Raw genomic sequence first — 57,671 nt, forward strand, 5'->3', positions numbered from 1 at the left:
AAAAGAACGGAAAAACCCCGCCATTATAAACGGAAGCCGGAGAAAGAGGATAGCAGCCGGCAGCGGGACTAAAATCCAAGATGTAAACAGGCTTTTAAACCAGTTTGAGCAGATGAAGAAAATGCTTAAACAGTTTGGAAATAAAAAAGGAAAAATGGGATTTAAAATGCCGTTTTAAAATTTAACAACATATTAGGAGGATAATTTACATGGCAGTAAAAATCAGGTTAAAGAGAATGGGTGCGAAAAAGGCTCCTTTTTACAGGATCGTCGTTTCGGATTCACGCTCTCCAAGAGACGGGCGTTTCATTGAGGAAATAGGATATTACGATCCAATCAAGAAAGATTTAAAAGTAGATAACGAAAAGGCTGCGACCTGGCTTAAAAACGGAGCACAGCCTACAGAAACTGTTAAAACATTACTCAGGAGAAGCGGAGTTTAAGAAAGAGGAATTAGCATGACAGAACTTGTAAGGTATTTGGCTGAGGCCGTAGTTTCTCATCCGGAAAACGTTGAAATTCATGAAGAAGAAAGAGATAATGAAATAATCATTAAGCTAAGCGTTGCACCGGACGATATGGGAAAAGTCATAGGCAAACAAGGCAGAATAGCCAAAGCGATAAGAACGGTCGTTAAATCTGCATCATATAAAAGCAAAAAAAAATATTATGTGGAAATAGTATGACGAAATGAATTTTATTGAGATTGGTATAATATTAAAACCACAGGGGATAAAAGGCGAAGTTAAGGTGAAACCTTTTACAGATGACGTAAACCGTTTTTTAGATTTAAAAAATGTATTTTTAGATGAAAACGGATACGACAAAAGAGAGGTTAAAACCTCCCGTGTTCATAATGGTTTTGCATATTTACTCTTAGATAAAGTTTCAAGTGCTAATGATGCTGAAAACCTTCGTGGTTTTTCACTGTATATAGACAGGAAAAATACAATAAAACTAAAAAAAGGCGCATATTTTATTTGTGATCTAATAGGCCTAAACGTAGAAGATGATAAAGGAAATATTCTTGGGCAGTTAAGCGACGTTATGCAGCATGGCGCAGCAGACGTTTATGTAGTTAAGTCAATTAACGGCAATTTTTCTTTTCCGGCCTTAAAACGCGTAATAACAAAAATAGATTTAGAAAATAATTTAATGCGTTTAAATAAAAAGAGTTTAGATGAGGTGGCAGTTTATGAAGTTTAGCTGCCTTACAATTTTCCCGGAAATATTCGATTGCTTTTTTAACATGAGTATAGCCAAGCGTGCTATAGACGCTAAAGCATTTAGCATGCAGGTTTACAACATACGTGATTATACTATTGATAAACATAAAAGGACGGATGATTATCCGTTTGGCGGCGGTGCGGGAATGATAATGACTGCGCAGCCGATATTCGATTGTTTCAGCGATGTTGAAAATAATCAGGTTGGGGAAAAAATAAACATATATATGTCTCCTAAAGGGAAAATACTTGATACGAAAACAGCAAAAGACCTTGCGGAGTATGATTATATAAATATATTATGCGGGCACTACGAGGGAGTCGACCAACGGGTTATAGACAGTTTAATCGATGAAGAGGTATCCGTAGGCGACTATATCCTTACCGGCGGGGAACTGCCTGCCCTGGTACTGATTGATACTGTAATGAGGTTTATTAAAGGTGTACTTGGAAACGAGGTTTCATCAGAGGATGAATCTTTTTCAAACGGGCTTTTAGAATATCCGCAATACACCCGTCCGGCAGAATTTAGAGGGCTTAGCGTACCGGAGGTATTGCTTAGCGGGCATCATGAAAATATAGAGATATGGAAAAGGCAAATGTCTATATTAGAAACTTTCAAAAAGCGCCCGGAACTATTAAAAAGTGCCAAATTATCTGAAGATGATATAAAATTTTTAAACTTAATTAAAGCGCAAAAATAAGCTTGTCAAAGCTTTTACGTTATGGTATAATACCATGCAGTTGATTAGAGTGGTCCGCTGCACTTTCTTGTGCATGAACGCTTTCAAGAGAAGGAGGACTTTGAATTTATGAATGAAATCATAAGGAGCATTGAAAAAGAACAGTTAAGATCAGATTTACCTAAGATAGATATCGGCGATACAGTTAAAGTTTACGTTAAAGTTGTCGAAGGAAACAGGGAAAGGCTGCAGGCTTTTGAAGGTTATGTAATCGCTAAGAAAAACGGTGGGTTAAGAGAGTCGATAACAGTCCGTCGCGTATCTTATGGAATAGGCGTAGAAAGAGTATTCCCTCTAAATTCGCCGAGAATAGACCATATTGAAAAGGTAAGAAGCGGCAAAGTCAGAAGAGCTAAGCTTTACTATCTGCGTGACAGAGTCGGCAAAGCTGCAAAACTTAAATCAAAGTAGTTAATTAAAAGGGGCATATTTAAGCCTCTTTTTTACTTTGCGGAGGGATCAAAATGGATATTAACTGGTATCCCGGCCACATGACCAAAGCGAAACGCCAGCTTAAAGACAAGTTAAAAATTATAGATTTGATAATAGAAGTAGCAGATGCACGTGCACCGGCTGCAACTTTAAACCCGGATTTTGATGATCTTTTTAAAGGCAAAAGAAGGGTTATAGTTTTAAATAAACGGGATTTGGCAGATAGCGCCTTAACTAAAGAGTGGCAGGTAAACTTAGAGAAAAAAGGATTTAAAGTATATCCGTTTTCCTGTATGGCAGATAGCCCCAAAAAACTAGTTTCAGCTATCAATTCTGCTGTAGAAGACATCGTCAGTGCTATGAAGGAAAAAGGCGTTAATAAAACTATTAGGGCAATGGTATTTGGCATACCCAATGTCGGCAAATCAGCTTTATTGAATCGTTTGGCCGGGCAAAAACGTCTAAAGGAGGGAAATAAGCCCGGAGTAACCAAAGGTCTTCAATGGATACATGTAACTCCGTACTTAGAACTGATGGATACGCCTGGGATACTCTGGCCAAAAATAGAAGACCGGCAGACCGCCGTAATAATAGCCGTTTTAGGTTCTATCCGTGAAGAAATCTTAGATTTGGCCGAGATAGCGCTTGTGTTTATAGAAATGCTTAAAAGCATTAAACCCGATGCCATTAAAGAAAGGTATAAGGTAAACGATTTAAGCAAACCGCCGCTTGGCATCATGGAAGAAATATGTAAAAAAAGAGGATTCGTGCTTTCCGGAGGAGAATATGACTATGATAGGTGCGCAAAAACGCTGTTAGATGAATTCAGGGCAGGAAAGCTCGGGCAAATAACACTGGAAAGACCATAGAAAATGAATGCGGATTACGAAATAGGCTTATATAACAAAGGGTATCAATATATAGCGGGGATAGACGAAGTAGGCAGGGGGCCTCTTGCAGGGCCTGTCGTCGCCGCATGTGTCATAATGCCGACAGATATAATAAACGATAAAATAAAAGATTCTAAAAAGATAGCCGAGAAAACACGTGAAATCGTAAGTGAATGGATAATAAGAAATGCTGTTTGTTATGCTTTTGGAGTGGTAGACGAAAAGACAATAGATGAAATAAATATATTAAACGCTACAAAACGCGCTTTTAACATTGCATACAGCCAAATAGAAAAAAGCCCTAATTACCTGTTAATAGACGGGAAAGACGTGATTACAGCAGACTGTGAAGCCAGAGCGGTCATCGGCGGAGATAACAAGATATATACGATAGCTGCCGCATCAGTCATCGCAAAGGTTTACCGTGACAATATAATGAGAAAAATGGATGAAATTTACCCTCAATATGGGTTTATAAGAAATAAAGGATATGGCACCAAAGAACATATAGATGCGCTTAAAAAGTACGGGCCCTGTCCTATACACAGAATGTCTTTTATAAGAAAGATCGTCGGAGTTTAGGGGTTTTATAGCCGTGAATAACAGGGAAACAGGAAATTTAGCTGAAAAAAAAGCAGCTGAGTTTTTGCAAAGCTTAGGATACACCATCCTTTGTAAAAATTACTGTATCCGCGGTGGGGAAATAGACATAATTTTTTTAGATAAAGATACCGTTTGCTTTTGCGAAGTTAAGTTCAGGAAAGACGATAGATTCGGTACTCCGGCCGAGGCAGTGACAAAGAGTAAACAAAAAAGGCTGTCTGCCGCCGCCGTTAAGTACCTTTATGAAAACGATATGCTAGAGAAAAATTGCAGATTTGATGTAATTGAAATAGCCGGTGTGGGTATAATCACCATAAATCATATAAAAAATGCATTTGAATTTATTGAAGCATGAGGTACTGATTGATGGAAAACAAAAATTATACGTTTATTTTAACAACACTGGCGTTTTTATTTATCGTATTAACTATAGCGTTGGCATTTTTTTATACGTATCTAACTGTTATAATAACCATTGCTGCGGTTACAATTTTATATATCATATTTACAATACTAAAACCGAATAAATCAAATTTTTATCCGGATGATGAAAAGCGGATAAAATACCTGCTCATTAGTTCTACTGTTTTTATAGTTATTATAAAACTGATTGTTTCATCAATCTCTCCGGGGTTCGAAACGGATGTGGCATGTTTTAAATCCTGGGCAGATTACGCATATACACTAGGTCCGGCCAAATTATATACTTCAGGGCTCTTTATAGATTATCCTCCTGGATATGTATACGTTTTATATGTGATAGGTTTTATAAAAAATGTATTTTCAATAGACTATACTTCAGGGCTATACGGAGTTTTGATAAGGCTTCCGGCGATTATCGCAGACGTTACCATCGTATATTTTGTATATAAGATTGCAAAGAAAAACAATAGCCTTAAAATCGCTGCATCTTTAGGCATACTGGCACTTTTGAACCCGGCATTTTATATAAATGGTGCTGTCTGGGGCCAGGTAGATGCTGTTTTTACTCTGGCACTGGTATTCACATTTTACCTGTTAACGCAGAAAAAGATGGCCTTTGCAGCTATATTCTATGGCGTGAGCATACTTATAAAACCGCAGGCACTGCTTATCGGGCCCGTTTTTGCATTGCCGTACTTAAAAGATATATTTTCAAAACAAACATACAAAAAGGGCCTCAAAACCGCCGCTGTTTCGGTTGTTGCCTCTTTGGCCACAATATTTCTGCTCGCATTGCCTTTTCAAGGTGAACAGGGCACTTTTTGGATTGTGAGGCGCATCTTGGCTACTATTGGGCAATCGCAGGCCGCATCTTATAATATATTTAACTTCTTTAGTATGTTTGACGCGAACTATCAATCTTTTGATAAAATACTGTTTATATTCTCATATCAAGTCTGGGGATATATATTTATAATCGCCGCTTTTGTTATGGGATATATTATATACTTTAAAAATAAAGGGAAGGTAAATATCTTTTTGATAGTTGCTTTTGTCTATATACTGGAAACAATGTTTGGGCACTCTATGCGTGAAAGGTATATCCTCCCCGGAATAATGTTTCTGCTGTTTGCATATGCAAGCACGAAAGATGCAGACAAAAATATACTGATAGTATTTAATTTATTCACTGCTACCGCTTCCATAAACGAACTGGTTGTGCTTTATTACTATGCTCAGGAAACTTTATACTATATATCTACAGCTATAATGGTAACTTTTTCTGTAATAAATGTTTTAATTTCTGTCTATTTAATATATACTGTTTTCAAAATCAGTAATAATAAAAGACTTTCTTTAGAGGTGCAAGACATTAATGAATATGGAAAAAGCTCTTGACAGATTAAGGGCGCCTTACTACAACGGGAAAAAGCTAAACAGGAAAGATGTGCTTATAATACTGGCAATAATGGCCATTTATTCCATAATTGCCTTTACCAACTTGGGTTCTTTTATAATACCTTCCACAGAATGGAAGGCAAAGAGCACCAAAGACGAGCTTATATTTAGGTTCGATGACATTTACGACATATCTTATTTCAAATATTATACCGGCCTCGGGGCAGGGGCTTTTGATATATACTATTCTGCCGACGGTATAAATTATAATCAATACATTCTTACGGAACAACAACAAGAAGACATAGGTACTGAAAACGATACAATTGTCCACTCTGAACTGAAAATGTTTGCATGGAATTTCTACGATTTCCAGTTTAGGGCCAAATACGTTAAAATAGATATAAAGAAAACAGGTGTAAGGTTCCGCGAAATGGCATTTTGCACTGAAGACGGCCTTCCCGTAGATATAGTATCACTTACAAATACCAACACTAAAAACGCAGACGGTATAGATGCGCTTATAGATGAACAGTCCCAGGTGCCGGTCTATACTTCTTATTTGGAAAACATGTATTTCGACGAGGTTTATCACGCTAGGACTGCGATAGAAAACATAGAGCATATACGTCCGTATGAGATTACACATCCGCCACTTGGAAAAATAATCATAGGGATCGGCATCAGGATATTTGGAGAAAACCCCTTTGGCTGGCGTTTTATGGGGACTTTGACAGGGGTACTGATGCTCCCGCTTATGTATATATTTGCAAAGCGGATATTTAGAAAAACCCTTTATGCTTTTATACCGACATTTTTATTTGCAGTTGACTTTATGCACTTTGCCCAAACGCGAATATCTACTATAGACAGTTACAGTATTCTGTTTATTATGCTTATGTATTTCTTCATGTACGAGTATGTAAACAGGAATTATAACCGCGACGGGCTTAAAAAGACTCTTTTACCGCTTGGTGCGTGCGGCATTGCATTCGGCCTTGGTGCTGCGACTAAGTGGCTGTGTATTTATGCGGGGCTTGGCCTTGCCGTAATATTCTTTTACTCGATGTTTCAAAGGTATGCAGAATATAGGGTGGCGAAAAAAGCTGTTTCATCTGATTTGAGTGTATATAGCGAAGATGAAGCCGAAACTTTAAGTGCTATTTCAAGGACTTATGTTAAAAATACCGTATTGACCCTTGTTTATTGTATAGGCATGTTTATCATAATACCGGCTGGAATATATCTGTTATCCTATATACCATATGTACTTGTGAAAAACAACCCATATGATTTTAAGCAGATTCTAGAAAATCAGACTTATATGTTTAACTACCATGCAACGCTTACTACAGAAACCCCGCACCCGTTCAACTCGCGGTGGTATACATGGGTTTTTGATGTACGTCCCGTATATTTCTTTCAAGGCAAGGGATTGCCTGAAGGAACGATTTCCAGCTTGTCCACATTCGGAAACCCGATTGTATGGTGGGGCGGGTATGCTTCTGTTATATTTATCTTAGTTAACCGCTTGAGAAAGAAAAAATTTGCACGCGGGATTATGTTTGTCTGCATAGCTGCTTTATCAGAATTTTTGCCATGGATAATTATCTCGAGGGAGACTTTTATATACCACTATTTTGCTACAGTCCCGTTTTTAATACTGATACTTACATTTGCTCTAAAATATATATACGAAAACTTCAAACACGGGAAGAAATTTGTAATAGGGTATCTTATATTATCCGGGGTGATATTCGCGGCTTTTTATCCGGTTATAACCGGAACCATAGCTCCTAGGTGGTATACTGACATATTAAGATGGCTGCCTACATGGCCGTTTTATTGATAAAAATTACTTATGGTAAAATCATGGGGAAAGAAAATCAAAAATTAAACAAATTGTTTTTTCTTCAGTTGATTAAGTTTCATGCAGTAGGCGTTGTCAATTTTATCATTGACCAGGGCGTTTTTGTTTTATTAAATTCGGTTTTTTCTGTGGCCCCAGTACCGTCTAAACTGGTTTCTTACTCTTGCGGTCTTATAAACAGCTTTTTGATGAACAAAAAATGGACATTTAAAAAGGACTATAAGTATTTTTCTTTTAACTTTTTAAAGTTTATAATCATAAACGTTTTGGCTCTGGGAGTTGCCTCCTTTACAATTTATATTTTGACATCTAAACTAATGGTAATACCTTGGGTCGCTAATATTTTGTCTACAGTGTTTTCATTTGCTATAAATTTTACAGGCAATAAGTTTTTTGTTTTTAAGGAAAACAGTAGGGGTGAATAAAAAATGCTGTCTAAAGTAAATAGTATTGGGCTGCTTGGATTAGAAGGGTACCCTGTTCAGGTTGAAGTAGACGTATTTAACGGGCTGCCTTCGCTTTCTATCGTCGGGCTGCCGGATATGGCAGTAAAAGAATCCCGTGAAAGGGTCTGCTCCTCTATCAAAAACAGCGGGTATATCTTTCCGCAGAAAAAGATTACTATAAATTTGGCTCCCGCATATATAAAAAAGGAAGGCCCTGTATACGATTTGGCTATAGCAGTAGGGCTATTGATGGCCAGCGAGCAGTTAACGGGAGATATTAAGGATACTGCATTTTTGGGGGAAATGTCCTTAGACGGAAAACTTTCCCATATAAACGGTATTCTTCCAATGGTTATAGAAGCCAGAAATAAAGGGTTTAAAACTGTAGTGCTTCCGGAAAAAGATGCACATGAGGCAAGCTATGTTCAAGGGATTGATATATTGCCAGTAAAAGACTTGTCCCAGTTGGTTAATCATTTATCTGGGAAGGAAAAGATCTCATTTTATCCGCATTCTAAATGGGATATAAACGCTAAGAGCAGGGATACAATCGATTTTTCACATATAAAAGGCCAGAAGTTTTCAAAAAGGGCGCTTGAGATCGCAGCTGCAGGAGGGCATAACATCTTGTTTATAGGAACACCTGGATCAGGAAAGACAATGCTTGCAAGAGCTGCGGCAGGAATATTGCCTGATATGTCCTTTGAAGAAGCCCTTGAAGTGACAAAGGTGCACTCGATAGTTGGCGGGTTAAATGAAAACAACGGCATAGTCGTTAAAAGGCCGTTTAGAAGCCCGCACCATACTATATCTACAGTAGCGCTGACAGGCGGAGGGACGAGGGCGCTTCCCGGGGAAATCAGCCTTGCTAATAACGGTGTGCTCTTTTTAGACGAGCTTCCTGAATTTTCAAAGTCTGCCCTCGAAGCATTAAGGCAGCCTCTTGAAGATGGCATGATAACTATATCCAGGGCAAATGCAAAAGTATCTTATCCGGCAAACTTTATGCTGATAGCGGCAATGAATCCATGCCCTTGCGGTAATTTCGGCTCTCCAACAAATGAATGCAGATGCACGCCTGTTCAGATAAAGAACTATCTAAACCGTCTGTCCGGCCCGTTTTTAGACAGGATTGACATCCAAATGGAAATGGGGCCGATAACATACAAAGAATTTAAAAAAGACGGTAATGAAGAAAGTTCTGTCGAGGTTAAAAAGAGGGTTGATACGGCAAGAAAGGTGCAAAACGAAAGGTATATTAAAGACGGCATATATTGCAACTCGCAATTAAATAGTGAACTGCTCAAAAAGTACTGCGTTTTAGACTCTGGTGCGGACATGATACTTGAAAAAGCAAGCAATACATTTAATTTTTCCGCAAGAACGATGACACGTTTAATAAAGGTATCAAGAACAATAGCCGATTTAAACGGCGAAAAAAATATAACCGCTAAGCACATAGCGGAAGCTATCCAGTTTAGGACGTTGGATAGAAAGTATTGGGGTAACTATTATGAGTTATAATTATTCCGAATATGAGAAGATGTTTATCCGTGTTGCACTGACAAAGGGGATGACTCTTAAATTATTCAATAACATAATAGAACAATACGTAGATTTAAAAGAACTTTTTGCAGATGCAAGGAAAAAGCACCTAAAGATTACATTACCGATGGAAGTGGAAAGCAGATTTTATAAGAGCAACGAAGAAGTAGGCATTGATAAATTTATTTTAAAAATGGATAAAATGGGTATTAATTTAGTAACAAGGCTAAACCCTGAATATCCAATGTATCTGCGGGAAATATATGATGCGCCAAACGTCTTGTTTGTAAAAGGCAATATCGGGAATATATCAGACAAAATATTTTCAATAGTTGGCACCAGGAAATGCACGAGAAGGGGATATAAACTCGCGGAGGAAATAGCCTGCGATTTAGCTTCAGCCGGAGTGACAGTTGTATCCGGTATGGCTCGCGGAATAGACAGCGCGGCAAACACTGGAGCTATCAATGCCGGCGGGGTTACCGTTGCGGTATTAGGATGTGGGGTAGACATCGTATATCCTAAAGAAAATGCGAAATTATACGATGCCATACTTGAAAACGGGGCTATTATATCCGAATATGTCCCGGGTACGCGCCCACTTCCTTCTAATTTCCCAAAGAGGAACAGGATAATAAGCGGCATGTCTGTCGGCGTTTTGGTTATAGAATCATCTGAAAAAGGTGGCTCCTCGATTACTGCAAAACATGCGCTGCTTCAGGGGAGGGACGTATTCGTTGGGCAGGGCGGAGCTTTCCTTAAAAATGCAGAGCTTGCAAATATACTTTCTGAAAGCGGATGCAGGACAATAACCAGCGCAAAACAAATTTTAGAGGAATATTCCTGGGGCTATATAAATGAACAATCTGAAAACAAAAATATCGAAGGGCTTGATTTTTTACAGCAGCAAATATATAATTTGCTTTTAATAGGCGATGCAAATATAGAAGAATTATCCCAAAAGCTAAGCGTAGAGATCGATGAGCTCAATACAACGCTTACTATTATGGAACTTTTAGGATTAATCAAACGCTTGCCGGGGTTAAGTTATACTATAGTATAAACAAGGTTTTACATGGAGGGAACTACAGTGCCGAGATCAAAGAAACAGCACGAGAACAAAAAATACGATTTGGTGATTGTCGAGTCTTCTGCAAAGGCAAAGACAATAAATAAGTTTTTAGGTGATAAATACGTGATTAAGGCATCTAATGGCCACGTCCGTGATTTACCGAAAAGCAAAATTGGAGTAGACATAGAAAACGATTATCAGCCGCAGTATATTCAAATCCGCGGAAAAGGCGATATAATTAAGCAATTGAAAACGCAAGCGGCTAACGCCAATAAAATCTATTTGGCAACCGACCCAGACAGGGAAGGCGAAGCTATTTCATGGCATATAGCAGACATGCTTAATTTAGGAAATGACAAGATAAACCGTATAGAGTTTAACGAAATAACTAAGACTGCGGTTACAAACGCAATAAAAGCACCAAGGCCGCTTAAGACCGGCCTGATTAATGCTCAGCAGGCAAGAAGGGTTCTAGATAGGCTTGTCGGATACAAATTAAGCCCTTTTTTATGGCATAAAGTCAAAAAAGGCTTAAGTGCCGGAAGGGTTCAGTCCGTTGCTGTTAAAATAATCTGCGACAGGGAAAAGGAAATAACCGAGTTCGTTGCTAAAGAGTTTTGGACAATAACTGTACTTCTTATATCCGAAGATAAAAAGGATACGGTCGAAGTTAAGTTCTTTGGGAAAAACGGCAAGAAAGTTGAGCTTTTAAACGAAGGCGAAGTTAAAAAAGTTTTAAGCGGTATAGATAAAGAAAAGTTTTCAGTAGATAAGATAAAAAAAGGTGAAAAGTTCAATCATCCATCTCCGCCTTTTACAACCAGTTCGCTTCAGCAGGAAGCTTCATCTAGATTAGGGTTTACGACAAAGAGGACAATGCTTATTGCGCAGCAGCTATACGAAGGCGTAGAACTTGGGAAAGAAGGTTCAGTCGGCCTTATATCTTATATTAGAACGGATTCAGTGCGCGTATCGACAGAAGCCTTGGCCGCAGTACGCGATCAGATAAAGGTTCAATACGGAGAAAAATATCTATATCCAGAACCTAGGATATATAAAGGGAAAAAAAATATCCAGGATGCGCACGAAGCTATCCGGCCTACATATATGCATATAAAGCCGGAAAAAATCAAACAGTTTTTAACTTTGGAGCAATTTAAACTCTATAAGCTCATTTACGACAGGTTTTTTGCCTCTCAAATGGCAGACGCAAGATATTCTACCGTTTCGCTGGAACTGTCATCTGGCGGATACGAATTTAGAACCTCAGGAGCTATACTTAAGTTTAAGGGCTATTTAGCCGCATACGACAATAATTTAGAGGACGGCGAAGGCAAAAATGCAATACCTGAATTATCTCAAGGTCAGCTTTTAGATGCTAAAGAGATAACCCCTAAGCAGAACTTCACTCAGCCGCCGAACAGGTATACAGAGGCAACGCTCGTAAGAATGCTCGAAGAAAAGGGGATCGGGCGCCCAAGTACATATTCGCCTATAATAAGTACGATTCAAGAGCGCGGTTATGTCGTTAAAAAAGCAAGGACTTTATATCCTACTGACCTTGGCATGATAGTCAACGATATAGTAAAAAATAATTTTAAAGATATAGTAGACATAGAATTTACTGCAAATTTAGAAAACCAGTTAGATGAGATAGAAAGCGGAGCTAAAGACTGGAAAAGGCTTTTAGACGAATACTATAAGCCATTTGAAGAGATTCTTCAAAACGCAGAAACCAATGTTTCAAAAGTGGAACTGCCTGTAGAAGAATCCGAGGAAATATGTGAAAAATGCGGGGCAAAAATGGTCTACAAAGAAGGTAGGTTCGGCAGATTCTTAGCTTGCCCTAATTATCCTGCATGCAAAAACACAAAGGCTATAATAAAAACTCTAGACGTTCCGTGCCCTAAATGCGGGAACAGGATTATAGTTAAAAAGACAAAGAATAAAAAGACGTTTTACGGCTGTGAAAAATACCCCGAGTGCGATTTTGTTTCCTGGGATATGCCGATAAACGAAAAATGTGAAGAATGCGGTTCTTTAATGGTACTGAGCCGTCTGCCAAATGGCAAAGGATATAAAAAATGTTCTAATGAGAACTGTGTAAAAAATTTAAAGAAGAAAAAGAAGGACGATAAGACAGCATAACAAGAAATGGAAAATAAGATTGTAAACGTTATAGGTGCAGGCTTGGCCGGAAGCGAGGCGGCATGGCAGCTGGCATCCAGAGGCATCAAAGTAAGGCTTTTTGACATGAAACCAAAAAAGATGTCTCCCGCGCATAAATATACAGGTTTTTCGGAATTGGTGTGCAGTAATTCTTTAAGGTCAAACCAATTATCAAATGCCTGCGGCCTTTTAAAAGAAGAAATGCGAGTGTTAAATTCGCTTATAATGAAAGCAGCAGATAAATTTAAGGTTCCTGCTGGCAGTGCGCTTGCGGTTGACAGATATAAGTTTTCAGACTTCATATCAATCACTTTAAAAGGCATTGACGGTATAGAAATAATAAACGAAGAAGTAACTAAAATACCTAAAGGGCCGGTTATAATCGCCACAGGGCCCTTGACTTCTGAAAATCTGCTCGGCGAAATAGGGCGGATAGTAGGCGAAGAATACTGCTTTTTTTTCGATGCCGCAGCACCTATAGTAACGGCAGAATCAATAGATATGGATAAAGCTTTTTTCGCATCCAGATATGACAAAGGCAGCGATTATTTGAATTGCGCTATGGATAAAGAGGCGTATTACTCTTTTGTAGATGCACTTATAAACGCTGAATGCGTTGAATTAAAGGATTTCGAAAATAAAAATGTATTCGAAGGATGCATGCCCGTTGAAGTGATGGCAAAAAGGGGAAGGGACACCCTTGCCTTTGGCCCGCTAAAACCTGTTGGGATAAAAAACCCGAGAAGTGATTTTAAGCCTTACGCCGTTGTACAGTTAAGGCGTGAAAATGAAGCAGGTACGCTTTATAATATAGTTGGATTTCAGACGCATCTTAAGTTTGGCGAACAAAAAAGGGTTTTTTCTTTGATACCAGGCCTTGAGAATGCGGAATTTGTGCGCTACGGCGTTATGCATAAAAATACATTCATTAATTCTCCCAAACTTTTAGGGGAAAATTACCGTCTTAAAAGCAACGGCAATATTTTCTTTGCAGGGCAGATAAGCGGAGTGGAAGGGTACGTGGAATCTGCATCAAGTGGGCTATTAACCGGTATAGCCGCAGCATATGATATAAAAGGCGCTAAGATGCCGGAGTTAACTGATATAACGGCGATCGGAGCACTGCCTGAATACGTATCTAATGCAAACCCGGATTTGTTTCAGCCGATGAATATAAACTTTGGCATTATTAAGCCGCTTGAGCAAAGAATAAGGAATAAGATGGAAAAAAACACCATAATTGCTAATAGATCTATTGAGTATTTAAAGAGTTTACATATTAACGAACATGTTTTGGAGGGATTTTATGTTTGAGGCAACAACTATTATAGCAGTAAAAAAAGATGGAAAATGTGCAATAGCCGGAGACGGTCAAGTTACATTTGGCCAAAATACAATAATGAAACACACCGCAAAAAAGGTAAGAAGGCTTTACGACGGCAAAGTCGTCATTGGTTTTGCCGGCTCTGTTGCAGATGCGTTTACACTTTCTGAAAGATTCGAGGCAAAACTCGAGCAATACGGCGGCAGCTTGCAGCGTGCGGCTGTAGAACTGGCACAGGAATGGCGCAATGACAAGATGCTCCGTAAATTAGAAGCAATGCTTATAGCCGCAGATAAAACAGATCTGCTTGTAGTTTCAGGTACCGGTGAAGTCATAGACCCGGACGACGGTATAGCGGCAATAGGTTCCGGCGGATCCTATGCTTTGGCTGCTGCAAAAGCATTAAAGAAGAATACAGATTTATCTGCCGAAGATATAGCAAAAAAAGCGCTGGATATAGCATCTGATATCTGTATTTATACTAATAAAAACGTAACTGTTGAAGTTATATAGGAGGGATAAAATGTCTAATTTAACACCTAAGGAGATTGTGACAGAACTTGACAGGTATATAATAGGTCAAGACAAAGCTAAAAAAGCAGTTGCCATTGCCCTTAGAAATAGATATAGAAGGAGTTTATTAAATAAAGATATACAGGATGAAATAACTCCTAAAAATATAATAATGGTGGGGCCTACAGGCGTCGGCAAAACCGAAATAGCAAGGCGCTTGTCCAAACTTATGAAAGCTCCTTTTATAAAAGTTGAAGCTACGAAATTTACAGAAGTTGGATATGTTGGCAGAGACGTAGAATCTATGGTACGTGATTTAGTCGAGGCCTCTATCCGCATGGTAAAGATGAATAGGATGGAATCCGTTAAGGAAAAGGCGGAGAGGATGGCAAACGAGCGGCTGTTAAGCATCTTGGTCCCATCCAAAAGGAACGAGCCTACCCCGCAAAACGCATTCAATATGCTGTTTAACCAGCCGCAGATTGCGCCGTCTACTGAAACTGAAGAAGAAAAAGCCAAAACGCTTACACGCCGCCAGCAGGTAAGAAAAGATTTGGAGCAAGGCAAGCTGGAAGATACTATAATCGAAATCGAAGTTGAAGACAGTGCACAGCTCGGCTTTGAAATAGCAGGTATCGGCGCAGACATGAACATCGGCGAGATGTTAGGAGGTATCCTTCCTAAAAAAACTAAAAAAAGAAAAGTTTCAATTTCAGATGCGAGAAAAATTTTAATACAGCAGGAAGCTGATAAATTGATAGATATGGATGAGGTAATCCAAACGGCAATAGACAGGGCGGAACAGCACGGCATCATATTTATAGACGAAATAGATAAAATAGCCGGAAAAACTATGGGGCAAGGGCCAGACGTTTCGCGCGAAGGCGTTCAAAGAGACATTTTGCCGATAGTTGAAGGGTCCACTGTTGTTACAAAGTACGGGCCGGTAAAAACGGATTATATGCTGTTTATAGCGGCAGGAGCGTTCCATATCTCCAAAGTAAGTGACTTGATTCCGGAGCTGCAAGGGCGTTTTCCTATAAAAGTAGAGCTTAAAAACCTTACGAGAGAGGATTTTAAGAAAATTTTAGTACAGCCGGATAATGCCATAATCAAGCAGTACCAGGCGCTTTTAAAAACAGAGGGAGTAGACTTGTCTTTTACCGACGATTCATTGGAAGCAATTGCTACGTACGCCGAGATAGTTAATGAAAGCACTGAAAATATAGGGGCGCGGCGGCTTCATACAATGCTTGAAAACTTATTGGAGGATATTTCTTACAATGCCTGCAATATGGATACGCAAATTGAGATAGTTGTAGACGAAAATTATGTCAAAGAACATCTAAAGAACGAAATTAAAGATACCGATTTGCAAAAATTTATTTTATAATATATCTGTATTTTTAAAATTAAATAAAGTTAAGAGGAAAACAGGATTGAAAAAACAAAGATCATCATTAAAGATAATACCGCTCGGCGGTATAGGCGAAGTCGGCAAGAATATGACTGTTATAGAATATGAAAATGACATTATAGTCATAGACAGCGGCCTGCTGTTCCCAAGAGAAGATATGCTAGGAGTCGACTATGTAATACCAGACACTACGTACCTTGAAAAAAACAAGGATAAGGTAAGGGCGCTAATAATTACACATGGCCATGAAGACCACATAGGCGCTATACCTTATATAATAGATAAATTAAACGTCCCGATATATGGAACAAAGCTGACATTGGCACTTATAGAAGCAAAACTTGAAGAATATAACGTAAGATGCGAACTTAATAACATAGAAGCCGGATCCAAAATAAAATTCGGTTGTTTTGGAGTGGAGGCTATAAAAGTAAGCCACAGTATCGATGGTGCTTTGGGGTTTGCGATAACTACGCCGGTTGGCCTTATCGTTCACACCGGAGATTTCAAGATAGATTACACTCCTATAGATGGTAAAATAATGGATTTAAACAGGCTTGGTGAACTTGGCAACAAAGGTGTTTTAGCTCTGTTATCAGACAGTACCAATGCAGAGAACCCCGGGTTTACTTGTTCTGAAAAAATAGTAGGAGAGACTTTTGACAGCTTTTTTAAACTGGCTACAGGCAGGATAATAGTTGCGACTTTTGCCTCAAATGTATATAGGCTGCAGCAAGTTGCAGATGCTGCAAAGACGTATAACAGAAAAGTATGCCTTGTTGGCAGAAGTATGCTTAAAATAGCCAATATCGCACAGAATCTTGGATATTTAGACATCGATGACGATTTATTCGTAAGCGTAGACGATATACATAAAATACCGGATAAACAACTGCTCATCTTAACGACAGGAAGCCAAGGCGAGACTATGTCCGGCCTTGTCAGGATGGCAGCAGGCGAACACCCGAAAATCATGATAAAAAAAGGGGATATGGTAATAATATCCTCAACACCGATTCCCGGAAACGAACGGTATGTATCAGACGTCATAAATATGTTATATAGAAAAGGCGCGCTTGTATTAAATGAAAGCCGTGCAGACGTCCATGTTTCAGGGCATGCCTGCCAGGAAGAGCTAAAGCTAATAATCGCGCTTACTAAGCCAAAGTTTTTTATACCAGTTCATGGCGAATACAGGCATCTTTTCAGCCATGCCGCTATTGCAAAAAAACTTGGCATACCGGAAAAAAATATATTTATACCTGAAATTGGAAAGGTTATTGAAATAAACAGAAAATTTGCAACTTTAGGCGCATCGGTGCCGTCTGGCGGAGTATTGATAGACGGCCTTGGTATCGGCGACGTTGGCAACGCCGTATTACGGGACAGGCGTGTTCTTTCTCAGGACGGGTTGCTTATAGTCATAGCTACGGTTTCAAAGGAAACTGGCCAGCTGGTTTCATCGCCGGAAATAATATCCCGCGGATTCGTATATACGTGAGTCTGAAGACTTGATGGACCAGGCAAAAGCTGTGGTTGTAAAAGTATTAGACGATTGTTCTAGAAAAATGATAACAGAAAGAACGGCTGTAAAGGGAAAACTGAAAAGAGAATTGAGAGACATTTTATACGATAAAACTAAAAGGACTCCAATGTTATTACCGATAATCATTGAAATTTAAGGAGGTTTTTAATAATGTATATCTATGATAAAGCAAATGAATTGGCTTCACTTATTAAAGAAAGTGATGAATTTACTAAATATAAGCAGCTTAAGGACAAAATATACGAAGATGAAACTACCAAGTCTCTTGTAAAAGAGTATAAAAAGCTTCAATTTGAAGCACAGGCGAGCTATATGACTGGCAAACAGCCTGAAAATGAACTTATTGAAAAACTAAAAAAGGTTGGCGAAGTGCTTCAGTTTAATAATGATGTTTCCGAGTATTTTGCCGCAGAGTATAAACTTAATACTTTAATTGGAGATATTTATAAAATTTTGGGTGATGCATGCGACGTAAGCCTGGATTTTATGGATTAAAGAGGCGATTTAAATGGCAAAAATATATCATCTGAAAGATGAGACCATTTCCCTTAAACTAAATAAAGATAAAGATGACAATGTAAAAAACGATGATTTTAAAGTTGGTGAAAAAATCGGGCAAAAAGAAAAAACGCCTAAAAAAAAGCTGCCGCCGTATGCAATGTTAGGCATCTCTTTTGCTATTGCAATCGTTATATTTGTACTTGGATTCTTGATGATAAGAAACATGATATATTTGCCTGTAGATTTATTTAACGATACTGCTGTTCAAGTTGAGATACCAAAAGGCTCCTCGGTATCCAAAATAGCATCTATATTGGAAGAAAAAGGGTTAATTAGGAATGGAACAGTATTTAAATTTTATGTAGACTTTTCAGACGCTGCTTCTAAACTCAGGGCCGGCACGTATTTCCTCTCAAAAAACATGACGATGAAAGATATAATGTTCCTGTTAAGCCAGGGCAGCGATGAAGGGCTGGTTACTACATTTACAGTAACAGAGGGCTCTACCGTGGAAGATATAGCGAATATCTTGCTCGACGAGGGTATCCTGACTTCAAGCGATGAATTTTTAGAACTCGCAAAATCAGGCGAAAGTTATTCTGATTATAGTTTTATAGCGGATTTAAGCGACACAGGAACAGAACCGGAAGATGGTTCAGACGACTCTGCTGCTTCATCTGAAATTCAGTATTCAAACGGTAGCGCAAAATATGCACTTGAAGGCTATTTATTCCCGGATACTTATGAGATATATACAGATTCTAGTGCCGATACCATAATAAAAAAGATGTTGAACCGTTTCCCGCAGATATTTAATGACGTATATCTGGCAAGGGCAGAAGAGCTTAATATGTCTATAAATGACGTAGTTATACTTGCTTCTATTATAGAGCGCGAAGGAAAGACAAAAGATTTCAAAAAGATATCCGCTGTATTCCATAATCGGCTTGAAAAAGGCATGTCACTTGAGTCTTGTGCTACGGTACAATACATTTTAGGTACTAGAAAACTATATTTGTCTGACGCAGATATATCAATAGATTCGCCTTATAATACTTACAAGTATGCCGGCCTGCCTGTTGGTGCAATATGCAACCCAGGTAAAAGTGCTATTGAAGCGGCGCTTTATCCGGATGAAACGTATCTTAAAGAAAAGTACCTGTATTTCTGCACGGCAGACCCGTCTACCGGTGAGCTTGTGTTTGCAAAGACCTTAAAAGAACACCAGGAGAATACTGCTAAATACAAAGATTTATGGATTGAATATGATAACAGCAACGAAGAATGATCCTAATTTAAAAATTGAACTTCTAGCACCCGCCGGCTCAGATGAAAGTCTTAGGTCGGCGCTTAAATTTGGGGCCGATGCCGTCTATTTAGGCGGGACCAACTTTGGGCTGAGGGCTTTTGCCCAAAATTTTGACATTCAACAGCTAAATGATGCCGTATCCTTAGTGCATTCTCAAAACAAAAAAATTTATTTAACAGCAAATGCGGCGTTTTATGATGAGGATTTTAAAAAGTTCGAGAGTTACGTAAAAGAAGTTGAGGCAATTGGTGTAGATGCGCTTATCGTATCCGATCCCGGAGCAATTTCATTTATTAAAGACATTGCCCCTGATATTCAAATACATTTAAGCACGCAGGCGAATACGACCAATTCTAAATCAGCTTCTTTCTGGCATAAAAACGGTGTTAAGCGTATAGTACTTGCACGTGAAATGTCTATCGAACAAATAAAGCGCCTAAGAGAAAACACGCCTGAAACTCTTGATTTGGAGGCCTTCGTACATGGTGCCATGTGTATATCCTATTCCGGGCGGTGCCTTTTAAGCAGCGTTTTAACCGGCAGGAGCGGAAATTTAGGCGAATGTGCGCAGCCATGCAGATGGGAATATTACCTATATGAAAAAGGTTATCCTGGCCAATATTTTCCCATATCCGAAGACGAACGTGGGACTTACATATTAAATTCAAAAGACTTGATGATGATCGAGCATTTAGGCAAATTACTTAATGCAGGCGTTTCATCTTTTAAAATAGAGGGCAGGATGAAATCCGCCTATTATGTTGCCTGCACTGTCGGTGCATACAGGAGGGCCATCGACGACATGTTGAATGGCAAAGAATTTGACAAGTCTCTCCTTGAAAATTTATACGACTCTGGAACACGCGATTTTACAACCGGATTTTATTTTGGCAATCCTTATTTAAAAGGGCAGCAAACTGAGCGGGATATTGCAATACCTAACCAATTATTTGCGGCAAAAGTTTTGGAATATGATTCTGAAAATGGTCTAGTTAAGATAGAACAAAGAAATAAGTTTTTAGTCGGCGATACTCTGGCAGTTATATCACCGAATATTACAGGTAAATTTATAGTTGAGACTATTAAGACTGAAGATGGTATTTTTCTAGATGCGGCACCGCATCCAAAGCAGATACTATATATAAATTGCCCGTTTAAATTAAATGATGGAGACTTATTGAAGAAAAGCGTATAGCAGTAATTTTACGTCTTCAAAAAACTTATATAGTTGTAAAGTGTTAGTTATTTGTATATAATGAATACGCTTTTTTAATAATTTTACTTATTGACGGGAGATAAAATTTGAGTGAAGTGAAAAATAAAGTCCTGTCTTCTCTTGTATGGAAGTTACTGGAGCGCGGTGGGACACAAGGAATACAGCTGATAATATCAATAGTATTGGCAAGGCTTCTTTCACCTGAAGATTACGGAATAATTGCTTTGATAACAGTATTTATAGTTATCGCTAATATTTTTGTTCAATCTAGCTTTAACAATGCACTAATTCAAAAAAAAGATGCGGATGAGGTAGATTTTTCATCTGTATTTTATTTGAGCTTTATTTTTACTATATTATTATATTTAATAATTTTCTTTTCAGCTCCTTTGATAGCAAGTTTTTACGATAAGCCAATTTTGATTCAAGTATTAAGAGTGTTGGCTTTGTCGCTGTTTTTATCTCCTTTCACTTCAATTCAGAATGCCTATATAGCAAAAAAAATGTTGTTTAAAATGTTATTTTTCAGTAGTTTAGGTTCCATAATAATATCTGGTTCTATAGGTATTTATTTAGCTTACAGCGGCTTTGGCGTATGGGCACTAGTATATCAGCAAATAGCCAGCCAAATCAGCATAACAATTATCCTTTGGTTTACCGTAAAATGGAGGCCAAAGCTTTTATTCTCCTTAAAAAAAGTTAAGGGTCTATTCTCCTATGGCTGGAAAATATTAGTTTCTTCTATAATCAACAGATTAGATTGGGATTTGCGCAGCCTTGTTATAGGTAAAATGTATAACGCAAGCATGCTTGGATATTTTAACCGTGGGATACAGGTCCCAGAACTTATTGCCACTAATATGGATTCTTCGATACAACCGGTATTGTTCCCTGTTCTGGCAAATGAACAGGATGACAAAAAAAGGGTTAAAGAAATAGTCAGGCGCACTATAGTCACGAGTTCTTTTATTATTTTCCCGGCCATGATAGGGCTTGCTGCTATTTCCGAGCCTTTTGTAAGGATATTACTGACAGATAAATGGTTACCGTCAGTTCCATTTATGCAAATATTCTGCATAAGTTATGCTATTACTCCCATACATACCGCAAATTTACAGGCTATAAATGCCTTGGGGAGAAGTGATATCTTTTTAAAATTAGAAATAATCAAGAGATCTATAAGTTTTGTAATATTAATCATTACTATGTTTATAGGTATTTATGCTATGGCGATTGGTATACTTATAAGCGGAATAATCTCGGCCTTTGTCAATATATACCCAAATAAAAAGCTGCTTAATTATAGCTATGCCGAGCAGGCAAAAGATATTTTTCCTTCTTTGTTTATATCACTAATAATGGGAATAGCAGTATATAGAATAAATTTCCTAGAACTTGAACCAATGTTAATTTTAATAATTCAAATAGTGCTAGGTGTAACTATATACGTAGGGCTGGCTAAAATATTTAAATTCGAATGTTTTACTTACCTGCTTACTTCACTAAAAGACTTTTTCAAGAAGAGAAAAAAGGTGGCTTAATCAGTCAAAAATTTAATATAAAATACGGACAGACAACTAATGGTCTTTAAAAGCATAGGTATTATCGTACTCAATTTTACGGAGGCGACTATGATTTTAGAGATCTTTTCATTTTTAAAAGGGTTAACTTTTCTAGCCGGATATTTTTCAGAGGGAAAGTCATTTCCGATGCCGCTTTCTCTGGAAGATGAAAAAAAGTATCTGTGCCTTATGTGCCGTGGCGATGAGGATGCGAGAAATATATTAATAGAACATAATCTTCGTTTAGTTGCGCATATTGCAAAAAAATACGACAATCTCAATATAGACAACGACGATTTGATTTCCATAGGTACTATAGGGCTTATAAAAGCGGTCAACACCTTTGATCCTAATAAAAAAATACGCTTAGTAAGCTACGCTTCACGGTGTATTGAAAACGAAATACTGATGTCAGTTAGGGCACTAAAGAGAAAAAACAGCGAAATATCCTTAAACGATCAAATAGGCGTTGATAAAGAAGGCGTTGAAATAGCACTTATAGATATCATATCCACTAAAGATGAAAATGTAATAGACGAAGTAAACTTAAAGCTGGAAATAGAAAAGCTGTATGCGCTTATAAACAAAACGCTTACAAGCAGGGAAAGAACCGTTATAGAGCTTAGATATGGCATACACTACAAAAAGGGTTATACGCAAAGAGAGATAGCTCAAAAACTGGGTATTTCGCGCTCCTATGTATCCAGGATAGAAAGCAGGGCACTTAAAAAGCTGGCATTTGAGTTTAAAGATAACAAACAAGGGTGGGATTAAACTACCCTTGTTTGTTTTTAATAAAAATCTTTACGTATAGGTAAACAAAAGTTTGTTTAAAGATAGATGTTGTAGTAAAATAAATAAAAACCCATAAAAGAAAGACGGGGTAACCACATGATAAGATTTGGGCCTTCAGGGAATTCAGAAGAGTTTTATGCCGACGGATATAATCATACGTATGAGGCCATGAAATGGATATACGATAAGGGTTTAAATGCTTACGAATATTCATTTGGCAGGGGTGTAAGGATAAATAGCGAAACCGCAGCAAAGATAAAAGATGAAGTTAAAAAGTATGGTATTGCCATAAGCGCACATGCCCCGTACTATATAAATCTAGCGACAACAGACGAAACTAAGGCGAAAAATAATATAGGATACATTCTATCATCTGCTTCTGCAGTCAAGATGATGGGTGGCAACCGAGTTATAATCCATCCTGGGACAAGCGCCGGGATAGACAGGGAAGTAGCATTTACGACTATACACAGTAAATTTAGGGAAATAATAAAGATACTGGATGGCGAGGGATTTGAAGATATACTATTATGCCCTGAAACAATGGGCAAAATAAATCAAGTAGGCACACTTGAAGAAGTAGTCAAGCTTTGCCAAATAGACATGCGTATAATACCGACAATTGATTTTGGCCACCTTTATGCAAGGACTCTTGGCGGCATACAAGGCGAAGAAGATTATATAGCGATTTTAGACTTTATAGAAAAAGAACTTGGCAGTAAAAGGGCATCTATCATACATTGCCACTTCAGTAAAATAGAATTTACTCAAAGCGGCGAAAAAAAGCATCTGACATTTGAAAGCAAAGAGTTCGGGCCGGATTTCAAGCCACTTATGAAGCAATTTGCCCTGCGCGACATGTCGCCGGTCGTCATATGCGAATCAAAGGGGACTATGGCAAAAGACGCCTTAGCTATGAAGAAGGCCTATGAGGAGTACAAAAAGCTTATATGACCAATTTAAGGATAAAAAATCTTTCTGAAATTTATGATAGTCAAGCGGCGTTTTTACTTTGCGGCCCTAATAACGTACGGTATTTTTCCGGATACACGGGAGAAGAAAGCGTAATAGTAATTTATGGTGATAAAAGGTTTTTCATAACTGATTTCAGGTATATCGAACAAGCTAAAAAACAGGTTTTAGGGTTTGATATAGTTATGACACAGGGTAAATCCGCAATAAAGACGGCAATAGAAATAATACTTTATATAAAAGCTGAAAAATTAGCCATAGACGAAAATAAAATTACAGCCGGAGAATACCTGCTTTTAAAAGATAGTTTATCAGATATAGAAATTTTTCCATGTGAAGATGAAATAAATAAGATAAGATCTATTAAAGACGAAAACGAAATCTCAATAATCAGCAAAGCAGCTAGGAAAAATGACGAGTTCTTTGAAAAGATTTTAAATTTCATAAAGCCTGGCGTTTCAGAAAACGATTTAAAAGCCGAGCTTTATTATATGATGCACAAAGATGGGCTTGATATAGCTTTTAATGCAATAATAGCATCAGGAGAAAACTCATCTCTGCCTCATGCGCAGTGTTCTGGCAGGAAAATACAAACCGGTGATTTCATTACATTTGATTTTGGCTGCAAAAAAGACGGATATTGTTCTGATTTTACAAGGACTGTTGCCGTCGGCAGTATATCAGACCAACAGAAAAGGGTCTATGAAGTAGTAAGGGAAGCTAATAAGCTTGCATTTGATTCATTTAGATTAGGCATGAAGGCAAGTAAATTAGATGATATTGCCAGAAACTATATCAAAGAAGCAGGATATGAAAAGCAATTCGGGCATAGTTTAGGCCATGGAGTTGGCCTGGACATTCATGAGCTTCCGAGAATAAGCTCTCTTTCAGATATGGTTTTAACCGAGGGTATGGTCTTTACTATAGAACCGGGAATTTATATCGAGGGTAAATTTGGCGTTAGGATTGAAGATATCTGCGCCATTAAAAATGAAAAACTGGTAAGTTTGAGTATTGCTAACAGACAACTTATTATAGTATAATAAATACCAGTAAACTTGGAGGTAAATACTTATGATTTCAGCCGGCGATTTTAGAAAAGGCGTTACAATTGAAATTGACGGCCAGGTTTGGACAATTGTTGACTTTCAGCATGTAAAACCAGGTAAAGGCGCGGCATTTGTCCGCACAAAGATTAAAAATATTATGTCAGGCAATGTTCTTGAAAAGACGTTTAACCCAACTGAAAAATTCCCTAAAGCCCATGTAGAGAAAAAAGAAATGCAGTATCTTTACAATGATGGCGAATTATATTATTTCATGGATAACGAAACATACGAGCAGCTTCCGCTTAACCGTGAAAAAGTAGCAGAGGCTTTGCCCTACATGAAAGAAAATATGAGTGTAGATATAAAGTTCTTTAAAGGCGATGCATTTTCTGTTGAACCTCCTAACTTCGTAGAACTGGAGATAGTAGAAACAGAGCCCGGTTTTAAAGGTGATACGGCAACATCCGGGAACAAACCTGCCATCGTTGAAACCGGTGCTAAAATAATGGTCCCGTTGTTTGTAAGCACAGGAGATGTAATAAGGATAGATACACGTACAGGCGAATACATGGAACGCGTATAGTAAAATTTAATTAAATTTTAAAGAGGCTTTAAAAAGCCTCTTTTTTGTTATATTTTTTTCAGGGTTAACGTATACATTAAAATATGAAAGAAGAGATATACGTATGTACGAAAAAAATATAAAAGAGGAACTTTATAAATATTTTCCGCCAGAAATAAAAAAAGCATTCACCTTAATCGATGACGTTTTAATAAACAGTGCGGAAGAAATAAGGTTTAGAATAAACGCGCCGCTTGTTATCTATACGAACGATCGACGGGTTTTTTTAACTAAACATGGCAAGCTGGTCTATGAGCCTGAAACGGCAATTAAGTGCCTCTCAGAGGACATATATGATATCTACTCTTCATTTACCAAACATTCAGCAATGGTGTTTTCAAATCAGCTTAAAAACGCATTTCTAACTATAGAAGGGGGATACAGAATAGGGATATCAGGAACAGGTATAATGCACGGAAGTAGCATAGTGGGCTTTAAGGATATCAGCGGTATAAATATAAGGATCCCAAGAGAAGTTCTCGGAGTATCAAATAAACTATTGCCTTTTATCTTAAATAAGGGACATGTTTTAAATACTTTAATCATATCTATGCCACAGATGGGGAAGACGACTCTTATAAGAGACGTAGCGAGAAATCTGTCCGGAGACAAGTACTGTAAAAAGGTTTGTATAGTCGACGAGCGGATGGAGATAGCCGCCGTAAACGAAGGAATTCCTGGATATAATGTTGGGCTTTATACCGACATAATAAACGGCATAAGCAAAGGGCAGGGCATACAAATGGCAATACGCGCGCTTTCCCCAGACGTAGTTATTACAGACGAACTGGGCGATGCAGCGGATACTGCGGCCATAAGTGAATGTATAAATTGCGGTGTCAGCTTTGTAACTACGGCACACGCCGCATCTATAAAACAGCTAACTTCAAGGCAGAACTTTAAGAAGATGATAGAAAAAAAGTTTTTTTCAAGATACGCGCTTTTAGGAGACAGCCTAGGGCGTGCTACTTTGGAACAGGTCCTAGACGAGGATTTAAACCAGTTAAACTGCGGTGCAATTGCGCTTAACGGAGGATAAATATATGCTTAAGTTTTTGCTGTGCATAGGTATAATTGCTCTTTGCGGATATATTGGGCAGATAAACTCTAAGAAATATACTTACAGGTTAAAAGCCTTAAGCGACTTTAAAGAAGTCATATATCTTATGGATTGTGATATAAGGCAGCAGATGTATCCGCTTGACGTAGCGCTTAAAAGGCGCGCGGAGATGTCTGATAAATATTTGGCCGGGTTTTTAAACGAATGCGCACAAAAAATAAATACTAATCCGAATGAAAGGTTTGAAGACATATGGAAGGCGGCTGTTTCAAACTACAAAGATAAAAGCGATTTTTTACTTTCTCTAAATAAAGAGGAAATGAAACTTATAATGCAGACCGGAAAACGGCTAGTATTTGACTCAGACTCTTCAAAAGGCATAAACGCAATTATCAATGATTACGAATTAAAGATAAAAAAGCTTTCTGATATTGCACCCGGAAAGCAGAAACTGATAAATGCACTAAGTTTATTCGGCGGATTTCTACTTGTGATTTTAATTATTTAAAAAGCGGAGGAGCTTATTAACATGAATATAGACATAGTTTTTAAAATTGCGGCAATAGGCATATTAATCGCTGTTTTAAACCAGCTTTTGATTCGTTCCGGAAGGGAAGACATGGCTACTATGGCAACGATAGCAGGGCTTGTCATAGTGCTTCTGATGGTCGTAAACATGGTAAGCGACCTATTTACAAGCATAAAGCAAATATTTGAACTATATTGATATGGATATCATAAAAATAGTTTTAATAGGTATTTTAGCAGCGGCTTTTATTCTAACGATAAAATCCAAGCAGCCGGAAATAGCATTTCAGATAAGTATAGTATCGGGGCTTATAATATTCATTTTCATAGTAAATTATTTATCCGGCAGTGTTGAATATATAAAGGAGATAGTAAGTGAATTCAACATACCGATAAGCAACATAACTATCGTTTTAAAAATTATAGGCGTTTCATACATATGTGAATTTGCAACACAGATTCTAAATGATGCAGGGGAGAAGTCTACCGCATCTTTGGTCGAGCTGTCCGGCAGAGTAGTGATAATAGCTATGACTCTTCCGCTCTTAAGTGCATTTATAGAAATGGTTACAGGGTTACTATGAGAAAAAGATGTTTAATTGTATTAATACTGATGATATCAATTCTGGCTTTTTGTCTTTTTATGAGCCAAGCCAGCGGCGAAACGGATGAAGATGACATAGACGAACAGCTTGAAGAAGAACTAAATAATAATATAGATTCTTCGCTTGATTCCCTTGATTTAAGTGAAATAGAAGATTTTTATAATGAACAGGGAAATATAGGCATCTTTACTGAGGACAAGGACTTAAAGACGCTGATAAGCGATTTCGCCTCCGGTAAAATGTTCGTAGACTATGACAACATCTTTGAATTTATAGTAGACAGTGTTTTTTCAGGGATAAAAAATACGCTTCCGATAATAGTGCAGATAATGATCATATCCATACTGTTTGCTATTTTATCTGGTTTTAGCCCAGCCTTTGGCAAAGAAGGGGTATCCGGTATCGCATACTGGGCCGAGTATCTTTTAATATGCGGGATATGTTTAGGCGCATTTATAAGCATGTTTAACCAGGGAATAACGATAATAGACGGGCTTTCTTCGTTTTCAACTAACTTTTTCCCGGTTATGTATCTGCTGCTTACCATGATAGGTGGTATCTCGACCACTAACCTATTAAAACCGGCAACGACGATAATAACCGGTGGCATAAGTGCTTTTATAAAAACATTCATACTTCCATTGTTGCTTATTATGTGCGTAATGATAATAATAAGTACTTTTTCAAAAACCGTAAAGTTAAACAGCTTTACAGGTGTAGCAAAAAGTATTATAAAGTGGTCCCTTGGCATCGTATTCATAATTTTTATAGGGTTTATATCGCTCCAAGGGCTTATAGGCGGAACCTTCGACGGGGTATCTATAAAAGCCGCAAAATATACTATTGATAAGGTTGTACCTGTAATAGGCGGTATGCTCTCTGACACTGTTGATATGATGGTAGTTAGTTCGGCTCTTATAAAAAATGCACTTGGAGTTGCCGGCATTATCATGATACTTGGGATCACGTTTATCCCGGCTGTAAACCTGCTGGCACAGTATTTTGTCTTTAGAATAGCGGCAGCCGTTATAAAACCCATTTCAGATAACAGTGTATCTGAGCTGTTGCACGGTATGTCTGAAGCATTCATGTATCTTCTGGCTGTTGTAGCAACGGTCGGTGTCATATTTATTGCAAGTATATCAATGGTAATGAGTGCCGGTAATATGAACTTGATGTTGAGGTAAATCATGAGCAGTTTTTTTTCAGAATGGCTGATGAGTTTTGCAGTGCTTGCAGTGCTGTCTGCACTGCTTGAGGGGATATTGCCTTCTTCCAATATAAAAAAATACGTCCGGTATGCAATTTCGCTTCTTGTTATCATGATGTTTTTATCTCCAATAATAAATCTGATAAAAAGCGACGGAGAGGGATTAGATATCGATTTTTCATCTTCTCCCGAAATTAAATATGAAGAAATTGATATGTCAAAATATAAAGATTATATATATGAGTCATATAATCTCGATGAAGAAAATAAAAATTAATAAATAAACTTGTTACGGAGGAGAAAGTGGAAATAGTAAGTAAAGCCAAGGAGCTTATTGATAAGTACAAGAAACTAAACTCCAAAAAAAAGACGTACTATATTGCAATAATAATTATTATAGCAGTTATACTGGTGATTTATTTTTCGTCGTTTTGGCCGGCAGAAACAACCAGCGAGGAATCAACAGCCGAAGCCGAAGTTACAAGCGAATCTTCAGCCGATGACTATGAACAGCAAATAAAAGAGGACCTTGAAAGTACACTGTCTAAAATAAGCGGCGCGGGTGAAGTAACGGTTATGATCACCTATGAAACGAGCGAAGAAATCGTTCCTGCTATTGTCACGGATAAGCAAACGACGAATACGTCAGATTCAAGCGACAGTTCTGATAAAACTTCTCAGACGGAAAACGAAGAATCTGAAGTTGTTAAAATTCAAAACGGCAGCGATGAAGAAGCTTTGATAATCACTCAAAAACTGCCGAAAGTTCTAGGCGTAATAGTTATAGCGGAAGGCGCAAATGACATAGCAGTTCGTCTTAACCTGCAAAGAGCTGTTCAAACTATTATGGGAGTTGAGGCACAAAAGGTAGAAATTTTTGAAATGAGTAAATAAAGGAGAATAAGATGAAGAACGCAAAAAAATACATTTTAGTAGTTTTGTTAGTAGCTGTTGTGTTTGGGGCTGGTTACTTAAACTATCGTTTGGGGCTAGATAATACAAGCGCCACTGATACTATGGAAAGCGTAGAAAGCAGTGAAATTGCGTCGGATACATCCACTGACGGAGATACGGCTACCTCAGTATCAGCAAGTTACTTTGAAAAATATAAAGCAAACCGCGAGACTACAAGACAACAGGAAATTTCTTATCTTGAATCAATTATTGCGGACGAGAAGAGCGATGAAGATATTTTGGCAGACGCAAAAGCCCAACAACTTGAAATAGTGAACTCAATGGAAAAGGAATTAACTTTAGAAGGGCTTTTAAGCGCCAAGGGTTTCGGGGAAACTTTAGTAACAGTGCAGACCGGATCTGTTAATGTCGTGGTCCAGACAGATAGCATAACAGAAGAGCAGGTTGCCCAGATATTGGATATAGTTCAAACAGAAACGAATGAGCCGGCAAAAAACATTAAAATAATACCTCAGGTCAAATAATAAATTTACAAATCGGCAAGAATAGTATATAATTACACTAAATTGGAGGTATTATTATGTCCGAAAATAATTATAATTTAAAACAGGAAAAGAATGGCAGTATCACTTTCGCAAATGATGTTGTTGCAACTATAGCAGGGCTCGCAGCTACAGAAATAGATGGCATTGCCGCAATGAGCGGCGGTATAATCGGCGGTATTGCAGAAATGCTCGGCCGAAAGAACTTGACTAAAGGGGTTAAGGTTGAAATCACTCAGGATAAAGTAAAAGTTGATTTGTTTGTTGTAGTTGATTATGGCGTAGAAATACATAAAGTTTGTGCAGCTGTTCAAAAAAGTGTGAAAAAAGCTATTGAGACAATGACGGGGCTTGAAGTCTCTGAAATAAATGTAAATGTTCAAGGCGTACGTATAGAAAAGCCTTCCGAAGATGTAGAAGAAAAATGATGTATTAAAATCAGCACTTTTAGAAACACTTCTTTAAAAGCGCTGATTTTAAATTTAGTACTAATGAGGGACATGCCATGAAACAAAAGATAATTTTTAGAACTTTACTAACACTCTATATCCTCGTATTTATTTTTATAGCTGTTATCGTGCTTTCTTGTGCTACAAATCTTATTAATAGGATACATCCGGAGTATTGGGTCAAACTTATATACGAAAATACGGCAGTGAGGATAATTGCTGCCATAATATGTATGCTCATATTAATACTAAGTTTTAGTCTGATGTTTGCACGCACTACATCCAAACGCTTAAAAACAAAGACTTTGAGAAAAACAGAGTCTAGCGTAGTTGAAGTTGCTATTATTGCAATAGAACAGATGGCCCAAAGGTATATGACCGATGTTAACGGTGTTAAATCATCTAAAATACACATTATATCGAAAGAAGAGGGCGTTATTATAAACGCCAAACTTACTGTTGAACCGCATATAAGCATACCAGAGTTAACGTCTCAGCTTGAAGAAGGCCTTAAAAATGAAATAGAAACGTATACCGGTATTTCGGTTACACAGGTGCAGATTGTAATTACTGTAGAACCCTTGTCACAGATGTAGTATTACGGAGGTAGACATGAGCGGCTTTGATGAGTTTTATAAAAAAAATAAAGGCCTAATTATAGGCGCAGCTATCGGGCTTTTTATTGGGTTATTGATTATAACCATAAACTTCTGGCGCACGCTTTTGTTGTTTATTTGCGTTTTTATCGGGGCTGTTATAGGCAGGAATGAAAATATTAAAAACAGTATTATAAACTTTTTTGATAAAATACTTCCATTCAAATAAGAGGTAATAAATTGGGAAGAAAAGCAGCAAGAGAAATACTAATGAAGGTATTCTATGTATACGAAGTAACCGGTGAATTTTCATTCGATATACCAGATATCATACAAGACGAAACAAAATCCAACTCATATGAAGATCAAAAAGACTATATAGAAAATGCCATGAGCATTTTTATTGAGAAAAAAGATGAAATAGATAAGCTAATCAGTGACAATACCATAGACTGGAGCATAGACAGGCTTTCAAAGGTAGACCTATCTATTATTCGTTTAGCAGTCTGTGAGATGTTTTATTTAAATGTACCTGTTAAAGTCGCTATAAATGAGGCTGTTTTACTTGCTAAAAAATATTCTTCAGAAAATGCTCATACCTTTATAAACGGGGTACTCGGCGGCTGTGCGAAGGCACTGATTGATGAAAATGAAGTTCTTGGGAATTGACACAAGCTGCTATACCACTTCAGCGGCGATTGTAGATGAAAATGAAAATGTTTTAAAAAACGTTAAAGTTATTTTAACAGTTAAAGATGGCGAACGCGGAATCAGGCAATCTGATGCCGTGTTTTTGCATATTAAAAATATGCCTGGCGTTTTTTTTAGTATCGGCGCTCTAAACGATTTACATGCCGTCTCATCAAGTGAGGCTCCAAGGCCAGTTGAAGGCTCTTATATGCCTGTCTTTAAGGTGTCTGAAAGCTATGCGAAGGTAATAGCCGGTTTAAATGGAATAAAGTACTATCCCTCAACACACCAGCACGGTCATCTTTATTCTGCTATGATAGGGAACGGAGTGTTAAACGGCGAATATCTTTGCTGCCATATCTCCGGAGGGACGACAGAAGTATTTAAAGCCGGCATTTTAAACGGTATAGTAAACGAAATAGTGCATATTGGCGGAACTAAAGACATAACCTGCGGCCAGTTGATAGATAGGGCAGGTGTTTTACTTAAGCTGCCTTTCCCGTGCGGCGGCCATATGGAAAAGCTTTTGCCAAAAGGAAATATGCCAGCAAGTGTAAAGCCTTTGCCCATTACAGTTGATGGTGTTGCTGCCAATCTGTCTGGTGCAGAGACATATGTTATTAATTATATTAAGCAAGGGATCAAAAAAGATATACTTTCAAAGCTGGTGTTTGACTGTTGCGCGAAAACTATTTGCAGGCTAATATCAAATGCATCGATTGAAACAGGCATAGCTGATGTTATATTATTTGGCGGAGTATGCTCAAGCGATTATATAAAAGATACAATAAAAAAAGATTTAGACCAAACAAATATCAATACGATATTTGCTAATAAAGAGTATAGCGCAGACAATGCTGCCGGCCTTGCTTTAATGGCAAAAAGGCTATACTTTAAAGAAAAACAATAGACAACAATTATTTTTACTGGGAGAAACTAATGGCTAAACTTTTATTCAGCGTTGCACAGATAAATGAATATATCTCAAAAAAACTGTATTCTGATCCGCTGCTTAAAAAAATCCAGGTTAAGGGCGAGATTGCCAATTTGTCTTTAAATGCAACTGGCACTGCCTATTTTTCTTTAAAAGATGAAAGCGGCGTTATTAACTGTATCACGTTTGATTTTTTAGAAAAGACGCAAGGAATAACGGTGAAAGACGGGCAAAGCGTTATAGTAACGGCAAACATAAACTATTTTAAGCAAACAGGGCGACTGCAGCTAAACGTTATCGATATAGAATTAAGCGGCATCGGAGAACTGTATCAAAGGTTTGAAGCATTAAAAGAAAGCCTCTTTAAAAAAGGCATTTTCGACCCGGATATAAAAAAACCTCTGCCGCTTTTCCCGCAGAAAATCGGAGTAGTTACTTCTCCTACAGGTGCGGTAATGCATGATATTTCAAACATAATCAAGAGAAGATGCCCATGTATAGATATAATAGTTTATCCCTCACGAGTGCAGGGCGAAGGTGCAAAAGATGAAATCGCGGCTGGAATCAAATACTTAAACACTCTTGATGACATAGACTTAATTATTGTAGCTCGCGGCGGCGGGTCTTTTGAAGATTTATTTGCTTTTAACGAAGAAGTAGTGGCAATGGCTATATTTGAGTCTAACATACCCGTAATTTCCGCAGTTGGCCACGAAACGGACTATTCTATAGCAGACATGGCAGCGGATTTACGTGCTCCTACGCCATCCGTCGCTGCAGAACTTGGCGTACCGGATATTTTAGAGATCAAAAACCGGTTAAATTCTTTTAAAGAATGGATTGCCTCTTATGTATATAATAAAATCAACGGCTGTGAAAGGGATTTGATGTTTTATAAACAGAACATGAAAGAGGTTTCACCTTCGTATAAGATTAAGAGTATGGAAGATGCACTCTTAAGGCACAAGGAAGCGCTTTTTAAGAACTTTCAGTTAAGACTTTTAACTTTACAGAATACCATATACATAAAAAAGGAATTGTTAAAAGAGCTAAACCCTCTAAACGTATTAAAACGCGGTTTTATGGTGATGAGGGGAAGCACCGGGCAATATATCTTATCTGTAAATGATATAAAAATAGGGGAAAAAGTTAATATAATAGCTTACGACGGGAATATATCCGCACAGATTTTAGAGAAAAAGGAGAAAAAAGATGAAGACTTTTAGCGAAAAGCTTAAAAAAATTGAGGAAATACTGGAAAAGCTTAACGAAAACGGCATTGAGATCGAAGAATCCCTGGAGCTTTATGAACAAGGTATGAAGCTGATTTCAGAGTGTGAAAAGCAGCTTGAAACTTCAAAAGGCAAGCTTAAGATTCTTGATTTAAATAACTCAAAGGCACAGTATGTAACCGGAAGCGAGGATTTAGGCGTTGGAAAATGATCTTTTAAAAGTCTCTTCATTGATAGACGAACGCTTAAACATACTTTTAAACGAATGCGGTTTTCTGCCAAAACTTAGAGATGCGATGAAATATAGCGTGCTCTCAGGCGGAAAAAGGCTCCGCCCTGCGCTTAACGTTTGGGCAAACGAGCTTTTAGACGGGGACTTATATGAAACGCTTGATATAGCATGTGCCATTGAGATGATACATACGTATTCGCTTATACATGATGATCTTCCCGCAATGGATAACGATACTTTAAGGCGCGGGCAGCCGACCAGCCATATGGTTTACGGGGAAGGCCAGGCTATACTCGTTGGGGATGCGCTGCTAAACTATGCATTTGAAGTTATGCTTGCAAATTCAAATAAATATCTGCATAATTTGCAAAACCATATTTTGGCAATACGAGCTATCGCTTCAGCATCCGGCCCAAACGGAATGATCGCGGGGCAATGGCAGGATATAGGGCTCGAAGGGCAAAAATTAACTGAGGAAGAACTTATTTTAATTCATAAAAATAAAACCGCAGCTATTATAATAGCATCTCTTGAATCGGGTTTACTAATTTGTTCACCTAATAAAAAGCAATTAAACGCTATTAGATGTTACGGTGCAAATATTGGCCTTGCATTCCAGATAATAGACGATATCTTAGATGTTACCGGCAGTGAAAATGACACGGGTAAAACTGCGAAAAAAGATAAAGAGGCAGGTAAATTTACATACGTAGATCTTTACGGTATAGAAAAATCGCAAAAAATCGCGAGACAATTAACAGACAATTCAATTAATGATATATCCATTTTTGGCAGTAAAGCCGCCAAGTTTATCGGCCTTGCCGAATACTTAAGTGAAAGAAATCATTAATCTGGCAAGGTTAAAACAGCTTGACAATGCTACCCACTAACTTTACAATTAAAATAGGGTAAATTTTTTACTTACCCTATACTAACTGTACATATAAAAAATTATAAGGAAATGAAGAAAAAAGTTTAATCAGGGAGGTGTATATAGTAGATGCAATTGTTGGTACTGGTTCCAGTGGCTATCGGTACAGCTATAATCGGTATATTAGCAGGTTATTTTTACAGAAAAAATATAGCCGAAGCTAAAATCGCAAAAGCTGAAGAATCGGTGACACGGATGATTGCTGACGCACAGAAGAGGGCAGAAGCGATCAAAAAGGAAACAGTCCTTGAAGCTAAAGAAGAAGTACTAAGATTAAGAAATGAATTTGACAGAGAGACAAAAGAACGTAGAAATGAATTGCAACGCTCAGAAAAAAGGCTGATTCAGCGTGAAGAGCTTTTAGATAGAAAGCTAGACAGCATTGAATCTAAAGAAGACCAAATCGCCAAAAAACAAAAAGATGTATCACGTCTAAAAGAAGATATAGAAAAATTACATCAACAGGAAATAGAACAGTTAGAAAAGATTTCCGACATCAGCCGCGATGAGGCAAAAGATATTTTGATGGATAAGGTTGAACAGGAAGCCAGACGTGACATTGCTGTTTTCGTTAGAGATATTGAAGTAAAAGCAAAAGAAGATGCAGAAAAAAAAGCAAAATACATAATATCGCTAGCAATCCAAAAATGCGCTGCAGATCATGTGTCTGAAAATACAGTTTCAGTTGTTTCACTACCAAACGATGAAATGAAAGGCAGAATTATAGGGCGCGAAGGTAGAAATATTAGAACTTTAGAAACGGCAACGGGAATTGATTTGATAATAGATGATACTCCTGAAGCAGTTATACTTTCTGGTTTTGATCCGGTAAGGCGCGAAGTCGCAAGAATAGCTCTTGAAAGATTGATATTAGACGGGAGAATTCACCCGGCTCGTATTGAAGAAATGGTAAATAAGGCGCAAAAAGAGGTAGATGCCCAAATTAAAGAAGCAGGCGAACAAGCTGCATTCGATACCGGCATACACTCGTTGCACCCTGAACTCATAAAGATTTTAGGGCGGCTTAAATACCGCACAAGCTATGGGCAAAACGTATTAAAGCATTCGCTTGAAGTTGCAAATCTAGCTGCAATAATGGCGGCTGAACTCGGCGCAGATGTCAAATTGGCAAAGCGCGGAGGATTACTGCATGATATAGGTAAAGCTGTAGACCATGAAGTAGAAGGGCCGCATATTCAAATAGGAGCTGACTTAGCTAAAAAATATCATGAGTCTAGTGAGATAATTCATATTATCCAAGCTCATCATGGTGATATTGAGGCTAAGACTGTTGAAGCAGTATTAGTTCAGGCGGCAGATGCAATATCTGCAGCCCGCCCGGGAGCCAGAAGAGAGTCACTTGAAAATTACATAAAACGTTTGGAAAAACTTGAAGAAATAGCAAATTCATTTAATGGAGTTGAACGGTCATTCGCAATACAGGCCGGCAGGGAAATAAGAATTATGGTCAAGCCGGAAGATGTGGATGATGCAGGAATGTACTTAATGGCAAAGGACATAGTTAAAAAAATAGAAACTGAACTTGATTACCCGGGTCAGATAAAAGTAAATGTGATACGGGAAACAAGGACGACAGATTTTGCAAAATAAAAAAGAGGTCTAAACGGCCTCTTTTTTATTAAATAAATGTACAAATTATCCAAATTAAAGTATAATCTATTTAGATAAAGCACTTATAACACCGGGAGTAAAGTTTAATGAAAGAAGTTTATGAAAATCCACTTATTACAAGATATTCATCACGCGAAATGGCTGAAAATTTTTCAGACGATAAAAAATTTAAAACTTGGCGGCGTCTTTGGATAGCACTTGCCGAAGGCGAGGCTCAGTTAGGACTGCCTATAACTCAAGAGCAAATAGATGAGCTTATAAAATATAAAGACGACATCAACTATGAAGATGCTCAAAAGCGTGAAAAGGAAGTAAGGCATGATGTAATGTCACACGTCTACGCCTATGGCCTGCAGTGCAAAAAGGCAAAGCCTATAATACATTTAGGTGCAACCAGCTGCTATGTCGGTGACAATGCGGATATCATAATAATGAGGGATGCGCTTTTAATAATACAAAAAAAACTCGTAAACGTTATATATAACCTTTCAAAATTTGCAAAAGAATATAAAGACACACCGGCCCTCGGCTTTACGCATTACCAGCCGGCGCAGTTAACTACCGTAGGCAAGCGTGCGTGCCTTTGGATACAGGATTTGATTATGGATCTGGAGGAAATAAACCACGTAATAGGCAAATTGCGTTTAAGAGGTGTAAAAGGGACGACCGGAACGCAGGCAAGCTTTTTAACACTGTTTGATAACGACCATGAAAAAGTTAAAAAATTAGAGCAGATAGTCTGTGAAAAAATGGGATTTAAATCCTTTTATGCAGTGACCGGGCAGACGTATCCGCGAAAAGTGGATTCTCTCGTTTTAAATGCACTTGCTTTATCAGCTTCAAGCGCATACAAATTTAGCAATGATTTAAGGTTGCTTCAGAATCTAAAGGAAATGGAAGAGCCGTTTGAAAAAAATCAAATAGGTTCATCTGCTATGGCATACAAAAGAAACCCAATGCGTTCAGAGCGCATGGCAGCTCTGGCAAGGTTTTTATTGTTCCTGCCGCAAAACGCGCTTGTAACTGCCAGCACCCAGTGGTTTGAAAGAACTTTGGACGATTCGGCAAATAAACGGTTGACAGTGCCGCAGGCATTTTTATGTTTGGATGCAATCTTAAATATATATTTAAATATATCGGAAGGTATGGTAGTATACAAAAAGACAATAAATAAGCACATAATGGAAGAATTGCCTTTTATGGCCACAGAAACTATACTCATGGAAGCTGTTAAAAAAGGTGGGGACAGGCAGGAGCTGCACGAAAAGATACGGTCCTATTCTATGGAAGCAAGCCATAGGATAAAAGCTGAAGGAAAAGGAAATAATTTAATTGAGAATATAGCAGCAGACAGTTCATTTGGTTTTACTAAAAAAGCCCTGGACAGTATTTTAGATCCTGTAAACTTTATCGGCAGAAGCAGTGAACAGGTAGATGACTTTATTTCAACTGACGTTGCACCTATATTAGCTGAATACAAAAATTCTCTTGGTATAAAAGGAGTACTTAATGTATAAGTATGATATTGCGCGTATATGTTTCTTTTAAGGAGTTTATATAATTGCAAAGATCTAGCGGAGTGTTGCTTCACATAACTTCACTGCCCGGCCGTTTTGGGATAGGTACTTTAGGCAAAGAGGCTTATGATTTTATCGATCTTTTAAAGGCAGGAGGGCAAAGCCATTGGCAGGTTTTACCGTTAAATCCAACGGGGTTTGCCAATTCACCTTATCAGGGAGTCAGTGCTTTTGCAGGCAACCCATATTTAATCAGCCTTGAATCATTAGTTGAAATAGGTCTTTTAAAAAAAGAGGATCTGCCCAAAGTTAAATTTAAGTCAAATAATAAAGTAGATTATGAATTTCAGTCTAATGTAAAGGGAAAGATTTTAAAAAAAGCTTATGAAAATTTTAAATTAAAAGATACAGCTTTTTTAGGTTTTAAAGAAAAAGAAGCTTTTTGGCTTGAAGACTATGCGCTTTTTATGGCGGTAAAGGAGTATTTTTCGCTCAACCCTTTTTGGAAATGGGAAAAAGATATCGCAAACAAAGAAAAATCTGCTTCAAGTAAATATTTAAAAAAACTTTCAGATGAAGTGGAATTCTATAAATTTGAGCAGTATATATTTTTTATACAGTGGAGAGATGTTAAAAACTATGCAAACAAAAACGGTATTAAGATAATAGGCGACCTGCCGTTTTACGTAGCAAGAGACAGTGTAGACTATTGGGCAAACAGGGAGTTGTTTGATAAGAGCGGCCGCATGTCCGGATGCCCTCCTGATACATTTTGTAAAAACGGCCAGCTTTGGGAAAATCCGATTTACGATTTTGATACAATGGCACTTGACGGCTTTAAATGGTGGGTTATGCGGTTTACCAAAGCCAAATCTATGTACGATTTAATCCGTATAGACCATTTCCGCGGTTTTGAAGCGTTTTATGCAGTTGAAAGCAACATGAAAGATGCAGTGAAAGGGAAATGGATAAAAGGCCCGTCTTATACGCTGTTTGACAAAATAATGAACCAAGTAGGCAAGTTGCCTGTTATAGCCGAAGACCTCGGTAATATAACAAAAGAAGTTCATGAATTGCTTGGCCATTATGGCTACCCTGGAACTAAGGTATTGCAGTTTGCATTCGATAAAAGCAAAAATAGTATGTACTTGCCATACAACTATAAGAATAACTGCGTTGTATATACCGGCACCCACGACAATAATACTGCTATTGGATGGTTCGTTTCCCTAGATGATTTTGATAAAAAATTTTTTATAGAATATACAGGGGATTGCGAGGTGAACGACGTATCGAAAGTATTAATAAGATTAGCCTATTCTTCAGTGGCAGATCTGGCAATAATACCCGTGCAAGATATTTTAAAACTACCTGGAGATGCAAGAATGAATACACCAGGAACTATTAAAGGGAACTGGGAATTTAAACTTGAAAAAGGCCAGTTTTCAAAAAAACACGCAGACGAACTGCTTTTATTAGCAGAAACTTATGGAAGAATAATAAAGAATTAAGAATTTTAAATAAAAATAATTTATTGAGGAAAAATAAATGGAGTTTAGACAGGTTAGTAATAATAAAGACATCAAAATTACTTTTGATTTTAACAATGTAATTGCTGAAAACATAGGAGAACATGGAATAAAACTAAATGAAATAAAAGAAAACCAGGAATTGTTACAAAAGACCCATTCAGAGTTATGTGCCGAACGCGACGATATGGCCTGGAGGGCGCTGCCTTTTAATCAGGGTGAAGTCGTTGCCGACATCAATAAAACTGCCAAGATGATCAACGAGAAATTCGATAACTTTGTCGTCTTTGGCATTGGAGGATCCGCATTAGGTTCAAGGGCACTGTTTACAGCACTTAAAAGCTACAAATACAATGCTCTTAGCAAGCCGCTTAGAAACGGAGCTAAATTTTACGTAGAAGATAATGTAGACCCGGATAAAATAAATGCTCTGCTTAATGTTATAGATGTCAAAAAAACTGTATTTAACGTAATAACCAAATCTGGGAATACAGCGGAAACGATGTCGCAATTCATAATTATTATTGGGCTTTTAATTGAAAAGCTGGGGAATGATTATAAAGATAACATTATATTGACTACAAGTGCAAAAAGCGGAACGCTTAGAAAAATAGCTAACGATAATGGGTTTAAGACGTTTGAGATCCCTGAAAAACTGGGCGGGCGTTTTTCTGTATTAAGCCCGGTAGGACTGCTGGCAGCTGCAGTGCTTAATATAGACATATCGAAGATACTGGCCGGTGCAGGGGATATGGACGCTTTATGTAGTAACGAAAAACTTGAAGACAACCCAGCATATATGTATGCGTTTACGCACTATATGTGCATGAAAAAAGGTGTTAATGTTACTGTTATGCTGCCGTATACAGATGCTTTGCTGAATACAGCCGAATGGTATGCACAGCTTTGGGCAGAATCTTTAAGTAAAAAATACGATAAATTCGGAAATACCGTACACGTCGGGCAGACGCCGGTCCGAGCTCTTGGCGTTACAGATCAGCACTCGCAGCTACAGCTTTATACCGAAGGGCCGTTTGACAAAATAATAACATTTATCAAAGTAAAAAACTTCAAGACCGAGTTAGTTATCCCGGATGTTCCTATAAAGCTTTACGACGCCGAGTATTTAAAGGGGAAAACGTTAAATACTCTTATAGATTTAGAATTGGATTCTGCAGAATATGCAGTATGCAAATCCGGGAAGATGAATCTTAAAATAGTGTTAGACTCTTTAAATGAGTACTCAATAGGTGCGCTTTTATACTTTTTTGAAATGGCAACAGCAGCGGCAGGTAAAATGCTTAATATAAATGCGTTTGACCAACCTGGCGTAGAAGAAGGCAAAAAAGCGTTATATGCATTTTTGGGCAGGGAAGGGTATGAAGAGAAGGCAAAAGAGTTAGCGGGAAAGGACAAAGCCTTTAATAGCTTTATCTATAACCTTTAGAAATATAAGGCCTGATAATAAAAAATATACAAATGAGCAGTACCGGAGGGACAATATGCCTTGTTATGATCCTAGTAAATATATTAGTAAAGATGATATATATCTTTATAATACAGGAGAAGCGCAAAAGGCATATCTGACATTTGGATGTCACTATATTCCCGAAGCTGATGCTCATTTATTTTGCCTGTCTGCGCCAAATGCAAAAAAAGCAAGCGTCGTTGGAGATTTTAATGAATGGGATGATACTGTAAACCCAATGCAGGCACTAGAAGGGGGCATATTTGCATCTTTGATACCTGGGCTAAAGGACGGGAATAATTACAAATATTGTATAACGGGATGTGACGGTATAAATCGCTATAAGGCAGACCCTTTTGCTTTCCATGCAGAGCTTAGGCCCGGTACTGCATCAAAAGTCTGGAGTATAGAAAAATACGAATGGCATGACAGCGAATATATAAAAACCCATATGGAAGAAGATCCGTTTTCATCTCCCATGTCTATTTACGAACTGGACATCGGTAGTTTTAAGAAAAAAGAAGGATACGATTTCGTATCCATACGTGAGATCGCCCATGAGATAAGGGATTATGTAATTGAAATGGGATATACGCACATAGAACTGCTCCCAATAACAGAATATCCTTTCGATCCATCATGGGGGTATCAAGTCTGTGGATATTATGCAGTCACCTCAAGGTACGGAACTCCGCAAGATTATATGTACTTTATAGATGCTATGCATGAGGCTGGCATAAAAGTTATTATAGACTGGGTCCCGGCGCATTTTCCAAAAGACGACCATGGGCTTAACATGTTTGACGGGACGCAGCTTTTCGGCCACAGCCATCCTTTAAAATCCGAACACCCGGAATGGGGTACGCTTATATTCAATTACGGAAGAAAAGAAGTAGTTAGTTTTCTTGTATCAAGTGCAATGTTCTTTGCGGATATTTACCACGTTGACGGAATAAGGGTAGATGCGGTTACCTCTATGATATACTTAGATTACGGAAGAAAAGAAGGGGAATATATTAAAAATAAATACGGCGGCAACTTAGATCTAGACGCTATAGAGTTCTTAAAGAAGTTAAATTCCATCCTGCTCACTAATTTTAAGGGTTTAATAACTATTGCGGAGGAATCAACGGCATTTCCTATGGTTACAAAGCCGCCGTACGACGGAGGCCTTGGATTCTGCTTTAAATGGAATATGGGGTTTATGCACGACACGCTGGATTATATGCAGATGGATCATTTTTTCAGGCATGAAAACCACAGTAAAATGACTTTTTCTATGACTTATGCCTTTTCAGAAAACTACATCCTGGCATACTCCCACGATGAAGTGGTGCACGGCAAAAAATCCATGATCGACAAGATGTTTGGAGATTACCCGCAAAAATTTGCTTCGCTTAAAGCTCTTTATGGCTTTATGTTCGCACATCCCGGTAAAAAATTAATGTTTATGGGAAGTGAGTTCGGGCAGTTCATAGAATGGGATGAAAAAAAGCAGCTGGATTGGTTTTTATTAAACTATCCGTCTCACAAAGCACTGCAAAACTATGTAAAAGCGCTAAACCATGTTTATAAGGATTCTCCTGCATTATGGCAGATAGAAGACAGCTGGGAAGGATTTGAATGGTTAAGGGTAGATGACGACGATATAAGCGCCATATCTTTTATGCGCCTACCTAAAACTAAAGATGGCGATGCGATAATATGTGTATCTAACTTTACGCCGATCGTACGCCAAGACTACAGATTAAAAATCCCTTTTGACGGGCACTTGGAAAAGATATTAAACAGTGATGAAGAGCCCTTTGGCGGAAGCGGAGCAGAAGTGAACCCGCAAATGCTAAAAGATGAGGATGATAATGTCTCGTTAACGCTTCCGCCGTTATCAACGGTTTATTTAAAAGTTTTAAATGATAAAAATTAGAAGAAAGGCAAATCTCAAATGATAGTAAAGAAAAGATGTGTTGCAATGTTGCTTGCAGGCGGTCAAGGCAGCCGCCTGGGCGTGTTAACAAAACTAAGGGCAAAACCTGGCGTCCCATACGGCGGTAAATATAAGATAATAGATTTTACTCTCTCAAACTGTACCCATTCTGGCATCGATACCGTCGGAATACTTACGCAATACCAGCCATTTGAGCTTAATTCCTATATTGGCACAGGTGCGCCATGGGACTTAGACGTTATGACGGGAGGGGCCTTCGTGCTGCCGCCTTATATTTCTAATGAGAACAGCAAGTGGTATTCTGGCACTGCTAATGCCATATATCAAAACTTTTACTTTATAGAAAAATACGATCCGGAATATGTATTAGTACTATCCGGAGACCACATATATAAAATGGACTATAATAAAATGATCAAATTTCACTCTCAAAAAGAAGCGGATGTCACTATAGCCGTTATAAAAGTCCCAACGGAAGAAGCTAACAGGTTCGGCATAATGAATACAGACGAAGATATGAAAATATTAGAATTTGAAGAAAAACCGAAAAATCCTAAAAATGATATGGCATCCATGGGAGTTTATGTATTTAACTGGAATAAATTAAAAGAATACTTGATAGAGGATTCAAATAACAAGTCATCGTCCAATGATTTTGGTAAAAATGTCATACCTTCTTTTTTAGAAAAAGGCGAGAAGGCATACGCATATCCATTCGACGGATACTGGAAAGACGTCGGGACTGTCGAAAGCCTTTGGGAAGCAAATATGGAGCTTTTAAACGAAAACCCGAAGCTAGACTTATATGATACTTCATGGAGGATATTCAGCCGAAACCCAAACGAACCGCCGCAGTTCGTAGGCGAATGTGCCAACGTAAAAAATAGCATGGTCTCCGAAGGCTGCTTTATCTATGGCACGGTAGAAAACAGTATTCTGTTTTCCGGAGTAACGGTGGGCGAAGGCAGTGTTATAAAAGACAGTATAATTATGCAAAACTGTATTATTGATTCAAATGTTACTATTAAAAAATCAATTGTAGATGAAGATGTGATTATAGAAAAAGGCTGCAAAATAGGCGGTGATGAAGAAATCACTGTAATAGGTACACAGTCTTTAATCAAGGCTGACAATATTGTAAATACTGGAGATCGGATTAATCCGCTTTCAGTTTACTCTAGATAAATAACTTTGGGGGAACGAGGGAACTAACATGATTAAAGACGTTTTTGGGCTTATATATGCCGGCGAACAAAATATGAACTTAAGAGAACTGGTAATACTGCGGTCTGTAGGCGCTGTTCCAATTGCGGGAAGATATAGGGCGCTTGATTTTGTGCTTTCAAACATGGTCAATTCCAATATAAGGAACATAGGAATAATAGCGCAGAAAAACTATCATTCGCTTATGGACCATCTAGGTTCCGGCAAAGATTGGGACCTTAACCGAAAAAGCGATGGTTTATTTATACTTCCTCCGTTTGACACCAATGAAAACCGTGGATCGTATAGAGGGCTTTGCGACGCCGTCAAAGGCGCTATGAACTATATTGTAAGGACATCCCAAAAATACTGCTTGCTATGTGGCTCTTACACCATATATAACGAGACATACGATAGGCTGCTTGACTATCACATTAACAGCGGCGCAGACATAACGATGCTTTATAACGTAGAAGAAAACCCTGAATATACAGGTGAAAGATTCAAAGATACCCGTATTATAATGGACGATGAGACAGGCCGTGTAATAGATATGGAATTAAACCCATCCGTTCCCAGGTCTAACAAGATAGGAATGGATATCTACCTTATAAGAAAAGATTTGCTTGAATACCTGATAGAAGATGCCGTGTTGCACGGAAATTATAATTTTGTTATGGACGTGCTCATACCTAATATAAATTCACTCAAAATATACGCTATAGAGCATAAAGGTTATGTAGGGCGCCTGCATTCAGTCGCCGCATATTTCAAAATGAATATGGACTTTTTAAAAAATGATGTGCAGCAGGACCTGTTCTTGTCGGAAAATAGAATTTTTACTAAAATAAAAGACGAAGCTCCTGTTAAATTTAGCAAAGATGCAAAAATAAAAAATAGTTTTATCGCAAATGGGTGCATAATAAAAGGGGAGGTTGAAAACAGCATTATATTTAGAGGCGTTCATATAGATGAAGGCGTTTCAATAAAAAACTCTATAATAATGCAGGACAGCCATATTTCAAGCAACTGTAGTTTGGAGTATGTAATACTCGATAAAATAGTGCATATGCGTGAAGGCAGAAAGCTTATAGGAGACGAAAACTTCCCTGTAGTCATTAGAAAAGGAGCCATGGTGTGACAGAGATTGACAGTTTAAAAAACGGTGATACCATTAAAACAAAAGTCTTGTTTGTTGCGTCTGAATGTGTGCCGTTTGCAAAAAGCGGCGGTCTTGCCGATGTTACCGGCTCGCTGCCAAATAGTTTGGCCTCTTTAGGATATGATGTCAGGGTAATGATGCCTTTTCATAGAATATCCAAAAATGAATACGCAGATAAAACCAAGCATCTAACCAACTTCAACATAAATTTGGGATGGCGGACAAAATATGTAGGGGTAGAAGAATTAAGCATTAATAATGTTATATACTACTTTGTAGATAACGAATCCTATTTTGGCGACTGTATGTACAGAGGCGGAGATTCCGAAGGCGAGCAATATGCGTTTTTTACCAAGGCTGTTATTGAGTCCCTTTCCAAGATAGATTTTATACCAGATGTTTTAATAGCCAATGATTGGCACACAGCCATGCTGCCCATGCTTATAAAAACTCAATACGAAGAAGTATTCAAAGGAAAGATAAAAACCATTCTTTTAATACATAACCTTATGTATCAGGGCAGGTTTTCTCTTGATATGGTGGCTGATTGGCTTTCTATTGAACCTAGATATTTAACAGCAGATTTTTTAGAATACTACGGAGGGGCAAACTTTTTAAAAGCAGGATTGATTTTTGCAGACAGGCTTTTAACTGTAAGCCCGACTTATGCCTCTGAAATAATGTATGATTACTATGCCGAAGGCATGTCAGATATATTAAATCTGCGGCATAACGACCTGTACGGAATATTAAACGGCATCGATACAGACAAATTTAACCCAGAAAAAGATAAAAATATAATAGCCGAATATTCTAAAGAAGATATTTCGGGAAAATATATCAATAAAAGTGCTTTGATTGAAGAACTTTATTTAAACATAGATAAAGATGCTAAAATCATCTCAATGGTAAGCAGAATCACAGAACAAAAAGGGATAGACTTGATTTTAGATGTGATAAATGAAATAATGCAGGAAAACATAGCATTAGTGATTTTGGGAAGCGGCGAAAAAAGATACGAAGATGCGCTTAAAGAAGCAGCGGCAAATCATAACGGAAGAATGTGTTTTATATGCGAATATAACGATATCCTCGCACACAGGATATATGCCGGAAGTGACTTGCTGCTTATGCCGTCAAGGTTTGAACCTTGCGGGATATCCCAAATGATAGCACTAAGATACGGTACGCTGCCTATCGTTCGAGAAACAGGCGGCTTAAAAGATACCGTTAAACCATATAACGAATATACTGGAGACGGAAACGGTTTTTCTTTTACAAACTATAATGCGTACGATATGTTAAACACCATCAGATTTGCGCTTAAAGTGTTAAAAGATAAGCCGGTCCATATGTCTTTAATAAATAAGGCAATGTCCGAAGACAACAGCTTTCTTGCATCTGCAAAAAAATATGCACAGATAATTGACAATTTATTAAGTCGAAGCGAGGTAATTTCTTGTGAATAAAGTAGAAATCATTAAAAATAACATATCGCGCAAACTAAAGAGCAATTTCGGTAAAACCGTTAAAACTGCTACGTCGGAACAAATATACAAGGCATGCGCTCTTTGTATAAGGGATGATATCGTAGACGAATGGATGGAAGCAAATACAAAAGTCAAGACCCAGGGGTTAAAAAGGCTTTACTACATGTCCGCTGAGTTCTTGATGGGGCGAGCCTTGGTCAATAACATGATCAACATGCACTTGAAAGAGGATTATGCGGCAGCATTAAAGGATTTTGGCTTTACACTTGAAAACATAGAAGAACAGGAATCCGATGCAGGTCTTGGCAACGGAGGCTTGGGACGTTTAGCTGCGTGTTTTTTAGATTCGCTGGCAACTCTTGATTTACCTGCAACGGGCTGCGGCATACGTTATGAGTACGGGCTTTTTAAACAAAGGATCTTAGACGGCGAACAGGTGGAAATGGAAGACGATTGGATAGGAGACGGATATGTCTGGGAAATACAGGACCCTGAAGAACAGGTAGAAGTCCGCTTCGGAGGAGATATAGAGGAAAAATGGGAAGAAAACGGGCTTAATATCATACACAAAAACTATTATAAAGTATTTGCCATTCCGTGTGATATACCTGTCGTTGGATATGAGAGTAAAATGCCGGCAACTTTAAGGCTGTGGAGTGCAAGGGCAGAAAAGAATTTAGATCTAAACTACTTTAACCGCGGCGAATACATACGCTCTATGCAGGAAAAAGAATTATCCGAAGTCATATCCAAAGTTCTATACCCTGAAGACAACCATGAGCAAGGCAGGCAGCTTAGGTTAAAGCAGTTCTATTTCTTTACCTCTGCGACCATACAAAGTATTATAAAACAGCATAAAGCCACTTACGGAGACGTGCATACTCTTCCGGATTATGTCGTAATACAGATAAACGACACGCATCCAGCCATTGCTATTCCGGAGATGATGAGGGTTTTAATAGATGAAGAAAGGTTAAGCTGGGAAGAATCGTACGAAATAACGAGTAAAGTATTTAACTATACCAACCACACCATAATGTCAGAAGCGCTAGAGCGCTGGCCGGAGCAGATGTTTGAAAAGCTGCTCCCCAGGATATACCGCATTATTAAGACTATAAACGGCAGGTTCTGCGATATGTTATGGAACAAGTACCCGGGAGAATGGGACAAAATAAGCCGTATGTCTATAATCGCTTATGACGAAATAAGGATGGCCAATCTGTGTGTAGCAGTCTGCAATAAAGTCAACGGTGTATCTATGCTGCATGCGGATATATTAAAGACTAAAGTTTTCAGGGATTTTTATGTTACATTCCCGCAAAAGTTTTTAGGGATAACAAACGGAATCACGCACAGAAGATGGCTTGCTAAAGCCAATCCGCTTTTGACAGATTTAATAAAAGACTACATCGGAGACGGGTTTATAAAAGATTACCGCGAACTAAGCCGGTTAAAGGAATACGTAGACGACAGCAGGTTTTTAGAAGAGTTTGCAGCCATAAAAAAGGCTAATAAAAAACGTCTTGCCGAATATCTTTATAAAAAGCAGGGAGTAGTTTTAAATGAAAATGCCATTTTCGACGTTCAAGCAAAGAGACTTCACGAATATAAACGCCAGCTTTTAAAAGTAGTGCAGATACTTCATATATATAACAAGATCCTTGAAAAACCGGATAAAAATTGGACTCCTTGCTCATTTTTATTTGCTGCAAAAGCATCGCCTGGATATACAAAAGCCAAAAACATAATCCGGCTTATCAATGCCGTTGCAGCGCTCGTTAATAACGACCCTAAGACAAAAGATATTATACAAGTAGTCTTTATAGAAAATTATGGGGTTTCTACAGCAGAAATACTTATTCCCGCCGCTGAAATAAGCGAACAGATATCCACTGCAGGAAGGGAAGCATCCGGTACTGGCAACATGAAATTTATGTTAAACGGTGCAATAACGTTAGGAACCATGGACGGAGCTAATATAGAAATATACGATGCAGTAGGCCCAAACAACATATTTATATTTGGTGCCAGCATAGATGATATCAACTGCATGGAAAAGTTTAATTCGTATAAACCGGGAGAGATCTTTGAAAAAAACGAATCTTTAAGGAATGCGTTGACACGGCTTATAGACGGGACACTGCCGGTATCGCATGACAGACAGTTTTCGGATATATACCAGTCGCTTTTATTCGAAGACTATGATAAATCTGATAAATACTATTTATTATACGATTTTTCCTCTTATAACGAGGCTTTTTCTAATGCAATTGAAAAATATAATCAAAAGGATGAGTGGAATAAAATAGCGGCGATAAATACTGCGAGTGCAGGTATCTTTAGCTCGGATAGGTCTATTGAAGAATACAATAAATTTATTTGGAATTTACGTCCGCTAAAGTGATAGGGTTTTAACATGTTAGATGAATTAAATAAGATGGTATACCATAATTCTGCAAATCCGTCTTACCGTTACCCAATGGGGGCATGTAAAACAGGGGACAGCGTTCTTATCAGCATTAAAGTAAAGACTGGCGCTATAACATCTGCCAGCTTAATACTTAAAGGGCATGGCGGTGAAGAAAGTCTGCCTCTTGATAAAAAAGGAGATATGTGGGCATTAAACATAAAGCTGCCCGAAGATCCATGTGTCCTTTTTTATTATTTTTGCTTAAAAACAGATAATGAAACTTATTATTATGGAAGCGGACATAATAGGACAAGCGGCAGGGGATATGTGTATAGTGAAGTGCCATTAGGCTTTCAAATAACCGTCTTTTTAAAAGATTTTAAAACACCGGAATGGATGAAAAACGGAATAATGTATCAGATTTTCCCGGACAGGTTTAAAATGGGCGACCCGCTTTCAGTTAAATTGGGGGTTGAATACCACAGGAGTTTGGGAAGAAGGATCCGCCTTCATGAAAACTGGGATGAATACCCGGATTACACCTCATTGCCTGGAGAAGAATTCTATGTCCCAGACGACTACTTCGGAGGAGATCTTGATGGCATAGAACAGTCCCTTAATTATTTAAAACGGTTGGGTGTATCAATCATATACCTAAACCCGATATTCGAGGCAGATTCAAACCACCGGTACAATACTGCTAACTATTTCAAAATAGACCCGATTTTAGGGGGTTTAAAAAGCTTCAAAAAGCTAATAAACAGCGCGAAAGAAAAAAATATACACATAATCTTGGATGCGGTTTTTTCACATACAGGTGCAGACAGCATTTATTTTAATAAACTTGGGCGCTACCCTGCAAAAGGGGCATATCAAAGCACTGAATCGCAATACTATAGCTGGTATACATTTACGAAATTCCCGGACTCTTACAAAAGCTGGTGGGGGTTTAAAACGCTTCCCGAAGTAAATGAATTCGACCCAAACTGGCAGGAGACTGTCATAACCGGAAAGGGCAGCGTAGTATCTCACTGGATAAAACAGGGCGCAAGCGGATACCGGCTCGACGTTGCAGACGAACTTCCAGACAAAGTGATAGAATTAATCCGCGAAAGCGTAAAAAGCTCCTCTCAAGATAACGCTGTAATAGGGGAGGTCTGGGAAGACGCAACGACAAAAAGTAGCTACGGCAACCTAAGGACATATGCCCTTGGCAAAGGATTAGACAGCGTAATGAACTATCCTCTTAGAAATGCAATAGTTAATTTCTTGGAATATAAGTCTACATCAGATAACCTGGTGGATTTTTTGATATCACAGTGGCAGAACTATCCCCGTCCTATGTACTATGCTTTAATGAACATGCTGTCTACCCATGACATAGCAAGGATACGCACCGCCCTGGCGTCTAATTTAAATATAAAGCAGCTCACAACAAAGCAGCAAGCCGAATTTAATCTAACACCCGCTCAAAAATTTTTGGGTTCGGCTCTGGAGCGGCTTGCAGTTTCAATTATATATTCTCTTCCCGGAATGCCGTGTATATACTACGGAGATGAGACAGGTATGTGCGGTATGCTGGACCCATTTAACAGGGCAACGTATAGGCTGGAAGACGAAACCCTGCTTGAATTTTACCAAAATATCGGAGCCATCAGAAACACCCATGTAGCACTCAGGACCGGCAAGTGTTGTTTTGCCGCGTTAAACCAAAATGTAGTTGCCATATTGAGATGGGGCGATGAAACGGGTACAGCGTCAGATAAAAGGCCTAAAGAGGCGTTTTTAAGTGTTATAAACAGGTCTGCAAAAAAAGAATACGTAGTTTTTGATATTCAAAGCATCAGCCAATGTATTACGGATGAGGAAAAATCCTGCCTTTTAAGCGCAATGTATGAAAAAGCCGACTGTAAACTTACGTTAGAGTCGTTTAAAATAAAAGACGGGTTAATCGAATTGTCGATTAACCCAATAAGTGCATTGATTTTGGAATTTAAATGAATTTTTTATCATTTAGTAAGCTCATTTAAAAACTCGTTTACACTGCTTTTAAGCTCGGCAAACCTGTCATTCGCCTCCTTGGCAGTTTTCCCTCGTACATTTAAATACGATTTAAGCTTAGGCTCTGTTCCGGACGGGCGGATAATAAACCTTACGTCATCCATGTAAAATCCAAGCACGTCTGACTTTGGAAGGTCAATATGTGTCTTTTCATTTGTCTGACAGTCTGTGCATTCATTTAACAAATAGTCTTTAAACACATTAACTTTAAATTGGCCTATTTTTTTAGGGCACTCTTTACGCAAAGTCTCTACGGCAGCAAGTATCTTAGATTGCCCTTCTATACCACTTAAGGTTATGGACACTACCTCTTCTTTAAAATATCCATACTTCTCAAAAAGGCTGTTTAAAGCATCGTATAACGTCATATTCTTAGAAGCATAGTAGCATGCCGCTTCTACTACCAGCATAGAGGCAATAGCAGCGTCTTTATCACGTACGAATGTGCCGGCCAAAAACCCGTAACTTTCTTCAAACCCAAAAAGGAAAGTTCCTTTTTTCGTTTTAAGGCTTAAGTTTATCTGTTCTGCAATATATTTAAACCCTGTCAAAACTTCTCGCATTTCTACGCAGTAGTACTCTGCTATAACGTTTGCCATATTAGTAGACACGATAGACTTAACGGCAAATCCGTCTTTAACTTTTGATTTCTGGTTCTGCATCAAAATATAATCCAACAGTAAACAGCCTATTTGGTTGCCTGTTAAAAGTTTAAATTCATTTTCAGATTCACGAACTGCGATACCTAATCTGTCACAGTCAGGATCTGTTGCTAAAATCATATTAGCGCCTTTTTCGTTGGCAAGTTTAATAGCTAGGGAAAACGTATCCTTTTCTTCTGGATTCGGTGCCTTCACCGTTGGAAAATCCGGGTCCGGATATTTCTGCTCAGGGACAATATACACGTTTTTTATCCCGATTTTAGAAAGTATTGTATAGACTGGTATATTTCCTGTGCCGTGAAGCGGGGTATAGACTACTTTTAAAGAATCTGCCTGCTGCTTTATTATATCTAAGTCCATGCATAGGGAAACTACATTTTTAAAATATTCATTGTAAAGCTCTTCTCCGACATAGGTTAAAAGCCCGGATTTTAAAGCTTCTTCTTCGCTCAGTGGTTTTATAGAAAATATGTCTTTAATATCGTTTATGTAGCTCATGACTATATTGGCGTGTTCATTTGCAAGTTGGCCACCGTCCGCTCCATAAACCTTATAACCGTTATACTGTTTTGGGTTATGGCTGGCGGTAATTACGACACCCGCAGCGCATTTAAGTTTAATGACTGAGAAAGAAAGTATAGGTACACTGGTAAGCGTTTTAAATAGATAAGCCTTAATTCCATTAGAGGCGAGTACTAATGCTGTTTCAAGTGCAAATTCGTAGCTTTTATGGCGCGAATCATAAGCTATTACTACTCCTTCAGCGGCTTTATCAATAGAATTTATATAATCTGCCAACCCTTTAGTGGAACGCCTTACTGTAAAAATGTTCATCCTGTTGGTCCCAAGGCCTATAATTCCGCGCATACCGGCTGTACCAAATTCCAAATATTTATAGAAACTGTCCTTTAAAAGTTCCTTATCATTTTTAAGAATGGCGATATCTTTATCATATTCCGTGTTGAGCAGTGCTTTTTCCCACTCTGAAAATGCATCTAAATAATTCATTTAAGCCTCCAAAATATTAAAATTCGTCATAATATACATTCTACATTTTTATATAAAGTCCTTTCAGGATAATATTAATATATTATTAAACTTATAGCCATAACAATAAAGAGATTAATTTTAACAAATTAAATTGAAAAAATTCTTATAACTATGATAAAATATCTTTTATAGATAAAATAGATAAATTTTTTGTCTTAAAATATATTTTTTTAGGAGTTGCGGTTGTGGTAAAAAAGCATAAACTACGGCCTAGTAAAAGATTTTATATAATAGCGGTCATACTGGCAGCGCTGGCTGTTATTTTCCTGTGCCTTAATATGTTATTGCCAAAGACCGCTATAGTCACGCAGGGTGAAATAATGTTTGAAGATAGCTTCAATGGGGTGGTTGTACGTGATGAAAGCGTATACGAGGCAGAAAACTATGGTAAAGCTATCTTTATAGCCGAGGAAGGCTCCGCAGTTACAGTTGGGGAAGAAATTGCTGAAGTATATAAATGGGGCTATAATGAACAAACCATGGCCGATCTTATAGATATAAGAGAACAGATAATGGATTATCAGCTAAATACCCTTTTGAAAAATATAATAAACGTTAATCTGGCTGACTATAACAGTAAAATAGAGGATAAATCCATAGAGATAAGGCAAGTTATTTCCGGAGAAAAGGAGGGAAATCCAATAACGCTGGAACGGGAGCTGAGCGATTTAATGAATCAGCGAAGGGATTACCTAAATACTGCAGTGCCTCTCGATAATACCTTGTCCTCGCTTTACGATCAAGAAACTGCATTGGAAGAACGTATAAATGCCTGGAAAGTGTATATCTATGCGGAAGAAGAAAAAATCGTCAGCTTTTATTTTGACAAATATGAGTCTTTGATATCTACCGACAACATGGACAAATTAACTATAAGCAACATTAAAGAGATATTAAAAGGCTCAATTACAAATACATTAAGCAATACCGATTCTTCAAAGCCTCTATACAGGCTGGTCAATCAAAATGAGTGGTATGTAATAGTAATGGCAGACAAACAAAAAAATGAAATTACGGTAGATTCGCAATTCTCAGTTGTTTTTAAAAATATTTACGATAAACAATACACTGCGACAGTCGTTTCCGAACGTTCTGACCCTAAGGGATATATATACATTTTAAAAATAACCGATGACATAGGGGACTTGCTAAGTGCAAGAAGTGTAAATTTTTCTATGAAAAATACATTTTCAGGGCTTGTTGTGCCATCCGCTGCAGTTAAAACATCCGGAGATACCAATTACGTACAGGTTAAAACTGCAGATGATGTAATAGAAGTAAAGGTTAAGATCGTTGCTGAACAAAATAAAAAATCTATTGTTGAACCTTTAGAAGATAATCAAATATTGACAGCTAACGTTCAAGTGGTATACTAGAAATGAGTATTAAGAATAATTTGGAAATTGTATTAAGTAATATAAGCGATGCATGTGCGGCGGCAAACAGAAAATCAGATGAAGTTAAGCTGATCACCGTAACAAAGACCGTAGATATTGGCAGGATAAACGAGGCGGTAGATGCTGGGGCCTTAAATCTCGGCGAAAACCGTGTACAGGAATTTTTGTCCAAGGTAGAAAATGTGGATAACTCAGTGTCATGGCATATTATTGGACAAATGCAAACGAATAAGGTAAAATACATCATAGATAAAATTAAATTATTACATTCAGTGGACAGGATAGAGCTTTTTGCCGAGATAGAAAAACAATGTGAAAAAAGGCAAACGTCTCTTGACGTATTAGTAGAAGTTAATCTATCTGGGGAGCAGACAAAAGCAGGTGTTAAACCGCAATTGCTAGACAAGCTCTTAGAAGATAGTGTAAATTATAAAAGAGTTAAGGTAAAGGGGTTTATGACGATAGCACCTTTATCGACAGATAACGAAACGGCTAGGCCGTATTTCGCTAAATTAAGAAAGATAAGCGATAAGTATTCTCGCATCAAGACAGATAACTTTGAAACGGGAATCTTATCAATGGGAATGTCGGCAGATTTTAGAGCCGCAATAATGGAGGGTTCAAATATGGTCAGGATTGGCACTGCCATATTTGGTAGCAGATAAATACTACTACACCTAAAACAACAAAATAAAGGAAGGGGAACTTATATTATGTCAGGAGGATTTTTCAACAAACTACTGAATATTGTTGGTTTTGAAGACGTGGAGGAAGATGATGTAATGATGGATAAGGAACAGGATGAATACGAAGAATTTGAACAGCAAGAAGAAATGTATGAAGAAACACGCCCAAGCAACAAAAGACGTGGAGGAAAAATAGTAGGCTTGCCTACATCTGCCTCTGGAAATAAGTTGAGCATGATAGTTTATCAACCAAGCACAAACGAAGATACTCAAAACATTATCGACAACATCAAAGCTAGAAAGCCGGTCATAGTAAACTTAGATGACCTAGATACAGATGTTGCGCAACGTGTACTTGATTTCTTAAGTGGTGCGATTTACGCGCTTAACGGCAATATTAAAAAGGTTGCAAGAAGTATTTTCGTAGTTGCACCGAGCAATGTTGATATAGCATCTAACGAAGGTGAATCAGACCGTAATCACGACTTTGAAGATTGATTCTTGAAAGTTAAAGACAGGGTAAGGGGATATTAATATGGCTATTTCACCAAAAGATATATATGAGAAAAAATTTAAATCTTCGTTTAGAGGTTACAGTGAGAAGGAAGTAGACGAGTTTTTAGACAAAATAATTGTCGAATTTCAATCTATTATCATGGAACGCGACGAATGTTTAAAGGAACTCGAACAGTTAAAAAGCACTTCTGAAGAAAGCAAAAATAAGAATTTATCTGCGGATGCCGCTATAGCAGACAAGCTTTTATCAGCACAGAAATCCGCTGATCTTATTTTAAAGCAATCTAAAAATGCCGGTAAATTCATCATAGAAGATGCGCAGAAAAAAGCGCAGAAATTTATCGATATAATAAACCTGCAAGTTTTGGATGCGAAATGCAACATACAGGCTCTTAAAAATTTAACTGTAGATTATAAAGCTAATTTTCAAAGGTTTTTAACGGAACAAGTCGATGCATTTAACGACCATTATACCAAAATTATGGAGATATTCGACAATGCCGGTTCTCTTGATGAGCCTAACGACTCTGTTCGTATCTCCGAAATTTCAGACATGAAAAATACTATAGATGTCGATGCTATTGAAGATCTGTTAAAACCAAAAGATGATACCATAGATATAGAATCTACTATCGGTGAAAGTGTACCAACTAAAGCGCCTGAAAGCCCAGCTGAAAACACTGAGCCGAAAACCGAGAGCGTTAAAGAAGAACCTTCAGAAGAATACAAAGCTGACGACGAAATTTTGTCACAGGTCAGCAGCGGTAATATCGTCTGGGAGGATGAAGAACCCCAAAACGAAGAACAAGGTTATTCACTAAAAACCGATGAAGAACAAGAAGAGTTGAAAAAACTAATAGATGAAATAATAGGTGATTAATAAATTAAAAAATACGCTTTAAAGCGTATTTTTTTTTATCAATAATTAATAATATAAATATGAAAATCACTAAAAAAGCATTTTGCTCATTAAACCAAAAAGTAAACGAGCTGCTTTTGATGTTGGAAAAAATGAAGCTCGTAGAATATCTTTCGCATTTGAACCGGCCAAGAAGAATTATCTGGGTAAATTTCTTAGGTGGTTTAGCGCGTGGCTTTGGCTCGGCTATTGGCTTTATTCTTTTGGGAGCTCTGTTTATTTATATCTTGCAGCAAATAGTCTTAAGTAATATCCCGGCGATAGGGGAATTCGTTGCGAAAATCATGAATATCGCTAATCAACACAGGTAGAATTGGCAATATAAAAATTTTTTAATCTGTGATATAATATTTTTAAAAAAACATCATGGAGATAAATATGTTGTCAGCTGTTATAATCGTAATCGGCATCGCAATAGACCAAATAACTAAAATTGCCATTATAAACTGGCTCTCAC

At 37.9% G+C, this 57,671-nt stretch carries 59 protein-coding genes and 1 pseudogene (1 of these 60 running past the window's edge); 59 read left to right on the top strand and 1 reads right to left on the bottom strand.

All coding sequences use genetic code 11. The features are described from left to right. The 53 genes and pseudogenes from R2876_03035 to R2876_03295 form a co-directional block, all read left to right on the top strand. The coding region (locus tag R2876_03035) for a signal recognition particle protein (GenBank protein ID MEZ4357592.1) at positions 1 to 178 on the top strand (178 nt) is incomplete at its 5' end. A gap of 31 nt (positions 179 to 209) precedes the next feature. After that, positions 210 to 443, top strand: a complete 234-nt coding sequence (gene rpsP / locus R2876_03040; protein ID MEZ4357593.1) for a 30S ribosomal protein S16 — start codon at positions 210 to 212, stop codon at positions 441 to 443. A gap of 15 nt (positions 444 to 458) precedes the next feature. Continuing rightward, entirely contained in the window at positions 459 to 686 is a 228-nt protein-coding gene (locus R2876_03045) for a KH domain-containing protein (GenBank protein ID MEZ4357594.1), read from the top strand. Positions 687 to 690: 4 nt separating this feature from the next. Next, positions 691 to 1,206 (top strand): ribosome maturation factor RimM, encoded by a 516-nt coding sequence (gene rimM, locus R2876_03050; GenBank protein MEZ4357595.1) that lies wholly within the window; start codon positions 691 to 693, stop codon positions 1,204 to 1,206. Then, a complete protein-coding gene (gene trmD, locus R2876_03055) occupies positions 1,196 to 1,930 on the top strand; it encodes a tRNA (guanosine(37)-N1)-methyltransferase TrmD (GenBank protein ID MEZ4357596.1) in 735 nt (244 codons plus the stop codon). Before rimM ends, trmD begins: the two co-directional genes overlap by 11 nt. Positions 1,931 to 2,038: 108 nt before the next feature. Beyond that, positions 2,039 to 2,380 (top strand): 50S ribosomal protein L19, encoded by a 342-nt coding sequence (gene rplS, locus R2876_03060; protein MEZ4357597.1) that lies wholly within the window; start codon positions 2,039 to 2,041, stop codon positions 2,378 to 2,380. 53 nt (positions 2,381 to 2,433) lie between these two features. Beyond that, positions 2,434 to 3,270 carry a ribosome biogenesis GTPase YlqF gene (gene ylqF, locus R2876_03065; GenBank protein ID MEZ4357598.1) on the top strand — a complete coding sequence of 279 codons (837 nt, stop codon included), beginning with the start codon at positions 2,434 to 2,436 and terminating at the stop codon, positions 3,268 to 3,270. Between the two features lie 3 nt (positions 3,271 to 3,273). Further along, complete coding sequence (locus R2876_03070) at positions 3,274 to 3,873, top strand: ribonuclease HII (protein MEZ4357599.1); 600 nt, start codon at positions 3,274 to 3,276, stop codon at positions 3,871 to 3,873. Between the two features lie 13 nt (positions 3,874 to 3,886). Then, a complete protein-coding gene (locus R2876_03075; GenBank protein ID MEZ4357600.1) occupies positions 3,887 to 4,249 on the top strand; it encodes a YraN family protein in 363 nt (120 codons plus the stop codon). Between the two features lie 11 nt (positions 4,250 to 4,260). Next, complete coding sequence (locus R2876_03080; protein MEZ4357601.1) at positions 4,261 to 5,715, top strand: glycosyltransferase 87 family protein; 1,455 nt, start codon at positions 4,261 to 4,263, stop codon at positions 5,713 to 5,715. Beyond that, the gene (locus tag R2876_03085) at positions 5,693 to 7,564 is read left to right on the top strand and encodes a phospholipid carrier-dependent glycosyltransferase (protein ID MEZ4357602.1); all 1,872 of its coding nucleotides are present in this window, start codon (positions 5,693 to 5,695) and stop codon (positions 7,562 to 7,564) included. Before R2876_03080 ends, R2876_03085 begins: the two co-directional genes overlap by 23 nt. Beyond that, positions 7,549 to 8,010 carry a GtrA family protein gene (locus tag R2876_03090; GenBank protein ID MEZ4357603.1) on the top strand — a complete coding sequence of 154 codons (462 nt, stop codon included), beginning with the start codon at positions 7,549 to 7,551 and terminating at the stop codon, positions 8,008 to 8,010. The genes R2876_03085 and R2876_03090 overlap by 16 nt, the downstream gene beginning before the upstream one ends. Before the next feature lie 3 nt (positions 8,011 to 8,013). Next, entirely contained in the window at positions 8,014 to 9,555 is a 1,542-nt protein-coding gene (locus R2876_03095; GenBank protein MEZ4357604.1) for a YifB family Mg chelatase-like AAA ATPase, read from the top strand. Next, complete coding sequence (gene dprA / locus R2876_03100; GenBank protein MEZ4357605.1) at positions 9,545 to 10,639, top strand: DNA-processing protein DprA; 1,095 nt, start codon at positions 9,545 to 9,547, stop codon at positions 10,637 to 10,639. The genes R2876_03095 and dprA overlap by 11 nt, the downstream gene beginning before the upstream one ends. A 27-nt stretch (positions 10,640 to 10,666) precedes the next feature. Further along, positions 10,667 to 12,796: a type I DNA topoisomerase gene (gene topA, locus R2876_03105; GenBank protein ID MEZ4357606.1), complete on the top strand. Its 2,130-nt coding sequence runs from the start codon at positions 10,667 to 10,669 to the stop codon at positions 12,794 to 12,796. Between the two features lie 6 nt (positions 12,797 to 12,802). Then, a complete protein-coding gene (gene trmFO / locus R2876_03110) occupies positions 12,803 to 14,131 on the top strand; it encodes a methylenetetrahydrofolate--tRNA-(uracil(54)-C(5))-methyltransferase (FADH(2)-oxidizing) TrmFO (protein ID MEZ4357607.1) in 1,329 nt (442 codons plus the stop codon). Further along, positions 14,124 to 14,654: an ATP-dependent protease subunit HslV gene (hslV, locus tag R2876_03115; protein ID MEZ4357608.1), complete on the top strand. Its 531-nt coding sequence runs from the start codon at positions 14,124 to 14,126 to the stop codon at positions 14,652 to 14,654. Before trmFO ends, hslV begins: the two co-directional genes overlap by 8 nt. A 10-nt stretch (positions 14,655 to 14,664) precedes the next feature. Beyond that, a complete protein-coding gene (gene hslU, locus R2876_03120; GenBank protein MEZ4357609.1) occupies positions 14,665 to 16,047 on the top strand; it encodes an ATP-dependent protease ATPase subunit HslU in 1,383 nt (460 codons plus the stop codon). Positions 16,048 to 16,093: 46 nt separating this feature from the next. After that, positions 16,094 to 17,753 (top strand): annotated as a pseudogene (locus R2876_03125) (ribonuclease J). 14 nt (positions 17,754 to 17,767) lie between these two features. Further along, on the top strand, positions 17,768 to 18,112 hold the full coding sequence (locus R2876_03130; protein MEZ4357610.1) for a YlbF family regulator: 345 nt from the start codon (positions 17,768 to 17,770) through the stop codon (positions 18,110 to 18,112). 13 nt (positions 18,113 to 18,125) lie between these two features. Next, entirely contained in the window at positions 18,126 to 19,406 is a 1,281-nt protein-coding gene (gene mltG / locus R2876_03135; GenBank protein ID MEZ4357611.1) for an endolytic transglycosylase MltG, read from the top strand. Beyond that, entirely contained in the window at positions 19,384 to 20,622 is a 1,239-nt protein-coding gene (locus R2876_03140; protein ID MEZ4357612.1) for a U32 family peptidase, read from the top strand. Before mltG ends, R2876_03140 begins: the two co-directional genes overlap by 23 nt. A 116-nt stretch (positions 20,623 to 20,738) precedes the next feature. Continuing rightward, positions 20,739 to 22,184, top strand: coding sequence for a lipopolysaccharide biosynthesis protein (locus tag R2876_03145; protein MEZ4357613.1), 1,446 nt, complete (start codon positions 20,739 to 20,741; stop codon positions 22,182 to 22,184). A gap of 90 nt (positions 22,185 to 22,274) precedes the next feature. Beyond that, positions 22,275 to 22,979 (top strand): RNA polymerase sporulation sigma factor SigK, encoded by a 705-nt coding sequence (gene sigK / locus R2876_03150; GenBank protein MEZ4357614.1) that lies wholly within the window; start codon positions 22,275 to 22,277, stop codon positions 22,977 to 22,979. A 117-nt stretch (positions 22,980 to 23,096) separates the two neighbouring features. Next, positions 23,097 to 23,954 carry a TIM barrel protein gene (locus R2876_03155; GenBank protein MEZ4357615.1) on the top strand — a complete coding sequence of 286 codons (858 nt, stop codon included), beginning with the start codon at positions 23,097 to 23,099 and terminating at the stop codon, positions 23,952 to 23,954. Next, on the top strand, positions 23,951 to 25,015 hold the full coding sequence (locus R2876_03160) for an aminopeptidase P family protein (GenBank protein MEZ4357616.1): 1,065 nt from the start codon (positions 23,951 to 23,953) through the stop codon (positions 25,013 to 25,015). Before R2876_03155 ends, R2876_03160 begins: the two co-directional genes overlap by 4 nt. Before the next feature lie 31 nt (positions 25,016 to 25,046). After that, positions 25,047 to 25,604, top strand: a complete 558-nt coding sequence (efp, locus tag R2876_03165) for an elongation factor P (protein MEZ4357617.1) — start codon at positions 25,047 to 25,049, stop codon at positions 25,602 to 25,604. A gap of 103 nt (positions 25,605 to 25,707) precedes the next feature. Next, positions 25,708 to 26,682 carry a stage III sporulation protein AA gene (locus tag R2876_03170; GenBank protein MEZ4357618.1) on the top strand — a complete coding sequence of 325 codons (975 nt, stop codon included), beginning with the start codon at positions 25,708 to 25,710 and terminating at the stop codon, positions 26,680 to 26,682. A gap of 4 nt (positions 26,683 to 26,686) precedes the next feature. Then, positions 26,687 to 27,211 (top strand): stage III sporulation protein AB, encoded by a 525-nt coding sequence (locus tag R2876_03175; GenBank protein MEZ4357619.1) that lies wholly within the window; start codon positions 26,687 to 26,689, stop codon positions 27,209 to 27,211. A 21-nt stretch (positions 27,212 to 27,232) separates the two neighbouring features. Next, a complete protein-coding gene (gene spoIIIAC, locus R2876_03180; protein ID MEZ4357620.1) occupies positions 27,233 to 27,430 on the top strand; it encodes a stage III sporulation protein AC in 198 nt (65 codons plus the stop codon). Between the two features lies 1 nt (position 27,431). Beyond that, positions 27,432 to 27,815, top strand: coding sequence for a SpoIIIAC/SpoIIIAD family protein (locus tag R2876_03185; protein MEZ4357621.1), 384 nt, complete (start codon positions 27,432 to 27,434; stop codon positions 27,813 to 27,815). Beyond that, entirely contained in the window at positions 27,812 to 29,023 is a 1,212-nt protein-coding gene (locus R2876_03190; GenBank protein ID MEZ4357622.1) for a stage III sporulation protein AE, read from the top strand. The genes R2876_03185 and R2876_03190 overlap by 4 nt, the downstream gene beginning before the upstream one ends. A gap of 3 nt (positions 29,024 to 29,026) precedes the next feature. Further along, entirely contained in the window at positions 29,027 to 29,323 is a 297-nt protein-coding gene (locus tag R2876_03195; protein ID MEZ4357623.1) for a stage III sporulation protein AF, read from the top strand. 26 nt (positions 29,324 to 29,349) lie between these two features. Beyond that, positions 29,350 to 29,940: a hypothetical protein gene (locus tag R2876_03200; GenBank protein MEZ4357624.1), complete on the top strand. Its 591-nt coding sequence runs from the start codon at positions 29,350 to 29,352 to the stop codon at positions 29,938 to 29,940. Between the two features lie 11 nt (positions 29,941 to 29,951). Beyond that, complete coding sequence (locus R2876_03205) at positions 29,952 to 30,485, top strand: SpoIIIAH-like family protein (GenBank protein MEZ4357625.1); 534 nt, start codon at positions 29,952 to 29,954, stop codon at positions 30,483 to 30,485. A 56-nt stretch (positions 30,486 to 30,541) separates the two neighbouring features. Next, entirely contained in the window at positions 30,542 to 30,931 is a 390-nt protein-coding gene (locus R2876_03210) for an Asp23/Gls24 family envelope stress response protein (protein ID MEZ4357626.1), read from the top strand. 77 nt (positions 30,932 to 31,008) lie between these two features. Further along, positions 31,009 to 31,548: an alkaline shock response membrane anchor protein AmaP gene (gene amaP / locus R2876_03215; protein ID MEZ4357627.1), complete on the top strand. Its 540-nt coding sequence runs from the start codon at positions 31,009 to 31,011 to the stop codon at positions 31,546 to 31,548. A 16-nt stretch (positions 31,549 to 31,564) separates the two neighbouring features. Beyond that, positions 31,565 to 31,777, top strand: coding sequence for a DUF2273 domain-containing protein (locus R2876_03220; protein ID MEZ4357628.1), 213 nt, complete (start codon positions 31,565 to 31,567; stop codon positions 31,775 to 31,777). Between the two features lie 11 nt (positions 31,778 to 31,788). Continuing rightward, on the top strand, positions 31,789 to 32,217 hold the full coding sequence (gene nusB / locus R2876_03225) for a transcription antitermination factor NusB (protein ID MEZ4357629.1): 429 nt from the start codon (positions 31,789 to 31,791) through the stop codon (positions 32,215 to 32,217). Further along, complete coding sequence (locus R2876_03230; GenBank protein MEZ4357630.1) at positions 32,198 to 33,148, top strand: O-sialoglycoprotein endopeptidase; 951 nt, start codon at positions 32,198 to 32,200, stop codon at positions 33,146 to 33,148. Before nusB ends, R2876_03230 begins: the two co-directional genes overlap by 20 nt. Before the next feature lie 29 nt (positions 33,149 to 33,177). Beyond that, a complete protein-coding gene (xseA, locus tag R2876_03235) occupies positions 33,178 to 34,398 on the top strand; it encodes an exodeoxyribonuclease VII large subunit (GenBank protein MEZ4357631.1) in 1,221 nt (406 codons plus the stop codon). Next, complete coding sequence (gene xseB, locus R2876_03240; GenBank protein MEZ4357632.1) at positions 34,385 to 34,615, top strand: exodeoxyribonuclease VII small subunit; 231 nt, start codon at positions 34,385 to 34,387, stop codon at positions 34,613 to 34,615. Before xseA ends, xseB begins: the two co-directional genes overlap by 14 nt. Continuing rightward, positions 34,605 to 35,486, top strand: coding sequence for a polyprenyl synthetase family protein (locus R2876_03245; protein MEZ4357633.1), 882 nt, complete (start codon positions 34,605 to 34,607; stop codon positions 35,484 to 35,486). Before xseB ends, R2876_03245 begins: the two co-directional genes overlap by 11 nt. 150 nt (positions 35,487 to 35,636) lie before the next feature. Next, positions 35,637 to 37,178, top strand: coding sequence for a ribonuclease Y (gene rny, locus R2876_03250; protein ID MEZ4357634.1), 1,542 nt, complete (start codon positions 35,637 to 35,639; stop codon positions 37,176 to 37,178). A gap of 107 nt (positions 37,179 to 37,285) precedes the next feature. Then, a complete protein-coding gene (gene purB / locus R2876_03255; GenBank protein ID MEZ4357635.1) occupies positions 37,286 to 38,716 on the top strand; it encodes an adenylosuccinate lyase in 1,431 nt (476 codons plus the stop codon). A gap of 44 nt (positions 38,717 to 38,760) precedes the next feature. Further along, positions 38,761 to 40,227, top strand: a complete 1,467-nt coding sequence (gene malQ, locus R2876_03260; protein ID MEZ4357636.1) for a 4-alpha-glucanotransferase — start codon at positions 38,761 to 38,763, stop codon at positions 40,225 to 40,227. A 37-nt stretch (positions 40,228 to 40,264) separates the two neighbouring features. Further along, a complete protein-coding gene (locus R2876_03265; GenBank protein ID MEZ4357637.1) occupies positions 40,265 to 41,692 on the top strand; it encodes a glucose-6-phosphate isomerase in 1,428 nt (475 codons plus the stop codon). 55 nt (positions 41,693 to 41,747) lie between these two features. Continuing rightward, a complete protein-coding gene (glgB, locus tag R2876_03270; protein MEZ4357638.1) occupies positions 41,748 to 43,637 on the top strand; it encodes a 1,4-alpha-glucan branching protein GlgB in 1,890 nt (629 codons plus the stop codon). A gap of 21 nt (positions 43,638 to 43,658) precedes the next feature. Further along, complete coding sequence (locus R2876_03275; protein ID MEZ4357639.1) at positions 43,659 to 44,843, top strand: glucose-1-phosphate adenylyltransferase; 1,185 nt, start codon at positions 43,659 to 43,661, stop codon at positions 44,841 to 44,843. A gap of 28 nt (positions 44,844 to 44,871) precedes the next feature. Beyond that, a complete protein-coding gene (gene glgD, locus R2876_03280; protein ID MEZ4357640.1) occupies positions 44,872 to 46,002 on the top strand; it encodes a glucose-1-phosphate adenylyltransferase subunit GlgD in 1,131 nt (376 codons plus the stop codon). Further along, positions 45,999 to 47,492 (top strand): glycogen/starch synthase, encoded by a 1,494-nt coding sequence (locus tag R2876_03285; GenBank protein ID MEZ4357641.1) that lies wholly within the window; start codon positions 45,999 to 46,001, stop codon positions 47,490 to 47,492. The genes glgD and R2876_03285 overlap by 4 nt, the downstream gene beginning before the upstream one ends. Further along, positions 47,485 to 49,917: a glycogen/starch/alpha-glucan phosphorylase gene (locus R2876_03290; GenBank protein MEZ4357642.1), complete on the top strand. Its 2,433-nt coding sequence runs from the start codon at positions 47,485 to 47,487 to the stop codon at positions 49,915 to 49,917. Before R2876_03285 ends, R2876_03290 begins: the two co-directional genes overlap by 8 nt. A 12-nt stretch (positions 49,918 to 49,929) precedes the next feature. Continuing rightward, complete coding sequence (locus tag R2876_03295; protein MEZ4357643.1) at positions 49,930 to 51,924, top strand: glycoside hydrolase family 13 protein; 1,995 nt, start codon at positions 49,930 to 49,932, stop codon at positions 51,922 to 51,924. Between the two features lie 8 nt (positions 51,925 to 51,932). Here the strand turns inward: R2876_03295 and R2876_03300 are convergent, their stop codons facing one another. Next, a complete protein-coding gene (locus R2876_03300; protein ID MEZ4357644.1) occupies positions 51,933 to 53,654 on the bottom strand; it encodes a phospho-sugar mutase in 1,722 nt (573 codons plus the stop codon). A gap of 227 nt (positions 53,655 to 53,881) precedes the next feature. Between R2876_03300 and R2876_03305 the strand changes: the two genes are divergently transcribed. The 6 genes from R2876_03305 to lspA form a co-directional block, all read left to right on the top strand. Continuing rightward, positions 53,882 to 55,072: an HlyD family efflux transporter periplasmic adaptor subunit gene (locus tag R2876_03305; protein ID MEZ4357645.1), complete on the top strand. Its 1,191-nt coding sequence runs from the start codon at positions 53,882 to 53,884 to the stop codon at positions 55,070 to 55,072. Between the two features lie 2 nt (positions 55,073 to 55,074). After that, entirely contained in the window at positions 55,075 to 55,758 is a 684-nt protein-coding gene (locus tag R2876_03310; protein ID MEZ4357646.1) for a YggS family pyridoxal phosphate-dependent enzyme, read from the top strand. Positions 55,759 to 55,875: 117 nt separating this feature from the next. Beyond that, positions 55,876 to 56,277: a cell division protein SepF gene (gene sepF, locus R2876_03315; protein ID MEZ4357647.1), complete on the top strand. Its 402-nt coding sequence runs from the start codon at positions 55,876 to 55,878 to the stop codon at positions 56,275 to 56,277. A gap of 37 nt (positions 56,278 to 56,314) precedes the next feature. Further along, positions 56,315 to 57,175: a DivIVA domain-containing protein gene (locus R2876_03320; protein ID MEZ4357648.1), complete on the top strand. Its 861-nt coding sequence runs from the start codon at positions 56,315 to 56,317 to the stop codon at positions 57,173 to 57,175. A 59-nt stretch (positions 57,176 to 57,234) separates the two neighbouring features. Next, complete coding sequence (locus R2876_03325; protein ID MEZ4357649.1) at positions 57,235 to 57,525, top strand: DUF5665 domain-containing protein; 291 nt, start codon at positions 57,235 to 57,237, stop codon at positions 57,523 to 57,525. A gap of 67 nt (positions 57,526 to 57,592) precedes the next feature. Then, on the top strand, positions 57,593 to 57,671 hold the 5' end (the start) of the coding sequence (gene lspA, locus R2876_03330; GenBank protein ID MEZ4357650.1) for a signal peptidase II. It continues 440 nt past the right edge of the window; 79 of the gene's 519 nt are visible here — the first part of the coding sequence; the start codon lies at positions 57,593 to 57,595; its stop codon lies off the right edge, out of view.

The sequence above is a fragment of the Eubacteriales bacterium genome, from assembly GCA_041390245.1.
Taxonomy (GTDB): Bacteria; Bacillota; Clostridia; order Christensenellales; family JAWKQI01; genus JAWKQI01.

Excerpts from the sequence above, each read along its gene's own strand:
- rpsP (MEZ4357593.1), top strand. The coding sequence starts at position 210 with ATGGCAGTAAAAATCAGGTTAAAGAGAATGGGTGCGAAAAAGGCTCCT.
- R2876_03045 (MEZ4357594.1), top strand. The coding sequence starts at position 459 with ATGACAGAACTTGTAAGGTATTTGGCTGAGGCCGTAGTTTCTCATCCG.
- rimM (MEZ4357595.1), top strand. The coding sequence starts at position 691 with ATGAATTTTATTGAGATTGGTATAATATTAAAACCACAGGGGATAAAA.
- trmD (MEZ4357596.1), top strand. The coding sequence starts at position 1,196 with ATGAAGTTTAGCTGCCTTACAATTTTCCCGGAAATATTCGATTGCTTT.
- rplS (MEZ4357597.1), top strand. The coding sequence starts at position 2,039 with ATGAATGAAATCATAAGGAGCATTGAAAAAGAACAGTTAAGATCAGAT.
- ylqF (MEZ4357598.1), top strand. The coding sequence starts at position 2,434 with ATGGATATTAACTGGTATCCCGGCCACATGACCAAAGCGAAACGCCAG.
- R2876_03070 (MEZ4357599.1), top strand. The coding sequence starts at position 3,274 with ATGAATGCGGATTACGAAATAGGCTTATATAACAAAGGGTATCAATAT.
- R2876_03080 (MEZ4357601.1), top strand. The coding sequence starts at position 4,261 with ATGGAAAACAAAAATTATACGTTTATTTTAACAACACTGGCGTTTTTA.
- R2876_03085 (MEZ4357602.1), top strand. The coding sequence starts at position 5,693 with ATGAATATGGAAAAAGCTCTTGACAGATTAAGGGCGCCTTACTACAAC.
- R2876_03090 (MEZ4357603.1), top strand. The coding sequence starts at position 7,549 with ATGGCCGTTTTATTGATAAAAATTACTTATGGTAAAATCATGGGGAAA.
- R2876_03095 (MEZ4357604.1), top strand. The coding sequence starts at position 8,014 with ATGCTGTCTAAAGTAAATAGTATTGGGCTGCTTGGATTAGAAGGGTAC.
- dprA (MEZ4357605.1), top strand. The coding sequence starts at position 9,545 with ATGAGTTATAATTATTCCGAATATGAGAAGATGTTTATCCGTGTTGCA.
- trmFO (MEZ4357607.1), top strand. The coding sequence starts at position 12,803 with ATGGAAAATAAGATTGTAAACGTTATAGGTGCAGGCTTGGCCGGAAGC.
- hslV (MEZ4357608.1), top strand. The coding sequence starts at position 14,124 with ATGTTTGAGGCAACAACTATTATAGCAGTAAAAAAAGATGGAAAATGT.
- hslU (MEZ4357609.1), top strand. The coding sequence starts at position 14,665 with ATGTCTAATTTAACACCTAAGGAGATTGTGACAGAACTTGACAGGTAT.
- R2876_03130 (MEZ4357610.1), top strand. The coding sequence starts at position 17,768 with ATGTATATCTATGATAAAGCAAATGAATTGGCTTCACTTATTAAAGAA.
- mltG (MEZ4357611.1), top strand. The coding sequence starts at position 18,126 with ATGGCAAAAATATATCATCTGAAAGATGAGACCATTTCCCTTAAACTA.
- R2876_03140 (MEZ4357612.1), top strand. The coding sequence starts at position 19,384 with ATGATAACAGCAACGAAGAATGATCCTAATTTAAAAATTGAACTTCTA.
- sigK (MEZ4357614.1), top strand. The coding sequence starts at position 22,275 with ATGATTTTAGAGATCTTTTCATTTTTAAAAGGGTTAACTTTTCTAGCC.
- R2876_03155 (MEZ4357615.1), top strand. The coding sequence starts at position 23,097 with ATGATAAGATTTGGGCCTTCAGGGAATTCAGAAGAGTTTTATGCCGAC.
- R2876_03160 (MEZ4357616.1), top strand. The coding sequence starts at position 23,951 with ATGACCAATTTAAGGATAAAAAATCTTTCTGAAATTTATGATAGTCAA.
- efp (MEZ4357617.1), top strand. The coding sequence starts at position 25,047 with ATGATTTCAGCCGGCGATTTTAGAAAAGGCGTTACAATTGAAATTGAC.
- R2876_03170 (MEZ4357618.1), top strand. The coding sequence starts at position 25,708 with ATGTACGAAAAAAATATAAAAGAGGAACTTTATAAATATTTTCCGCCA.
- R2876_03175 (MEZ4357619.1), top strand. The coding sequence starts at position 26,687 with ATGCTTAAGTTTTTGCTGTGCATAGGTATAATTGCTCTTTGCGGATAT.
- spoIIIAC (MEZ4357620.1), top strand. The coding sequence starts at position 27,233 with ATGAATATAGACATAGTTTTTAAAATTGCGGCAATAGGCATATTAATC.
- R2876_03185 (MEZ4357621.1), top strand. The coding sequence starts at position 27,432 with ATGGATATCATAAAAATAGTTTTAATAGGTATTTTAGCAGCGGCTTTT.
- R2876_03190 (MEZ4357622.1), top strand. The coding sequence starts at position 27,812 with ATGAGAAAAAGATGTTTAATTGTATTAATACTGATGATATCAATTCTG.
- R2876_03195 (MEZ4357623.1), top strand. The coding sequence starts at position 29,027 with ATGAGCAGTTTTTTTTCAGAATGGCTGATGAGTTTTGCAGTGCTTGCA.
- R2876_03205 (MEZ4357625.1), top strand. The coding sequence starts at position 29,952 with ATGAAGAACGCAAAAAAATACATTTTAGTAGTTTTGTTAGTAGCTGTT.
- R2876_03210 (MEZ4357626.1), top strand. The coding sequence starts at position 30,542 with ATGTCCGAAAATAATTATAATTTAAAACAGGAAAAGAATGGCAGTATC.
- amaP (MEZ4357627.1), top strand. The coding sequence starts at position 31,009 with ATGAAACAAAAGATAATTTTTAGAACTTTACTAACACTCTATATCCTC.
- R2876_03220 (MEZ4357628.1), top strand. The coding sequence starts at position 31,565 with ATGAGCGGCTTTGATGAGTTTTATAAAAAAAATAAAGGCCTAATTATA.
- R2876_03230 (MEZ4357630.1), top strand. The coding sequence starts at position 32,198 with ATGAAGTTCTTGGGAATTGACACAAGCTGCTATACCACTTCAGCGGCG.
- xseA (MEZ4357631.1), top strand. The coding sequence starts at position 33,178 with ATGGCTAAACTTTTATTCAGCGTTGCACAGATAAATGAATATATCTCA.
- xseB (MEZ4357632.1), top strand. The coding sequence starts at position 34,385 with ATGAAGACTTTTAGCGAAAAGCTTAAAAAAATTGAGGAAATACTGGAA.
- rny (MEZ4357634.1), top strand. The coding sequence starts at position 35,637 with ATGCAATTGTTGGTACTGGTTCCAGTGGCTATCGGTACAGCTATAATC.
- purB (MEZ4357635.1), top strand. The coding sequence starts at position 37,286 with ATGAAAGAAGTTTATGAAAATCCACTTATTACAAGATATTCATCACGC.
- R2876_03265 (MEZ4357637.1), top strand. The coding sequence starts at position 40,265 with ATGGAGTTTAGACAGGTTAGTAATAATAAAGACATCAAAATTACTTTT.
- glgB (MEZ4357638.1), top strand. The coding sequence starts at position 41,748 with ATGCCTTGTTATGATCCTAGTAAATATATTAGTAAAGATGATATATAT.
- glgD (MEZ4357640.1), top strand. The coding sequence starts at position 44,872 with ATGATTAAAGACGTTTTTGGGCTTATATATGCCGGCGAACAAAATATG.
- R2876_03295 (MEZ4357643.1), top strand. The coding sequence starts at position 49,930 with ATGTTAGATGAATTAAATAAGATGGTATACCATAATTCTGCAAATCCG.
- R2876_03300 (MEZ4357644.1), bottom strand. The coding sequence starts at position 53,654 with ATGAATTATTTAGATGCATTTTCAGAGTGGGAAAAAGCACTGCTCAAC.
- R2876_03310 (MEZ4357646.1), top strand. The coding sequence starts at position 55,075 with ATGAGTATTAAGAATAATTTGGAAATTGTATTAAGTAATATAAGCGAT.
- sepF (MEZ4357647.1), top strand. The coding sequence starts at position 55,876 with ATGATGGATAAGGAACAGGATGAATACGAAGAATTTGAACAGCAAGAA.
- R2876_03320 (MEZ4357648.1), top strand. The coding sequence starts at position 56,315 with ATGGCTATTTCACCAAAAGATATATATGAGAAAAAATTTAAATCTTCG.
- R2876_03325 (MEZ4357649.1), top strand. The coding sequence starts at position 57,235 with ATGAAAATCACTAAAAAAGCATTTTGCTCATTAAACCAAAAAGTAAAC.